This window comes from Ensifer sp. PDNC004 (assembly GCF_016919405.1).
In the GTDB taxonomy this organism is placed as follows: Bacteria; Pseudomonadota; Alphaproteobacteria; order Rhizobiales; family Rhizobiaceae; genus Ensifer.
In genome coordinates this window covers 114,511-171,549 of record NZ_CP070353.1, presented here as the reverse complement: position 1 = coordinate 171,549, position 57,039 = coordinate 114,511, and the positions used below count along the sequence as shown (strand labels likewise).

The window sequence follows — 57,039 nt, the reverse complement described above, 5'->3', positions numbered from 1 at the left end:
CAACGACCAGCATCGAACACCAGGTATTCAAGCACGCATCGGTCTGGCTCGTAGGAGCCCCATTGCGCCATCGTCAGCCTGCTATCAAGCCCGAACCCAAGCGTCATCAGAAGGTTGTCGTCACCGCCCCGAGGGAAATCAAAGACCTCCCCGGTTCAGTTGCTCGAGACGACGACGAAAGTGCACTGCGCACCGCAACCGACTTGATTCACCCGGTACTCGCCGGCAAAGTTCACGCCTTCCAGCATTTCCTTGGCGATCGTCGTTCGAAAGAGGCGGAAATCCTTGTCACGGCCGTTGAAGTCCGGGAGTTTTACTTTGCCCTTGTAGACCTTGGCGGCAGGATAGCTGTTCGCCGAAAGGTCTGGCAGATTTTCACCATAAACGGGAGCAACGGCGGCCGGCACCAGCACAAGCAGCGCCAGACCGACACCGCACCATTTTCCGAAAGCTTTTGCGACTGTCACCTGCGCCCCACTGTCAGCACTCGCCGACACCACTGGCACAACCAAGTGGTAAAGACGCGGTTTCACCATAAAGAGAAATCGCCAGTTGGCCTGTAAGCCGGGTTCTGTATGGCCCCGCCACCCGAAGGCAACGGAACGTGGCAGCCATTCATCTGGGACTACGTTTGCACGCAGCCTCTTGCAACCCACCCGGATGACTGGCCCGGAAACAGGCTGGGCGCTTGAGCGTCCGCGTCATCCCTATTCGGTCTTGCTCCCGGTGGGGTTTGCCGTGCCGTCCATGTCGCCATGTCCGCGGTGGGCTCTTACCCCACCCTTTCACCCTTACTCCGCAAGCGGAGCGGTTTGCTTTCTGTGGCACTTTCCCTGAGGTCGCCCTCGCCGGACGTTATCCGGCACCGTACTTCCGTGGAGCCCGGACTTTCCTCCCCCCGCGGCCTTTCGGCACTTGCGGAGAGCGGCTGCCCGGCCAACTGGCAGGCGCTCCTTAACGCAAGCCCCCGCCCGGCGCCAGAAAAAACGGCAGGGTTTCGAAAGCCACCAACAGGCAGATCGGCTGGAGCCTGGCGGATGCCGCCTTCGCCTAACGGAAGGCCACCGCGAAATCGGCGCCGTATTCGGGCTCGTCGATCCGCCCGTTCTGTACGAGGACGGCGCCGAGCCTGCCGATTTCATCGGAGCTTTTTGCCGCCTGGCCATTGCCACCGGTGACGACAGCGATACGGTCGCTCTCGGCAAAACCGATATAGGGCAGTCCATGCCGGGTGAACGAGGTGACGCAGGGCGAAAAATGGGTGGAGGCCGGCTTGAAAGCGGGCATCACCTCGGCCAGCAACCGACGCAGATGCTCGGCCGCGGCGGCACCGCCCGGCCCGCGGAACCAGTGCCGTATCGCCGGCTCATCATCAAGCGTTCTATCGCTCGGATCGCCGCCGATCTTGATGTAGGTCTTGCCGTCGGCATAGCCAACCGGCGGCAGCAGGTAGTAGCTCTTCTCCTGCTCGGGCGCCGCACCGATCAGCGAAGGCATGCCCTCGAAGTCAGGCAGCTCGCTCGCCGCCACCTCGGCGAACAGCACCGTGCGGGCCTTGACCGTCAGGTCGATCGGCCGCGGCAGCAGCGTGTTTGAAAGCGAGAAGCCACCGGCCGCGACGATGACCCGCGGCGCCGTTAATCGATCGCCCTTGAGCGTGGTAACGATCACCCGGCCGGCGGTTTCGGCGATGGAGCGAACCTCGTCGCGCACGATCCGCGCGCCGGCCTTCTCCGCACAGATGACCTGCGCCGCAACGAGTGCGCGCGGATTGACGTAGCCGGCGCCAAGGCGCTCGTAAACGCCGGCCGCTCCCTCTGGAAAACGGAACCAGGGAAAACGCTGCAACAGCGTCTCGCGGTCGTAGAGCGGAGCCTCGACGCCGAGCGCATCCCGTGCTCTCTCCACCTGCTCGATATAGTCGTAGCTCGATCCCGGCGCCGGCCCGGCCATCAGGCAGCCGACCTCATGATAGAACCGGATACCGCTTTCGCGCTCGATCTCGTCGTAGCGCTCGATCGAGCGCCGGGCAAGGCGCGCCCAGACGGGATCGTCGTCGATGGTGCGGGTGATGCGGGCATTGTCGTAATGGCTGGAAAAGACGCCGGAATGGCTAGCCCAGTCGCTCGGTTCGTCCGGGCCGACGAGCGCAACGTTCGCCCCCGACAGCGCCAGGTGCCGGGCCGCGGCCGCGCCCATCATGCCCTTGCCGACGACAATGAAATCAAAGCTTTCCGACATGCCCATCCCCGCTCCGCTGACACGGGAAGGAGGTAGCATATCGGCGCCGACAGGGCACCACCACTCAAGGATTTAATTGGTGCGCCGGAACGCGAGACCTGTCCGGCTGGAGCATCCGCCAGGGCCGCGTGGCCGGCGGATGATGCTCTCTCGTCGCGCGGGCAAATGCGGCACCCACGCTTGTCTGTCAGTCGACCGCAGCGCCCGCCCTCAAGTGGAACCACCGAGGCGAAAAGATGCTCTGGTCTGAGAACGCCTATGCGTTCTTTGTGCGTCCAATGAAACGCACGGCGTTCTAGTCGATGATGTCCTGGACCTTGCCGCAATAGCGCTTGGAAACCGGGTTCATGCGCTTGGCGCCATGACCGGCATTGTACTTCAGGATCGTGCCACAGGTGGTGCCGCCCGACAGCTCGTGCGCCATGGCGAGATACTTCATGCCGAACTTGATGTTGGTTTCCGGATCGTAGAGCCCCTTGGAGGAACCGGAATAGCCCATCATGCGCGCCGTGGCGGGTTTGATCTGCATCAGGCCGATTTCGCCGGCGCTGCCGCGTGCCTTGGGATTGAAATTGCTTTCGACCTTGACGACCGCATGCGCCAGATCGACGGGTACGCCGTACTGCTTCGCATAGCTCTTGATGAGGGCTGAATACTGAACGTTCTTGGGAAGGTCCGGTTTCGGGAAGCCTGTGGTCCGGGTGACGGACGGGATGGAAGAGGTCTTGATGGTCTTGTCGACATTCCCCGCATACGACGTACCCATCCCGGCGAAGGACATGCCAATGCATGCCGCCACCGCAGCAACAGACGATATTCTCATGTAGTTTGAATTCTCCGGTCTGGGGATTCGACCGAAGCGCACCCCGCTTCGAGCCTCACGTCCCGATCGTTTCATTCACAGGAAGTGAGCGTCGCGCCCTGAAGCTCCTGCAGTTTCAATGAGCGGGAAATGAACGGTGCATCATGGTAAACATGTGGCAAAGCTAAAAAAACATGCCACGAACATCCGCAAAACTGGCTTCAGAGCGAAAAATTCTTCCGCGTCAGGCGATGAATTGCGGCAGCCCGGAAAGCAGGCGATGAAGCGTATCGAGGGTTGAGATGTCGGCGATGCCGTCCACCCTCTGTTGCCGGAAATGCCTTTGGAACGCGGCGACGGCACCCTCGGTTTTTTCGCAGAAATCGCCAGTCACTTCAATGCCGTAGCCATAGAGCGACAGCATCGACTGGATGGCCTCGACCGGCTGGCCGCGGTCGCCGCGCTGAAAGAAGCGCCCGCCGCCGATCGGCGCAGGCTCAACCCAGTGCCCGACCCCTTCGCGATGAAGGACGTGCCAGGGAAATTTTTCTCCCGGATCGACCTTGCGAATGGGGGCGATATCGCTGTGCGCCAGCACCCTTTCCGGGGCGATCGACCACCGCTGGCCACAGTCCCGACACAATTTGACGACCGCTTCGATCTGTTTTTCCGGGAAATCCGGCAGTCCGCCGGGGTGGCCGGGATTGGCGATCTCGATGCCGATCGAAGAGGAATTGATGTCGGTTTCGCCCTTCCAGTAGCTCTTGCCCGCGTGCCAGGCACGCAGCGTCTCAGGCACGAGCTGATCGACCCGCCCGTCCTCATGAACGAAATAGTGGCTGGAAACCTGGCTTTCTTCGCGACACAGCCATTCGAGCGCCGAAGCGCCCGTCGCCATGCCGGTGTAGTGCAGCACGATCATATCCGGTGCCCGCTTGTCAGCGCGCTCGCCGAAATTCGGCGACGGCATGAAGCGAGCCCCCGGATAGTCGCAGTATTTAGACGTCATGCAGCTCGGCGTTCTTTCTCGATCGCCTCATAGGCGGCATTGAGGGCCGCCATGCGATCATTGGCGATCGCGTGGAATTCTTGCGGTACGCCGCGCGCAACCAGCATGTCCGGGTGGTTCTCGGAAACCAGCACACGGTAGCGCTTGCGGATGTCGGCGAAATCATCCTTACGCGAAACGCCGAGCACCTGATAGGGGTCGCGACCGTCGCCGTGCACGTGACGGGCCATGATGCGACCGAAATGCGCCTCGTCCATGCCGAAGATCTCGCCGACCCGCAACAAAAACGCCAATTCGCGCTCGTGAACCGCACCGTCGGACTTGGCGATGTGGAAAAGGCCATCGACGATATCTTCGAGGATCGGGCAGTTTTCTTCGCAGGACGAACACAGCGACGCCATCTTCTCGGCATAGGCCTCGTAGCCGGCGACGTCCTGGCGCGCCAGGTTATAGAGACGCGCGACGTTCTGCGCCTGGTCGGGCGGGAACTGGAAGATGTCGCGGAAGGCGGCGACCTCGGCTTCGCTGACGATGCCGTCGGCCTTGGCCATCTTGGCCGAAAGCGCGATCATCGCGACGGAGAAGGCGACCTTGCGCCGTGTCTCCGGATCGCCCTCAAACAGGGTACGCACGGCCTCGACCACACCGGCAAGCGCATTGCCGGTGGCGGTAACGATCTTGAGGAGGCTGTCCCAGAATGACATGCGAGAATCCCTGTCTCTCCAGCGTATAGCATGGACTTGTGTGGTGGCAAATTGCAAGCGGTGGGATGGTCCAAACCACGAGGATGACGAATTTGTGATGGCACCTCACTATTGTCAATCCATCGATTGGAACTTGCGACAGCTGGTAGACGGAAAGCTGTTCCCTTGGGAACACCCTAGCGATCCGAAGCGGCAAATTTATGCCGCAAAACGCGCCGAATGCAGCTCCTGCGAAGACCGCGCCTTCTGATCGCCGGTCGGCGCCTGCGACAATCGGCGCGGCACCGGGCCTGCCCTTCGTCTCCGAAGGCAGACGGCGACCGTTCCCTCCCCGCCTCGACACAACATCCACAGGGCCGTCATTTAAATTCCATCCGATTTGCGCTATGGAGGCCGCACCCATCGCATGCCAAAGTCCCGAGGAGGAAACATGGCCAAGAAAAAAGTCGCAATGCTGACGGCCGGCGGGCTCGCACCCTGTCTGTCATCGGCCGTTGGAGGACTGATCGAGCGCTATACGGACGTAGCGCCCGAATACGAACTGGTCGCCTATCGCTCGGGCTACCAGGGCGTGCTCCTTGGTGACCAGATCGAAATCACCCGCGACATGCGCGAGAAGGCTCATATTCTGCACCGCCATGGCGGCTCGCCGATCGGCAATAGCCGCGTCAAGCTCACCAACGCCGCCGACTGTGTCAAGCGCGGCCTGGTCAAGGAAGGCGAAAACCCGCTGCGTGTCGCAGCCGAACGCCTTGCCAAGGACGGTATCTCGATCCTGCACACCATTGGCGGCGACGACACCAACACGACCGCTGCCGACCTTGCCGCCTATCTCGGCGCCAACGGCTACGACCTGACCGTGGTCGGCCTGCCGAAGACCGTCGACAACGACGTCGTTCCGATCCGCCAGACGCTCGGCGCCTGGACGGCTGCCGAATACGGCGCCCGCTTTTTCGACAATGTCAGCAACGAACAGAGCGCCGCCCCGCGCACGCTCGTCGTCCATGAAGTCATGGGCCGCCACTGCGGCTGGCTGACGGCGGCCACCGCCCGCTCCTACATCCAGATGACCGACGACAAGGAATTCGTCGACGGTTTCATGATGAACCGGCAGATGAAGAACATCGACGGCCTTTACCTGCCGGAGATGAAGTTCGACCTGCAGGCCGAAGCGGACCGCCTGCGCCAGGTCATGGACAGCTCGGGCTTCGTCACGCTGTTCGTCAGTGAAGGCGCCTGCCTCGACGCCATCGTCGCTGAACGGGAAGCCGCCGGCGAGACCGTCAAGCGCGACGCCTTCGGCCACGTGAAGATCGACACCATCAATGTCGGCAACTGGTTCTCCAAGCAGTTCGCGGCCCTTCTCGGCGCCGAGCGCTCCATGGTGCAGAAGTCCGGCTACTACGCCCGCTCGGCTCCGGCCAACGGCGACGACCTGCGCCTGATCCAGAGCATGGTCGATCTCGCCGTCGAAAGCGCGCTCAACAAGGTCTCGGGCGTCACCGGTCACGACGAGGACCAGGGTGGCAAGCTGCGCACCATCGAGTTCCCGCGCATCAAGGGCGGCAAGCAGTTCGACACCTCGACCAAGTGGTTCGGAGAGGTGATGGACGTCATCGGCCAGAAGTGGAAAGCCCAGAAGCACTGATCAGGCCCGTTTTGCGGGCTACGTGTGCGACCCGTAAGATGTGCATGACCGACGATTGACGGCTCCGCGTTTCCGTGGCTGGCTCGGCAAATTGATTGCCGAGACGCCCTCAAACGCGGAGCCTTTTTCATGTCGTTCGAACACTGGTTTGCCTTTGCCGCGGCCTCGGCCGTGCTGCTCGCCATCCCCGGCCCCACCATTCTCCTCGTCATTTCCTATGCGCTCGGCCATGGCCGCAGAACCGCGGGCGCAACGGTCGCCGGCGTGGCGCTCGGCGATTTCACCGCCATGACCGCCTCCATGCTCGGCCTCGGCGCCCTGCTTGCCACCTCCGCCGCCATCTTCACCCTGTTGAAATGGGTGGGTGCTGCCTATCTCATCTGGCTCGGCATGAAGCTCTGGCGCGCGCCGGTGGCCGCCGGCGGCGACGCCGACCTCGAAACCACGTCGACGGAACGCCCGCTGCGCATCTTCTTTCATACCTATGCAGTGACCGCACTGAACCCGAAGAGCATCGTCTTCTTCGTCGCCTTCCTGCCGCAGTTCCTCGATCTCAGCCAGCCGCTCTTTACCCAGATGGCGATTTTCGAGCTGACGTTCCTGACGCTCGCGATCCTCAACGCCAGCCTCTATGCAGCCCTTGCGACCGCCGCCCGCAGCACGATTTCCAAGCCGAATGTGCGCCGGATCGTCAACCGCGCCGGCGGCTCCATGCTGATCGGCGCCGGGCTTTTGACGGCCACGATGAAGCGGGCCACGGCCTGAAATTCGCCCCCACGCTTGCCGCCGCCAGCCTCATAGGTTAATGGAGATTCACGCTTGGCGGCTGGCAACCGCTGATTTGCAGGGGCTACGGGGCCCAGAAGCACGAAAGTGACAGAATGGCGAATTACCGTATTTCCCTTTCCAAACAGACGTTTGGCATGGCAGCTTTGTTGTCGGCGACCATCGTCTCGGGATGCTCAACGGTAGAGCACACGTCGCTGGCAGACCTCACGGCCGTGCAGACGGTCACGCCCCTCGCCAAGCCCGGCACCGAAATGACGGCCTATGCGCTGCCGACGCCCGACGGCGTCGCCACCGCAACGAGCGCGGCCCTCACGGCGCAGACGGCAGGCCAGACCGCTGGCGTCGCCGCCACCTACCCGGTCGCGACCGATCTGGCACAGGGCGCCGGAGCTGCCCCCGCACTGGTCGCGGTTCCCGCGGCCAAGCCGGGCGACACCATGGCGCTTGCCATGGTTGCGCCGACGGCCCAGAACGGTGCCAGCGCGGCGATTGCAGCCGCTGAAGCCCCCTCGCCCGCCGACGCAACGCAGGTTGCATCCGCCGCCCTTTCGCCGGCGGCAACCAAGACCACGCGCGTCCAGGACCTGCCGGTCTCGACGCTCGCAGTTGCGGCCGCAATGGAATCGGACTTCGACACCGGCGAACCGGTCGGCCTCGAAACGCTGGTCGCCAACCGCATGATCGTTCCGACCGAGCGCCCGAAGACCGGTGTGATCGGCTCGACGGTGGCCGCAGTCGCCAACGTCATTCCCGATTCGATGAAGTTCACCAAGACGCCGACGAGCTCGCGTCCCGAACTCGACAAGATGATCAAATACTATGCCGATCTCAACGGCATTCCGGTGGAACTGGTGCACCGCGTCGTCAAGCGCGAGAGCAACTACAATCCGCGCGCCTACAGCAAGGGCAATTACGGCCTTATGCAGATCCGCTACAACACCGCCAAGGGCCTCGGCTATGACGGTCCGGCCGAAGGTCTGTTCGACGCCGAAACCAACCTCAAATACGCGACCAAGTATCTGCACGGCGCCTGGATGGTGGCCGACAACCAGCACGACGGCGCAGTCAAGCTCTATGCCAGCGGCTATTACTACCACGCCAAGCGCAAGGGTCTGCTCGAAGAGCTCGGCATGAAGTAAGCCGGCCATCCGGCTTGCCCGAAGCGAAGCTGCTTCTCGACGGTTCAGGAATTCCCTTACGAGGCGCTCAATCGAGCGCCTCAATTATTTTGGCGTTCAGCTTCTGCACGTCGTAGCCAAGGCGTGAGGGCGTAAGGCCCAGCCGCACGACCGCCAGCTTCAGCGAAGGCACAAGCATGATCGCCTGGCCGTCATGGCCGAGCATCCAGAAGGCGTCCGCCGGGAAACTGCCCGTTCCTGCCCGCGCGCCGTTTTCCTCGAGCCAAACCTGACCCTGGCCGTATTTCCCGCCCGATGCCTTGGTCGACGTGCGCATGAAGGCGACATAGTCCTTCGGCAGCATCGCCCTCCCCTTCCAGACGCCGTCCTGCAGCAGGAACTGCGCAAACCGCGCCCAGTCCTGCGTCGTCGCATACATATAGGAGGAACCGACGAAGGTTCCGGCCTCGTCCGTCTCCAGAACGGCGCTCGTCATGCCGAGCGGCGCAAACAGAGCGTCATAGGGAAAGGCAAGCGCTGCCGCCGGGTCGTCGAAGGTCCGCATCCAGATCCGCGACAGCAGCGTGCTGGTGCCGCTCGAATAGCTGAAGTTCGCGCCGGGCTTTGCACCCAGCGTCCTCGTGGCGGCAAAACCCGCCATGTCCTTTTCCAGGTAGAGCATCCGCGTCACGTCGGTGACGGCGCCATAATTCTCGTTGAAGGCAAGCCCGCTCTGCATCCCCATAAGGTCCGCAAGCGTGATGGCCGACCGCTCGTCCCCGGCCCATTCCGGCAGCAGGTTTCGTTGCGACGCGTCCATGCGCCCGTCAGTGATCCGAAGGCCAATCAGCGCGGCCGTCACCGACTTGGTCATCGACCAGCCGAGCAGCGGCGTCGAACGGTCGAAACCCTGACCATAGGTTTCCGCCACCAGCTGCCCGTCGCGGATCACGGCGATCGCCCGCATGCCGGGCCCGGCGAGATCGGCGTCCTCGATGAGCTTCTGCAAGGCCGGCTCGATCGCGGCTCCCTCGCCTTCGGGCCAGGCCGCACTCGGCACCGGCGCTGCCGCGGCGGTTTTCGTTTCGATCGGTGCCAGAGCCGCAGCATTGCCGTCGGGCAGGCTGGCGCAGCCGGCACCCGGACGGTAGGCCGCATAACCGGGTGCGGCAAAACCGAGGATGCGCGCCGTCACCAGTTGCTTCTCTTTGTCGACGCCGACGCGCACGAGCTTGAGCAAGGGATGGCCGGGGGCCTGCACGTCGTCGGCGAGCACCGCCTGGGCGTCGCGCCCGGCGATGAAGACGTTGGAGCACACGATTTTCGCGGCATAGCCGTCACCGACCTTCAGCAGTTCCGGCGGCGCCAGCGCAAGCCAGCCGAACAGGCCGACGACGATCAGCGCCAGCGCGGCTCCCGAAATCTTCAACAAACGTCTCATGCGATCCTCCGGCCTGATGCGCAAAGAGAACCAGCATTTTGCCGCAAGGGAAAGCCCCGGCCGGCTCAACTTTTCATATTGGAAAGACGTTCAGGCGGTCGAAAAAAGTGCAGCGCTTTTCTGCCCGTGACGTGGTCTCGCTTAAGCCCGGGCCGAGCGGCGCGACTCTTCCGCCTCGCCGTCGCCGACGAGCACCGAGACGTCGGCCAAGACCGGCGAAACCCAAGGACCGCGGATCTCGGCAGCGCCGCAGGCCCGCGCGCAATCCGCCTCGCTCTCCTTCTCGACACCGCTGACGGCGATCGAAAGCCGCAGCACCTGTCCTGTTTTGATCAGGCAGGCGAGCAAGGGCACGCTGCGCTCGCTGCCATGTGCGGCACGAACGGCGGCGAGATCGACGGTCACCTGATCGGGCTGGACGTCGGAGATCTGGTTCAGAGGCAGCGACGAGGCGGAGCCGCCGCCGAGCGCGACGCGAACGCCGAGCGCGCGCAGCCCCCGCAAGTTGTCTGTGACGATGACAAGATCGTCGGTCGAGACGCCCTCGGCGACCTCGATCGTCAACCGTTCCGGCGAAAGGCCGGCCTCCGAAAGGCACCGCTCCACCTGCGTGACGAAATCGCGGTCGCGCAGTTGCGAGACGAAGGGTGCGATCGTCAGCCCCTTGGGGACGTTCCAGCCGGCCGCCTGCCTGCAGGCGGACTGAAGCGCCCAGGCGCCGAGCGCCAGCGTAATCGCGCTCTGCTCCGGCGGCTCGAATGTTCCCGCACCGATGACGCCGAGATGCGGATGCCGCCAACGCAGCAGCGCCTGGAAGCCGCGGATGGAGCCGCTTTCGATGCCGAGGATCGGCAGGAACGCGAGAAAGAACTCGTCCGCCTCGAAACCGCGTGTAAGATCGCGCTCGGCTTCCGCCCGCTGCCGCACGGCATGGCTCAGGGTTTCCGAGTGGAAGGCATGGCTGTTGCCGCTGATCGCCTTGGCCTCGTAGAGTGCCAGGTCCGCCCTTTTCAACACGTCGGATGTCGACTTGTCCAACCGCTCGATGAAGGCGATGCCGATGCTGCAGCCGGACGCGATGCGCGTCTCCCCGAGATCGAACGGCGCTTCGAACAGCTTCTCGACCCGCGTCGCGAGCATTTCGGCATCGGCTTGAGACGGCGCGCGCGCGGCCGCAAGCACGAACTCGTCGCCGCCCAGCCGGTAGATCGTCGCCTCGCCGGCAAAGGCACGCCTGAGACGGGCGCCGAACAGCGCCAGCAACCGATCGCCGGCGTCATGGCCCAGCGTGTCGTTGATCACCTTGAATCGGTCGAGATCGAGAAGAAGCAAGGCGTTGCGCGCAAACGCCGTACCTTCTGCACAAAGTGCCTGGCTGATGTCGGCTTCGAGGGCCGCGCGGTTTGCAAGTCCCGTCAGCCTGTCGCGATGGACTTCGTTGCGCAGGCGGCGCTCGGCGCGCCGCGCGGCACGCAACTCGAGTTCGAGCCGGCGCGAATAGCGCCAGCGATAGAAGGAGCCGCCGAGGATGAAAGGCATCGCGCCGGCTGCCAGCACGGCGGGAACGTCCCAGTGCGGCGCCATCTCGCCGGGAAGAGCGGTTCCACCGGCAAGCCACGCCGCAGAAACCAGAGCCCCCAATGCCGCGCCGGCAGCCGCAAATCGCTGCTCGGGCTTCGGCAGAAACGTACTTAACATCATGTCGACGCCCCCCGTATGTGAGGCGGTGCTAGCACGTCAGGGTTTAATGAATTCTTATGGGTGAAAAATTGTATATTTGGGCTCCGGAGGCCGGCCCGACCCTTGTGGGAAAGCCCGTCATCAAAGTGTAGCCGAGTCACTTTAGAAGCGCCTAAGTTTCAACTGGATGACCGGCAGAGATGAATGAACTCGCTCCCGACGTAGGCTTTGGCAGAAAAAATCCAAAGCTGAAAAACGCCCTGCTCCAGCACAAGACCTTCTCCCTCGCAGGCCTCTCGGAACGCCTCTTCGGCCTGCTTTTTTCGGGCCTCGTCTATCCGCAGATCTGGGAGGATCCGATCGTCGACATGGAGGCGATGCAGCTGACCCCGGAAAGCCGGATCGTCACCATCGGCTCCGGCGGCTGCAACATGCTGACCTACCTGTCGGCCGGCCCGCGTAGAATAGACGTCGTCGACCTCAACCCGCACCACATCGCGCTCAACCGCCTGAAGCTCGCGGCTTTCCGCCATCTGCCGAACCACAAGGACGTCACCCGCTTCCTGGCGACGCAAGGCACAGCCACCAACGTTCAGGCCTTCGACCTTTTCCTCGCGCCGAAACTCGATACGGCCACGCGCAGCTACTGGAACGGCCGCGACATGACCGGCCGCCGGCGCATCGGCGTCTTCGGGCGCAACATCTACCGCACCGGCCTGCTCGGCCGCTTCATTGCAGCCAGCCACCTGCTTGCCCGCCTGCACGGGGTCAACCCGGAAGACTTCGTCCAGGCGCGGTCCATGCGCGAGCAACGACAGTTCTTCGACGAGCGCCTGGCGCCGCTGTTCGATCGTCCCGTCATCCGCTGGATCACCGGGCGCAAGAGCTCGCTGTTCGGCCTCGGCATCCCGCCGCAGCAGTTCGACGAGCTCGCAAGCCTCAGTGCCGAGAAGTCGCTCGCCGCCGTACTGCGCCATCGCCTGGAAAAGCTCACCTGTCACTTCCCGCTGCGCGAAAACTACTTCGCCTGGCAGGCCTTCGGCCGCCGCTACCCGCTGTCGCATGAAGGCGACCTGCCGCCCTATCTTGATGCCAGCGCCTATGAGGCGATCCGCAACAATGCCGAGCGCGTCGAGGTGCATCACGCAAGCTTCACCGAGCTTCTCGCCGGCAAATCCGCCGGCTCGGTCGACCGCTATATCCTGCTCGACGCGCAGGACTGGATGACCGACCAGCAGCTGAACGACCTCTGGACCGAGATCACCCGCACGGCGGATGAAGGTGCCGTCGTGATCTTCCGCACGGCGGCGGAAGACAGCATCCTGCCCGGCCGTGTCTCCCCGGCCCTGCTCGACCAGTGGCACTACGACGCCGAAACCGCACTGCGGCTCGGCGCCGATGACCGCTCCGCCATCTATGGCGGCTTCCACATCTACCGCAAGAAGGGCTGAAACGTGCAACAGGCCGGGATCTCCCACGCGCGGCGCATGGACCACATGTACCGCTATCAGCGGCACTTTTACGATCTGACGCGGAAGTACTACCTCTTCGGCCGCGACACGCTCATCCGCGACATGAACCCGGCCTCCGGTGCCTCGGTGCTTGAGGTCGGTTGCGGCACCGGCCGCAATCTGGCGCTGATCGGCCGCTGTTTCCCTTCGGCCCGCCTGTTCGGGCTCGACATCTCCCAGGAAATGCTGACCTCGGCCGATGCGAAGCTCAACCGCGGCGGCAGCGGGCGCGCCACGCTCCACGTCGCCGACGCGACGGACTTCGACCCGGCGATCTTCGGCGAAAAGGGTTTCGACCACATCGTCATCTCCTATTCGCTGTCGATGATCCCCGACTGGCAGAAGGCGATCGATGCGGCGATCGCAGCGCTGAACCCGGGCGGCTCGCTGCACATCGCAGATTTCGGCCAGCAGGAACGCCTGCCAACGAGCTTCCGCCGGGCGCTGCACGGCTGGCTGAACCGCTTCCACGTGACGCCGCGCGAGCGGCTGTTCGACGTGTTGCGCGAGAAAGCCCGGCAAAATGGCGCTGATCTCGAGCGCCGCGCGATCGGTCGCGGCTATGCCTGGCTCGCCGTTTACCATCGCCCTTTCGTGGCGATCGCCGCCTGAGGCGGCAGGCGGTTACACCAACGTTTTCCACCCCGGCTGGGATAGCCATTCCAGCAAGCGCCGAAACCGCCTGGTTTTCGGCGCTTTTTAGCTCTTCGACCGTCCGCAATTCCCGCTTGAGCTAACTCAATTTTTACGATGATATGGTGAAAATGAGGTTCACGCCTCACTGGGGAAATCACCGACAGGGAAGCCATCGTGTGAGGCAGGATCATCGATCGTCTCTAGACAGGAAAATCATGCGCCGGCTTCTCCTGGCTCTGCTGCCTCTTGCCACCCTTCTTTCGGGCTGCTCGTCGACCGACTATGACCTGATGCAGACGGCTTCGATCCCGCCGCGCTTCCAGGACACCGACCCGCAGAACTTCGGCACGCGCACGCCACAGCACCACAACATCCACGGCATCGACGTCTCGAAATGGAATGGCGATATCGACTGGATGAAGGTGAAGAACTCCGGCGTCTCCTTCGCCTTCATCAAGGCGACCGAGGGCAAGGACCGGGTCGATACGCGCTTTGCCGAATACTGGCAGAAGGCGCGCGCCGCCGGCATCCCCTACGCGCCCTATCACTTCTATTACTTCTGCTCGACCGCCGACGACCAGGCCGACTGGTTCATCGCCAATGTGCCGAAGAGCGCGGTCTATCTGCCGCCGGTTCTCGACGTCGAGTGGAACGGCGAATCGAAGACCTGCCGCCATCGCCCGACACCGGACGAAGTGCGCGTCGAGATGAAGCGCTTCATGGACCGGCTCGAGGCCCATTATGGCAAGCGCCCGATCATCTACACCTCTGTCGACTTCCACCGCGACAATCTCGTCGACCAGTTCAAGGAACATCACTTTTGGGTGCGCTCGGTCGCCAAGCATCCGGGTGAGGTCTATGTCGAGCGCCGCTGGGCGTTCTGGCAATATACCAGCACGGGGGTCATCCCCGGCATCGACGGCGCCACCGATATCAATGTCTTCGCCGGCTCGGCGAAAAACTGGAAGAACTGGGTCGCCGCGGTCTCGCAGCTGAAGCAGAACTGACATTCCTGCCGATAGGTGCGGCAGGAAAACCCATTTTCTTCTTTCGGTCATAATGCTCTGAAAGAGCAACGACAGATTTCGTAGCGATTTGATTGCCCGTGGTGGCGCGAGGCGCCCCACGGCAAAGAAAGGAATTTCATGATGACCCGCACAGCCCGGCGCGCGCTCGCCTCCGTCGCTCTTCTGGCGCTGACCGCGTCGGCCGCTGCCGCCCAGACCGCAGCCTCGACAGGCACGAAGGCAGCAACCCCGGCCGTTGCCTGCGGTGGCGATCTCGCAGCCTTCCTTCAGGGCGTGAAGGCCGAAGCGATCGCCAAGGGCGTTCCGGCCGATGTCGCCGACCGGGCGCTCGCCGGTGCCGCCATCAATGAAAAGGTCCTCAGCCGCGACCGCACGCAGGGCGTCTTCAAGCAGACCTTTACCGAATTCTCCAAGCGCACGGTCAGCAAGTCCCGCCTCGATATCGGCCAGCAGAAGATGAAGGAATATGCCGACGTCTTTGCCCGCGCCGAGAAGGAATTCGGCGTGCCGGCCCCCGTCATCACCGCCTTCTGGGCCATGGAGACCGACTTCGGCGCCGTTCAGGGCGACTTCAACACCCGCGATGCGCTGGTAACGCTGTCGCATGATTGCCGCCGCCCGGAAATGTTCCGCCCGCAGCTGATCGCGGCGATCGAGATGGTGCAGCATGGCGACCTCGACCCGGCAACGACGACCGGCGCCTGGGCCGGCGAAATCGGCCAGGTGCAGATGCTGCCGGAAGACATCATCGCCTATGGCGTCGACGGCGATGGCGACGGCCACGTCAACCTGAAGAAGAGCTCGCCCGACGCGATCCTGACCGCCGCCAAGTTCATCCAGAGCCTCGGCTACAAGGCTGGCCAGCCGGTAATCCAGGAAGTCAGCGTTCCCGAAGAGCTCCCCTGGGAAAAGACCGGCCTGCAGCCGGGCATGAAGGCCAGCGACTGGTTCGCGCTCGGCGTCAAGCCGCGCAACGGCGACACCGCCTTCGGCAATCTCGAGGCATCGCTGGTGCTGCCGCAGGGCCGCAAGGGCGTGGCCTTCCTCACCTACCCCAACTTCAACGTCTATCTCGAATGGAACCAGTCGTTCATCTACACGACGTCGGCTGCCTATTTCGCGACCCGTCTCGGCGGCGCGCCGACCTATGAAGGCGGCAACCCGGAGCCGGGCCTCGACGACACCGGTATGAAGGCGCTGCAGACCAAGCTGCAGACGCTCGGCCACGACGTCGGCAAGATCGACGGCATCCTCGGCTCCGGCACCCGCGCGGCACTCCAGAAGGAGCAACTCCGCCTCGGCCGTCCGGCCGACGGCTGGGCGACGCTCGAACTCCTGAACGCGCTCTAAGCCCGAACCGCCGTTCAAAAATCATGGCCCCGGAGATCGGATCGATCTTCGGGGTTTTTTCATTCTGCGGCGACCGACCGGATCCCGATCGATGAGAGCTTGCCGGCCGGCCCCGATCACGTCCCTTCACGATCGCCGCAAGAACCGGGTGGTTCCGCCGGACGTGCCGGGCTATGTATCATGTGTCGGAGCACAACCGATCCGGGAGCGGTACCCAGGCGCTTGCGCCACGGCGTCCACCCGGCGGTGGAAGACTGACGGCCAGCACACAATCAGCACGGATAGGCATCACCATGAATGCGCGAACCACCGTCGATGGCAATCAGATGAGCGCCGGGACCTGGGCTCTGCTTGCCCTGCTCGGCCTGATCTGGGGCGGATCGTTCTTCTTCGCCCGCGTTGCTGTCGCGCATGTGCCGCCCTTCACGCTGGTGTTCCTGCGCTTGGGCCTGGCAGCCCTGGCGCTGCATATCTATATCCACGGCCGCTTCGGCATGTACGAGGCGCTTGCCGGCCGCTGGCGCGAATTCGCGCTGATGGGGCTGATCAACAACGCCATTCCACACGCCTTCATCTTCCTTGGACAAACCCACATCGGCGCCGGACTGGCGGCGATCCTCAACGCCACGACCCCGGTCTGGACGGTGATCATCGCCAACATGGCGACCGAGGACGAGAAGCTGAGTTCCGCCAAGATCGCCGGCTGTCTGCTCGGGCTCACCGGCACCGTCGTCCTGATCGGGCCGAGCGCCGTTGCCGGTCTCTTCGGCACCACAAGCAGCGTGCCGCTCTGGGCGCTGCTGCTGCCGGTGCTTGCCGCCATCAGCTATGGTTTCGCGGCGACCTACGGCAAACGCTTCCGCGATCTCGCCCCTCCCGTGACGGCCGCCGGCCAGTTGACCGCCTCGACGCTGATCGCGCTGCCCGTGGCTGCCTTTACCGACACGCCCTGGCTCTTGCCGATGCCGCCCGTCGAGGTGATCCTGTCGATCCTCGGACTGGCGCTGGTCTCGACAGCCTATGCCTACATCCTCTATTTCCGCATCATGCGTGCGGCCGGCGCCACCAATGCCTCGCTGGTCACGCTGCTGGTGCCGCCAAGCGCAATCCTGCTCGGCTACCTCTTTCTCGGCGAGACGCTGCAGGCGGCCGATTTTGCCGGCATGGTGCTGATCGCCCTTGGCCTCGCCGTGCTCGACGGTCGGATCCTGCGGTTCAGGCGGGTCGCCTGACATTCTGTCCCCCGGCGTTGCAGGAAAGCCCACACGCCTGAAGTGCTTCGCACCGCGTGAAAAGGACGAGGTTTGCGGGGAATCGACAGCCGATTTTCGTCCCGCTCCGAGCCACTCACGCACGGTTACAAACGTTTATATTAACCTTGCCGAAGCGATTGTGAAAAAAATGTGGCGGCCAGGAAACTTAAATGAAATCAGAACTATAGACCTGTGAATAAGGCGGCGCCGGCTCACGCATTTCGCACTGCAGCACAAGTTTCCCTTTAACGTGTCGTGATTTCGCCCTATGTTTTAACGCGTTAACGCAGGGAGGGTCTTCCATGGGCCTTACACATTCGCTGAATGTCCTCATGATCAGTGCAGCGTTCGTATTCGTGGCCACGATGCTCTTCATCTAAGGAGCGGCCGCTGAGAGTCCAAACCGAATAGGGACTTAAATTTCCGGGAAACCATTTTGCAGCACCAAGCCAGTTAGACCGCCAGAGAGCTTAAGGTCTAGACGCTGCGACAAACGAGAAAGCGCCTGAAGATCGATCTTCGGGCGCTTTCCTTTTGGTGGATGCGGTAGCGAGCGGCGCGTTGCTGCGACCCGCAGCCGATCAAGCCTCAACGGGCATGGACCCATATAAAGCGCCACGGCGATCGTCGAGGCCTGCCAGAACGCGAGGGCGTTTCGCAGCCATGCGCAAGTTCAAGACAGCGGAGCGGCCCTCGCCCGTCGCAAAAGTGCGGGCGACAGTCAGGCGGCCGCGCCGGCCGCCACCATCAGCGGTGCATCGATCGCGCCCGCCGCTTCCACGCCGACCCGTTCGAAACCGACGAGATCCAGCACGGCTGTCACCAGCGGCGTGCGATTCATCGTATAGATATGGAAGTCGCGTACACCACGCCGGGCGAGATCGACGATCTGCTCGGCGGCAATGTGCGTCGCCTCCTTGAAGCGCTCGACCGGCTGGTCCTCGAGATGCGCGAGCCGCGTAACGATCGCCTCCGGCACGGTGGCGCCACAGAGGCCGGCAAACTTCTGCACCTGCGCCAGATTGTTGATCGGCAGGATGCCCGGAACGATCGGGATGTTGACGCCGGCGCGCCGCACCCTTTCGAGATAGCGCTCGAAATCGTTGTTGTCGAAGAAGAACTGGGTCAGCGCCCGGGTTGCGCCCGCGTCGACCTTGCGCTTCAGCATGTCGATGTCAGCGGCCACGTCAGGGCTCTCCGGGTGCTTCTCCGGATAGGAGGAGACGGAAATCTCGATGTCGTCGCCACGCGCACGGATCGCCCGCACGAGGTCGGTGCTGCTGGCGTAACCCTCGGGATGCGGCTGGTAGGTGCTGCCGATGCCACCCTGCGGATCGCCACGCAGCGCCACGAAGTGGCGGACGCCGAAGCTGAGATACTCGTCGATGACCGCATCGACTTCCGCCTTCGGCGCGCCGACGCAGGTCAGGTGCGCGGCGGTATTGGCAAAGCCGCTCTCCGCGATCAGCCGCCGGACCGTCGTCAGCGAACGCGCCTTGGTCGAGCCGCCGGCGCCGTAGGTGACGGTGATGAAGGCCGGGCCGAAGACCGAAAGGTCGTCTGCCGTCTGGAAGAGCTGCGCTTCCATTTCGTCGGTCTTGGGCGGGAAATATTCGAAGGAGAGCCGGAGATTGCCGCGTTCGGCCGGGTAAAGCGTCTGTGCCGTCATATTCATACTCCCCCCGCCTGGACACGCGGCCGCGGCGTTTCATTCTCGTTCACGGCCCGCCGATCACGCGCGAGCCAGATCGTCACCGTCAGTTTTCCATCATTCGCCCCCTCAGGCGAAAGATCCGTGGTCTTTTCGAGCACAAGGCCAGCCTTCGCCAGCCAATCGGCCATCGCCTGGTGCGAGAAGCCGAGGCGCGCATGGGCGTGCTCGTCGCGCAGATGCTCAAGCCCATGCGGCGCGAAGTCGATGATGACCAGCCGTCCGCCCGGCATCAGCATGCGCGCGGCTTCCGCGATCGCCGCTTCCGGCTCCTCGAGGAAATGCAGCACCTGGTGAATGGTGACGAGGTCGAAGGTCTGGCCATCGAGCGGCAGGTTGAAGATGTCGCCATGGCGGATCGACGCCTTGGTGATGCCGGCACGGTCGAGATTGGAGCGCGCCACCGCCAGCATGTCGCGGCTGGCGTCGACGCCGATGCCGCGGCGATAGAGGCCCTCGAAGAGCTGCAGGATGCGACCCGTGCCGGTGCCGAGATCGAGCAGGCTTTCGACCGGCTCGTCGCCGACCATCTCGCGCAGCTTCGCCTCGACGTCGCGCTCGCTGACATGCAGGCGGCGAAGCTCGTCCCAACCGGCGGCGTTTCGGCTGAAATAGGCCTGCGCCTTTTCCGACCGCGCCTTCTTCAAGGTGGTGAGCCGGGCCGCGTCACGCGCAAGCACCGCGTCGTCGGCCGAAGCGGAAGCCAGCATCGCCCGCACGAGCCCGACCCGGGCACCGTCCTGACGGAGGCGGAAATAGGCCCAGGCGCCCTCCTGGTAGCGGTCGATCAGCTCGACCTCCGCCAAGAGCTTCAGATGCCTGGAAATGCGTGGCTGCGATTGACCGAGAATTTCGGTAAGATCGGTGACGGTCAGATCGCCGGCGGCGAGAAGCGCGACGAGACGCATGCGGGTCGGCTCGCCCGCCGCCTTCAGCACGTCCACCAACGCATCCAGACCCAGTTCTCTCTGCAGAGCCATAGCGATCCCCATCAACACATAAAGATATGTTTATGTGATTTGCGGTGGTGACGCAAGCGGATTTGCGCGGAGAGACCAAACAATGGCGCCGGCGGAATAGAAGCTTGTGCATGGACGCCATGCGCCACAAGCGATGCTTCAGGCGGCACGTCAGGAGGCCTGCAGGGGCCGTCTCAACAGGCCTGCTTCACCATCCGAAGAAGGGCAACGCCACTCACTCGAGACAGACTTGACACCCTTCCCGGTAGCGAGCCCCGCTATCCGGGCCTCGGCCTGCCCCAGACACGCCGCGCCCTGTTTGGTTACCCGCCTCGCCGCAGCGGCACAAAAACCCGCAAACGCCCTGCTCGCGTCCGGCATCGGGACGGCAACTGCCGAGCGGTTCGCCACGCCTCCGGAGCGTCCTGCAAGTGCGGCTGAGGCGCGGCCACGGCGACAAACGAACCCCGTACGCAAACAGCCCTTGGCCGGATTTAGCGATCGGTGGCAAAGGAAAACGGGCGAAGCCTGCGCCTCGCCCGTTCCTTGAACCATTCGTGCGGCGCCCGCTTTAACGGACGCCGCATACTCCCGCGCCGCAACGTGGCGGCGCCGATTGCGAGTTAGCGCGTCAGGCGCTTGTAGGTAACGCGCTTCGGGTTGACCGAATCCGGGCCGAGGCGGCGGATCTTGTCCTTCTCGTAGTCTTCGAAGTTGCCTTCGAACCACTCGACCTGGCTGTCGCCTTCAAAGGCGAGGATGTGCGTTGCCAGGCGGTCGAGGAACATGCGGTCGTGGCTGATGATAACGGCGCAACCGGCGAAGTTTTCGAGCGCGATTTCGAGCGCTGCCAGCGTCTCGGTGTCGAGGTCGTTGGTCGGTTCGTCGAGCAGCAACACGTTGCCGCCGTTCTTTAGCATCTTGGCGAGGTGAACGCGGTTGCGCTGACCGCCAGAGAGGTTGCCGACCTTCTGCTGCTGGTCGCCGCCCTTGAAGTTGAAGGTCGAGCAATAGGCGCGCGAGTTCATCTCGTGCTTGCCGAGCTTGATGACTTCAGCACCGCCGGAGATTTCTTCCCAGACGGTCTTGTTGCCGTCGAGCGCGTCGCGGCTCTGGTCGACATAGCCGAGGTGCACGGTATCACCGATGCGGATCGAGCCGCTGTCGGGCTGTTCCTGGCCGGTGATCATGCGGAAGAGCGTCGTCTTACCGGCGCCGTTCGGGCCGATGATGCCGACGATGCCGCCCGGCGGCAGCTTCAGCGACAGGCCGTCGATCAGCAGGCGATCGCCATACCCCTTGGTGACGCCTTCCATCTCGATGACCACCTGGCCGAGACGTTCGCCGACCGGGATGATGATCTGCGCGTCGCCGGGACGCTGGTTTTCCGCCGCGTTGACCAGTTCGTCATAGGAGCGGATACGCGCCTTGGACTTGGCCTGACGAGCCTTGGGGCTGGATGCGATCCATTCCTGTTCGCGAGCGATCGCCTTCTGGCGGGACGCCTCTTCGCGACCTTCCTGCTGCATGCGCTTGGCCTTCGCAACCAGGTAGGCCGAGTAGTTGCCCTCGTAGGGGATGCTGCGGCCGCGGTCGAGTTCGAGGATCCAGCCGGTGACGTTGTCGAGGAAGTAACGGTCGTGGGTGATCATCAGCACGGCGCCCGGATACTCGCGCAGGTGCTTTTCGAGCCAGGCGATCGTCTCGGCGTCGAGGTGGTTGGTCGGTTCGTCGAGGAGCAGCAGGTCCGGCTGCGAGAGCAAGAGCTTGCAGAGCGCAACGCGGCGCTTTTCACCGCCCGACAGGTTGGTGACTTCCGCGTCGCCCGGCGGGCAGCGCAGCGCTTCCATGGCCATTTCGACCTGACTTTCCAGATCCCAGAGGTTCTGGCTGTCGATGATATCCTGGAGCTTGGCGCCCTCTTCCGCCGTCTCGTCGGAATAGTTCATCATCAGTTCGTTGTAGCGGTCGACGATCGCCTTCTTCTTGGCAACGCCTTCCATGGCGTTTTCAAGCACCGTCTTCGTCGGATCGAGCTGCGGCTCCTGCGGCAGATAGCCGACGGTCGCACCCTCGGCCACCCAGGCTTCGCCGGTGAACTCCTTGTCGAGGCCGGCCATGATGCGTAGAACCGTCGACTTACCGGCGCCGTTCGGGCCGAGAATACCGATCTTGGCGTCCGGGTAGAACGACAGATGAACGTTCTCGAGAACCTTCTTCGCGCCGTAGGACTTATTAAGCCCGGCCATATGATAGATGAACTGACGTGCCATGAGGGAATGCTCCGCAGGGATAAGGAAATTTGCCCGCTATGTAGGCGAATTAGTGGAAGGGGGCAATGATCAAAGGCATCCGCCCCCGCCTATCCCAAAACGAGCATCCCAATCGGCACGCCCGGCATGCCGCACCGGGAGGCGCCACAAGCCGGCTCCGTGAAGGCCGCACCTTAAGCGCTGACATGCCCAACCGGGCAAAACGCCCTACCCGCGACCGGCGGCATCGGCGATACCCTTGGCGCACTTGAACTCGGTCGCGCCCGCCGCCTGGATCAGCGGCCCGAGGGTCGCCGCCTTCATGACGTCACCGGTGAGCCCGATCGTCAGCCCGGTGATGATGCTGCGGCCCTGAACCGTCTGGCAGCGCATGCGCACCCGGTCGCCGGCGCCAGCGCCAAAGCTCTGGTCGAAGGCCTGCTTGATCGTCGCCTCATCGAGTTCCGCGCCGACACGCTGGCGGAAAAGTGCCCCGACCGCCGAGCGGTTGAGCTCTTCCAGCATGCGCAGTTGCACCGAGAAATAGTCGTCGACCGAGCCGCTCTGGCAGGTACCGCTTCGCAGCCACTGGTGCCGGTCGAGACCGGACTGCACGCCCGGCATGGCGATCAGCAGCCGCGCCGCCGTGTCGTCGGCCATGGCAAGCTTCGGCAACTCCAGCCAACTGCCCTTGCGGTCGGTCGCCCGCACCTCGGCCGCGACCCCGCAATAGCTCTTGCGCAGCGGCCACAGGCCGTGCAGCGAGAGGTTGGTGGCATCGAAGCGTTCCGCCGTCTGGCTCTCGCATTCCTTGCGCTGCGGCCGTGTCTCGCAGAAACCGGGCTGCCAGCTGACCGCCAATACATATTGGGTTCGGCTCGCAGTCCCTTCGGCAGCCCCTTGGTCCGCGCGTTCCTCACCGGCAGCAAAGGCGGCGGGCGCAAGCAACAGCACCAACGCGGCCACGACGCCCGCCACAGAACCCGACATCGCTTTAAAGAAACTCATCATGGCATCCTCCCGAGAAAACAAAACAGGAACGAATATCGCTCAAAACGGGAAAATTGCAACTCCTAATGCGCTTGCCGTCAAATCGCTTGTGACCTCATGCGCAACGATCAACAAGCGGCGATTGCCTTTGCCGTGCAAATCGATTTGAAATCGCTGAGGTCTGTCGATTGTTTCCGGGAGTAGAGATGTTCGGGCAGGTGAAGACACATCAAAGCCCGACCGGTGCCAGCTTGAGCTGGCGCCACGTGCCGGCAACAGCCGATGCCCGCGGCATTCTTCTCTTGAGCCATGGCCTAAGTGAACATTCCGGTCGTTATGCCCGCTTTGCCGAAGCAATGGCAGCACACGGCTTCCACGTCTATGCCCACGACCATCGCGGCCATGGCGCGACGCGCGCGCCCGACGCGCCGCTCGGCATGTTCTCCAACCGCGACGGCCTCGACAAGGTGTTTGCCGATATCCGTGCCATTCGCGCGATCGCGACCGCCGCCCATCCGGGTCTGCCGGTCATCCTCTTTGGCCATTCCATGGGCGGGCTGATTGCGCTCAACGCCGCCGAGACCGATCCCGGCCTCTATGATGCGCTCGCCGTCTGGAACTCCAACTTCCGCCCGGGCCTTGCCGGCCGCGGCGGGCAGGCGATCCTGAAGGTCGAAAAGGCGCTCAAGGGATCTGACGTGCCGAGCCCGCTCCTGACCAAGCTCACCTTCGGCATGTGGGGCGGCGCGATCAAGGATCGCAAGACCGATCTCGACTGGCTGTCGCGCGACGATGCCGAGGTCGCGAAATATGCCGCCGACCCGCTCTGTGGCTCCGATGCCACCGTCTCGCTCTGGCTCGACCTGTTCCGGCTGTCCTTCGATGGCCCCCGGCCCGAGCGGCTGGCGCGGCTGAAGAAAGACCTGCCCATCCATCTCGTTGGCGGCAGCGCCGATCCGTCGACCGAGATGGGCAACGCCATCCGCTGGCTCGGCACGAAGATGAAGGCGGCGGGCCTCAGAGACGTTACCGTCACCGTCTATGACGGCATGCGCCACGAAACGCTGAACGAAATCGGCCGGGAACAGGCGACGGCAGACTTTGCCGCCTGGTGCTTGCGCGCCGTCGCAGGGCGGCGCTGACCGGAATTATCATGGCCGACATGTCGCTTCCCAGGATCGCCGCCGACCACAACCGCATCTCCTTCGGGCTGACGCTGATGGTGATCTCGGTGTTGCTGTCGCCGCTGATCGACATCTTCGCCAAGCTTGCGATCGCCACCGTCCCGTCAGCCGAAATCACCGCCGTGCGCTTTCTGCTGCAGGTCGTCTTCATCCTGCCGATCGTGCTTGTCCGTGGCAGCCTGTTCGATCTCACCTGGAAGAAGACCGGCCTGCACGCGTTGCGCGGCGGGCTCCTGGTCGTGACCATGCTCTCCTTCATCACCACGTTGAAGGTCATGGAGGTCGCCGATGCGATCGCGATCTTCTTCGTCGAGCCGATCATCCTGACGATCCTCGGCAGCATATTCCTGAGGGAGACCATCGGCTGGCGGCGCTACACCGCCTGCGGCGTCGGCTTCTTCGGCGCGCTGCTCGTCATCCAGCCGAGCATGCAGGAAGTCGGCTGGATTGCCCTACTGCCTGTCGTTGCCGCCTTCGGCCTTGCCGTGTTCCTGCTCGTTACCCGCATGGTGGCGCAGAACGAGGACCCCTGGTCGATGCAGTTTCACGCCGGCGTCTGGGGCGCGCTCTTCTGTCTCGTGCTGCTCTATTTCGGCGAAGGCACCGGCTCCGGCATTTTCGATCCGGTCTGGCCGGAAGGTTACACTTGGTATTACCTGCTCGGCGTCGGCGTCACCGCCACCATATCAGGCGTGCTCGGCGTCTATGCCTATCGCGCTGCGCCTGCCTCGGTGCTGGCGCCGCTGCAATATCTCGAAATCGTCTCTGCCACGATCTTCGGCTGGCTCGTCTTCGGCGACCTGCCCGACGCGCTGAAGTGGCTCGGCATTGCCATCATCATCGGCTCCGGCCTCTACATCATCTGGCGCGAGCGCCGCGTGCACAAGGACACGAGCGTCGCTCCGGTGTCGCCAGCCATCTGACAACACAGCCATCTGAAAACAAAAGCCAATCTGAAAACAAAAGAAAGACCATCGGGAGGAATATCATGAAAACTGGAGGTCAGCTCATCGTCGACGCGCTCGTCGCCAACGGGGTGAAGCGCATCGCCTGCGTGCCGGGGGAAAGCTATCTCGCCGTGCTCGACGCGCTCTACGACACCGACATCGACGTGCTCGTCTGCCGCCAGGAAGGCGGGGCCGCGATGATGGCCGACGCCTGGGGGCGGCTGACCGGCGAGCCCGGCATCTGCATGGTGACCCGTGGCCCCGGCGCGACCAACGCATCGGCCGGCCTCCATGTCGCCAAGCAGGATTCGATCCCGATGATCCTCTTCATCGGCCAGGTGCAGAGCGAGGCGCGCGAGCGCGAGGCCTTCCAGGAAATCGAATACCGCCGCGCCTTTACCGAGGTCGCCAAATGGGTGGGCGAGATCGACGATCCCGCCCGCATTCCGGAATTCGTCACCCGCGCCTTCGCGGTCGCCACGTCAGGCCGCCCCGGCCCTGTCGTGCTGACGCTGCCGGAGGACATGCTGACGCGCAGCGCAGAGGCGCCTGCCGCCAAGCCTTACCAGCCGGTCGAGGGTCATCCGGGCCCGGCGCAGGTCAACCGGCTCGGCGAAATGCTGAGCGCGGCCAAGCGGCCGATCGCCATTCTCGGCGGCACCCGCTGGACGGCAGCAAGCGTCGCCGAATTCCAGCGCTTCGCCGAGCGCTGGAAGCTGCCGGTCGGCTGCTCCTTCCGCCGCCAGATGCTGTTTGATCACCTGCACCCGAACTATGCCGGCGACGTCGGCATCGGCATCAACCCGGCACTGGCAAAGGAGGTCAAGGAAGCGGATCTCATCCTGCTTGTCGGCGGCCGTTTCTCGGAAATGCCGTCCTCCGGCTACACGCTGATGGACAGCCCCTACCCGCGCCAGACGTTGGTGCATGTGCATCCCGACAGTTCCGAACTCGGCCGCGTCTACCGGCCGGAACTGGCGATCGCCGCCAGCCCGCGCGACTTCGTCGCCGCGCTTGAAGGCCTTGCACCGCCAAGCGAACCGACCTGGTCGGAGCGCACCGAGATCATGCACGCCGCCTATCTCAAGTGGTCGACCCCGCCGGAAACCGGCCCGGGCGCAGTAAAGATGGGCCCGATCATGAACTGGATCGAGGCGAATGTGCCTGAGGATACGATCTTCACCAACGGTGCCGGCAACTACGCCACCTGGGTGCACCGTTTCCACCGCTTCCGTCGTTATGCCACGCAGGCGGCCCCCGCCTCCGGCTCGATGGGTTACGGCCTGCCGGCGGCGGTCGCCGCCAAGCAGCTGCATCCGGATCGTGAAGTCATCTGCTTTGCCGGCGATGGCTGCTTCCTGATGCACGGGCAGGAATTCGCGACCGCCGTGCGCTACCGCCTGCCGATCATCACCGTTGTCGTCAACAACGGCATCTACGGCACGATCCGCATGCACCAGGAGCGTGATTATCCCGGCCGCGTCAGCGCCACCGACCTCACCAACCCGGACTTTGCAGCCCTTGCCCGTGCCTATGGCGGCCATGGCGAGACGGTCGAGAAGACGGAAGAGTTCGCCGACGCGTTCCTGAGGGCGCGCGCCAGCGGCAAGCCGGCGATCATCGAGATCAAGCTCGATCCCGAAGCGATCACCCCGACGCGCACGCTGACGGATATCCGCAACGGCTGAGCGGAAAGCTGCTCTTATGAAATGGTCGATCACGGCGCAGACGCGCCGCTGCTGGATTCCCGTACTCGTCACAGGAATCCAGCAGCGCCACGTCTGCCGCGCTGGAAAAGCCTACATCCTATCCCACCAAAGGCTGAGAACCGTACTTCCGCCTACTCCAGCCACTCGGTCGAAAACGCACCGGCCTCGTGCAGGTCGGTCGTCTCCAGCCGTCCCGGACCGAGGTTCTCGAACTTATGCGGCACATTGGCCGGCGCCACGACGATCTGGCCCGCCTCGGCGTCGATGGTCCGGTCGCCCACGGTGAAGCGGGCGCGGCCGACGCGCACGATGAAGGTTTCGGGATAGGGATGGCGGTGCAGCTTCGGCCCGTAGCCGATCTCATCCGTTGAAACGAAGATCACCGAGAGGCCGGCGCCATAGGCGCCGCTTTCGCCCTTCCAGGCGTAGGGCTCGCTTGCCCATTGCGCGCGCGAAATGATATGCGCTTCGGCCATGCCGATCCTCCACTGTCAGATGGAACGATGTGGCCGAGCGCGAGAGTTTAGATTTTGCGTGGCTCAGCCGCGGATATGCTGGGTCTGCTGGTAGACGGCAGTCGAGCGCGCACCCGAACGGCAATAGCCGAGCATCGGCCGCTGGAACTCGTCGAGCGCGTCGACCATGCTCTTCACGGCATCGGCGGTCACGCCCATCGGACCGACCGGAATGTGCTTGGTTTCGATGCCCAGTTCTTCGGCGCGCGCGGCAATGGAATCAAAAGTCGGCTGGTCCGGCGCCTCGAAGTCCGGGCGGTGGCAGACGATGGACTTGAAGCCGAGCGCCTTGACCTGGTCGAGATCCTCGACCGTGATCTGGCCGGTGACCGAGTATTCGTCGTTGATCTGGCGGATGTCCATGGTCGTCTTCCCTAAGGCAATTTTCTCGGCCTCTGATGTAGGCGCAGCCTCCGCTCCCGTCAATCAAAAGCCGCAGCGTCGCGATAGACGATCAGACAACCGAGAAGGCGACGGCATAGCTCCGCGCCTCCCCCGGCGAAAGCGGAACCAACTCGCCGGCCGCAGCCAGTTCCGGCCGCTTGGCGATCCGGTGCGACACCGGTTCGATGCTGATCACATCCGCCGCGCCGCGCTGGCAGCGCCACATCTGCAGGAAGGGCAAAGTATCGGCCCGGAACCGCACGTTCAGGCTTCGCCCGGCGAGACCGTCAAGGCCTGCAAGCGTGACCTCCGACCAGCCATCCGAACCGATGGCCGCCGGCAGGCAGAAATGCGCGCTCTCGCCCGTGCCGAAGCGCCAGGCGCTCTTACCGTCCGCGAGCGACGCGCTGACGAGACGGGTCTCGTCCCCGAGCAGCCGGCCGCCGATGTTGAGGTGGTACATCATCATTGGCGGAAAGGCGGTGACGCCGGAATTGACGACGCGATCCTCGAGCACCACTTCGTGCCGCGCGGCATCGATCCGCCAGCGCCGCTCGACGCGAGCCTGCCCGCCACCCGCAAGCGCCACATCGATCGTCGCCGTACACTCGGCCCCGTCGCCCGCCATCTCCGTATGGCTGACCGCGGTCCCGGCCAGTGAGCCGTGCAGCGGATAGCGCGCGCCCTCCGCACCGCCTTCGATCGCCTCGGGATGGCGGATATGGTCCGGCCCGCAGGTAAAGAGAAAGCCGGCGAGCGCCCGGTCGATCCTCGGGTCGCCATCGGACGGGATCGCAGCGCCCGGCGACAGGTCGACGCCGTCGACGACGAAGGCGGCGATGTCGAGCGCCGAAAGCCGGTCGAACAGCACATGAATTTCCTGGGGCTCCTGAGGTTCTCTCAGCGTTTTCAGCATGTCCTCTTCCTCAAATCGGCCGCAGAATCACTGCAATCACAAAGAGATGATAGCTGAGGAGAGGTGTAATTCACCGGTTGAAGCCCGGCATTGCACCGCCTAGATAGAATTTAACCGCTCGTTCATGATGAATTCATTTTTTTCACATTAACGTCGAAATCGAAATGTACCGCGCCACACTCACTACAATGAAAACAGGTTCTCTCGTGACGTCAGCGACCCGCACAGGCCTCTCGCTCCTCGCCGCAGTCGGCTTTCTTGCCGTGGATCTGACGGCCGCCTTCGCACAGGACTATCGCGGCTACAATCGCTATGGCGAAGACGTCATGCTGGTCACGCCCGATGGCGAAATCCTCGACTATGTGCCCCGCTCCGACGAAGTGCAGACGATGCGCGACAGCCGCGGCCGCACGCTTCTGATCGACAACTGGGGCAATGTGGTCGCAACCGTGGTGCCCAACAATCGTGGACGTCAACGCGACTACGGCGGCAACCGCCAGGGCGACTATGGCGGCTACCGCCGTCAGGGTGACGTGGATATCTATTCCAACCGGCGCTACCGGGAAACCGAGCGCGGCTACGGGTACTCCGAACCCGGCGAGGTCACCACCGGCTCGATTCCGGATTACCGCGACGTGGTGCCGCCGTCGACCGACGGCAACGACTTGCCAAACAGCCTGCCGGGCCTGATCGACGGTACACAGGAAGCATCGATCGATCCAAACGACAGCAGACCGGCGGGTCCGTCGATGCCACCGGCGATCTCGGTCAAGTCGAAGTCGCGCGCCGAAATCACCGCGCTGCAGGTCTTCCTCGACCGCGAAGGTTTCTCGCCCGGCGTGATCGACGGCAAGATGGGCTCGAACGTCACCAAGGCGATCGAGGCCTGGCAGCAATCAACGGGCGAAACGCTCGATCCCAACAATACCGACGACATTCTCGAGCGGCTGCGCATGAACGGCGGCATGCCGATCACCAGCTACACGATCACGGCTGCCGATGCCGCGGGCCCCTATGTCGCGTCGATCCCCGAGGATTACGCGCACAAGGCGCAGCTTCCGCACATGTCCTTCACCTCGACGACGGAAATGCTCGGCGAGAAGTTCCACATGGACGAGGCCTATCTGCGCGAGCTGAACCCGGGCGTCGATTTCACCATTCCGGGCACGATCATCAAGGTGATCAACCCCGGCGCCAACAAGACCGGCAAGGTCGCCCGCATCCTCGCCGACAAGGCGCGCAAGCAGGTGCTTGCCTATGACGACGCCGGCAAGCTGATTGCTGCCTATCCGGCAACGATCGGCTCGTCCGACACGCCGTCTCCGTCAGGCACGGTCAATGTCGAGCGCATCGCGCTCAATCCGGGTTACACCTACAATCCGAAGATCAACTTCAAGCAGGGCAACAACGACAAGGTCCTGACCCTGCAGCCCGGCCCGAACGGCCCTGTCGGCACGGTCTGGATCGCGCTTTCGAAGCCCACCTACGGCATTCACGGCACGCCGGAACCATCGAAGATCGGCAAGACCCAGAGCCATGGCTGCGTGCGCCTGACCAACTGGGACGCGACGGAACTTGCCAAGATGGTGAGCACCGGCGTCACGGTCGAGTTCGTCGACTGACGAACCGGCCGCCGCCCTCAGGCGGAGCGTTGTTTTTTTGGCATTTTTTGCACGTTTCCCCCAATTGGGTGAGTGACTTCGCGTCTGCAGCATAGATGATGGGGTTGCCTGGTTGACCATCCACGACAAGGCACTCTTGTTAAATGTCTTTGTGCCGACCCGTCGGCTAAATCGTTTCAGACCTATCCATTTACGAAGACCGCAGCTGCCGACGACCCAGCTGCGGTTCTTTTTCAAGCGCCGGCTGCAACACCCCGCTCCCGCCCTCCCCGTCCATCATGACTTCATGAAACATTGTCATGAGAATTTTTCCGGCAATCGGCTATCACCGGATATCTCTATGACAATGGCCGACCTGCGGCCGCACTTGAAGGATGGCCTGAATGGCGACGGAGCGCACCCTGCCCAACCTCTGGCATGCGACGGCACCGGCCGCCCCTGAGACCAGGCCTCTCGGCCAGGACCTGACGACCGATGTGGCGATCATCGGCGGCGGCTTTACCGGCCTTTCCGCAGCACTGCACCTGGCCGAAAAAGGCGTGAAGGCAACGGTCATCGAAGCCAAGATGATCGGCTTCGGCGGCTCCGGCCGCAATGTCGGCCTCGTCAATGCCGGCATGTGGGTGAAGCCAGACGACCTGATCTCGACGCTCGGCCCCGAGGCCGGCAACCGGCTGCTGAGCGAGCTCGGCGACGGGCCCTCCATGGTCTATGCGCTCGTCGAAAAACACGGGATCGTCTGCGAAGCGGTGCGCAACGGCACGCTGCACATGGCCGTCGGCAGCGAAGGCATCACCGAGATCAAGGACCGTGAAGCACAGTGGCAGAAGCGCGGCGCCCCGGTCGAGGCGCTCTCGGCCGAGCGCGCGCACGCGCTCACCGGTGCTGAAGGCTTTTCCGGCGCCCTGCTCGACCGCCGCGCCGGCACCATCCAGCCGCTCGCCTATGCCCGCGGGCTTGCCCGTGCGGCGCTTGCCGCCGGCGCCGAGATCTACACCGACACGCCATTGACGGGTGCCGAGCGCCAGGGCGACAGCTGGGTGCTGAAGGCCGGCAACAATGTCGTGCGCGCCAAGCAGGTGATCCTCGCCACCAATGCCTATGGCGGCCTCTTCGCCGAAAGCCCCTGGCAGGCGCACACGCAGGAACTGACGATCCTGCCCTATTTCCAGTTCGCCACCAATCCGCTGCCGGACGCCATCGCCAAGCGCATCCTGCCCGAACGTCAGGGCACCTGGGACACCGGCCTTGTCATGACCTCCTTCCGCATGGACCAGCAGAACCGGCTGATTTTCGGCTCGATCGGCCGGCTCGACGCGATGGCCGAAGGTACGCATCGCGCCTTTGCCGCCCGCTCCGTGCGCAAGCTCTTCCCGTTCCTTGGCGAGTTCCGCTTCGAGTACTGGTGGGACGGCCGCATCGGCATGACCACCAACAACCTGCCGGCCATGCACACGCTCGCCGAGAACGTCGTCTCCGTCAGCGGCTACAACGGCCGCGGCATTGCACCGGGCACCGTCTTCGGTCGCGCCCTTGCCAGCCACGTCACCGGCGAAACCTCGGCGATCCCGCTCGCCGAAACGCCCGTGACCCCGGACACCTGGCGCGGCGTGAAGTCCGCCTTCTACCACGCAGGCGCCCAGGCCAAGCACTTCATCGACCGGCGGTTTTAAGGCGAGGCACGGAACAGACCGTTCCGGCCCGTACTGACGCGTCTTGAATATTGAAACCCTGAGGTGTAGCGTCCGTCGCGGGTGCCCATCCGAACCTGCTGCCGGGTTGAAGGGACGCGGAACTTTTGTCGACGACCATGTTCATCAACGTCGAAGCGTAATCGGCAGACTTCGACCACGAACATCGGATCGTCTCATGCTGAACCCGCAGCTCAGGTTCTCGCCGTCCAACGTCGCCGCCCTGAAGAAGTCCCTTCGGGACCGTTACCCTCAGATCCGGTCATCGCACCTGGATGAGGCAATCGCCGCTTCGTTCGGCTTCAAATCCTACGCGGCATTACGCCCGGCACTGCTCCAGGTCGGAAACCACGCCCGGCTGATCGTCATTAGCGATCATATGCTGCTTCTGCTTCGGCTGGAGGAACTGAGATATCAGGATATCGAGGCGGAAACGCTGCGCCGCCACATGTGGGACATCAAGTTCCCCGATCGCTGGTACGATCAGCACCTTGAAAAGGCCGTGACGAAGCGCAGGCTGCCGACAGCGGCCAATTCGCGGTAGCGCAGCCAGCGACCGCTGGTGGCGCACGCACGGCAGTGCACTTCGAGATCGAAGCGCAAAAACCGCTTGCGATTTGAGATCAGTCAGCTTAGCCTCAACGTATCGCACATCGCAAGCAGACCCGTTAGAACGCGCCATTCAAGACAAGGAACTGGCCATGGCTAAGCTCGTGTTCGGAATGAACCAGTCGCTGGACGGCTACGTCGACCACATGGAGTTTGCGCCAAGCCTCACACTCTTCCGCCACTTCATCAAGGAGGCCGAACAGCAGACGGGCAGCCTGTACGGACGGCGTATCTACGAGATCATGCGCTACTGGGACGACGAACATCCCGAGTGGGATGCCGACAGACAGGCTTTCGCAGCCGCGTGGCGAAAGCAGCCGAAGTGGGTCGCCTCGCGCTCCTCGCCATCCGTCGGCCCCAATGCCCGGCTCATCGACGGTGACCTTGGCGACGCAGTGCGCAAGCTGAAGGCCGAACACGACGGCGAGATCGAAGTGGCGGGCCCGGTCCTGGCGCACAGCCTCACCGAACTTGGCTTGATCGACGAGTACCGGATCTACCTGCACCCGGTCGTGCTCGGTCACGGCAACCCCTATTTCGCCGGCCCGCGCCCGCGGCTGCGCCTGATCTCTCATGACCGGATTGGCGAGGATGTGGTGAGGCTGACCTACGTGCCCGCATAGCCTGGCGACAGCCGCGAAAGACACTGCCGGAGCACCAGATGATCGCCCTCGGTCCAGACGGACATCGGCGCAAGAACAGCACGGTCGTGCAACACAAGCTCATCTGGAGGCAGCAGCCAGCGGACCAATGAAAGCAATTGCAGCGCGCCCATGCTTGCGATAAGCGCGTGGCGTACGCTCGTGCCGACAGCAGGTGCCGCAATCATAATCCGTCCCGCAGTCCCCGACGATCGAAGCGCCATCTGGGACATAATTCGTCCGACGATCCGCGCGGGCGAGACCTATACGCTGGACCGCGACCTGAGCGAAAGCGATGCGCTGGCTTACTGGATGGCTTCGGATCGAGAAACGTTCGTCGCGGAAGAAGATGGCCTGATTTTAGGCACCTACTATATCCGGGCGAACCGGACGGGCGACGGACAGCATGTCTGCAACTGCGGCTACATGACAGACGCAAAGGCAAGTGGCCGAGGCGTGGCCCGCCGGATGCATGAGCACTCTCTCGCCCACGCTCGCGCAAGAGGTTTCCGGGCCATGCAGTTCAACTTCGTCGTCAGCAGCAACGAACGCGCCGTGCGGCTGTGGCAGTCGCTCGGATTTGATATCGTCGGCCGGGTTCCGGAGGCATTCCTTCACCCTTCGCTCGGCTACGTCGACGCCTTCGTGATGTTTCGCAAGCTTTAGGCAGGAACTCGCGGTCAATCCGCAAGGCTTGCGCGGCGCTCCGTCCGTCCTAAAGCTGGTCTCTTCGGCAAAACCGCCAACTCAACGAACCAAAACGCCTCGGCTCATCCCTGACCCGAGGCGTTGTTTTTCAAGCGGACGGCGCGATTACGCCGCTGCGCGATAACCCGAAGCGGCGCTGACCTGCACCTGGCCGGACGTGCGGAAGGCGCGCAGGCGGGTGGCGATGTGTTCGGCTTCGCCCGTCAGCGCCTGGCTGGCGGCATTGGCCTGTTCGACCATCGCGGCATTCTGCTGGGTGATCTGGTCCATCTGGGTGATGGCGGTGTTGACCTCCTGCAGGCCGGTTGCCTGTTCGGCGGTGCTGGCCCGGATAGCGCCGAAGACGGAGCTGACTTCGACGACCTGGGCAACGATCTGCTGCAGCGACTGGGCCACCTGGTTGACGGAGTTTACGCCGTCGTCCACCTGGCCGCGCGACTTGGCGATCAGCCCCTGGATGTCCTTGGCGGCATCGGCGCAGCGTTGCGCCAGTGCCCGGACTTCCGAAGCGACGACGGCAAACCCCCTGCCCGCCTCGCCGGCACGTGCGGCCTCGATGCCGGCATTGAGCGCCAGAAGGTTGGTCTGGAAGGCGATCTCGTCGATGACATCGACGATCCGGGCGATGCTGGCAGACGATGCCTGGATCTCCTGCATCACCTCGATCGCGTGGCTGACGATCTCGCCGCTCTGTTCGGCATTGGCGCGTGCCGCAATCACGGTCGAATTCGCCTGGTTGGCGCCTTCGGCCGTCTGCTTGACCGTGCGCGTCACCTGCTCGACGGCCGCGGCCGTCTCTTCGAGGTTGGCGGCCTGGCGCTCGGTGCGCTTGGCGAGATCGTCGGCAGCCGCCGCGATCTCCTTGGCGCTGGTGTGGATCTGGATGGCACCGGCCCCGATGCCGCCGATCGCGCGCGCAAGCTCGCCGATCGCATGGTTGAAGTTTTCGCCAAGTTCCTGATAGGCAACCGGCAGGTCCTCGCCGATGCGCGCCGTCAGGTCGCCATCGGCGATCTTCTTCAGCGCCGCGCCGAAGGTCTTGCTGATCAGCGCGCGTTCGGCGGCCAGCACTTCTTCCTGCACCGCGCGCTGCTTGGTGACGTCGGAGGCGTCCATGTAGACCGAGATCGACAGGTCCATGTCGAGGAAGACGCCCTTGATCAGGCTCGACAGCATCGCGCCCATGTCCTCGGCCGAGGTCCCCTTACGCGAGAACAGGCCGGCCTTCGGCCAATGCGCCTTGACGATTTCGGTGATCAGATGCTCGGCGACCAGCGCATAGCCGCCGATGTACCAGCGCGGCTCGAGCCCGATGCGGGCGTGCACCAGGCCGATGGTGCGAACCTTGGCGCTGTAGTCTTCGTTGAAATTGGCATCGACTATGTTGGCCCAGTGGCCGACCTGCGCGCCCTTGGCGCGGTCGATATGAGCGTCGGAGGAGAAGAAGCGCTTGGTCTCGGGCGTCGTCTTGACCTTGACGTAGAACTTGTCGAGCGCGGGCTTCAGTTCCTTTTCCAGGATCGGCTTCAGCGCCTTCAGGCTCGTCTTGGCGGCGTCATCAAGCGCCATGAAATTCAGACGACCGGCAACGTCTTGCGTGCCGGCAGCGGCGTGTTCCGTTTTCATGCGCGAACTTCCCTGCATGCTCATTTCTGGATCATGGAGACAGGACCAAGGGCGCTGAAGCGTCTGAGATCATGGCCGCAATCATGGCGGCTGGTTACCCCGTAGCGGCGATCGCAGGGGCAAGCTGTATCCTGTGCCACTGATAGAAGCGCAGGGTAAAGGAAGCCTTACGCGAAACAGCTATTTCGCGAGGCCTGAAATACAACTCAACCGGAACTGACGAATATCAATTCCGGTTGATACGCAATAAACGGTGGAACGCCAGGGGATCAGGCGGCGTTGCGCGAAGCCCAGGACGGCATGCGCGCAGCCCAGGAGCGGCGCGTCTTGACCGGCATCAGCGCCTGCACTTCCTTGGCAAGGGCTGCGGCGTTTTCGCGCGCCTTGTCGAGATTGCTGACGCGGTTCGGATCCATGGTCTGCAGCGTACCGCCACAGTCGAAAATCTCGCGATAGGCGACGCGCTCGACGATCGGCGTGTCGAGCACCGAGACGCCGCGCTCGGAAAGCATCGCCTTGATCGTCTGCAGCGCGCGCGTGGTGACCAGCGAATTGACGCGGGTGAGCACGACCGAATGGTTGATCCTGAGGCCCGAACGGTCCTGGATCTGGCGGATCAGCTCAAGGATCTGCGCCGCACCCTTGGCGTCCATGGCACAGCCCTGCACCGGGATCAGCACCTGGTCGGAGATGGCAAGCGCAAGCGCGACGATCTGGTCCTTGGCGCCCGCGAGATCGATGACGATGTAATCCGCCTCGTCCTTCGCCTCGCGGATATGACATTCGAGCGAGCCGGGCGTGATGTGCGAAATGACGGTGAGATTCGCGATATGGCCGGAAGCCTCCGACCAGCTGGTGATCCAGCGCTGCGGATCCGCATCGAGGACGACCACCCGGTGCCCCTGCCGCGCCAGTTCCGTCGACAGGATCAGCGCCGCGGTCGTCTTGCCCGCGCCACCCTTTGCATTGGCGAAAGTGATGACCGCCATGATATTCCCCATTCTCTGCATGTTTCGCGCGAACCACGGAGCGCAGGGCTGGTGGTTCGCTTCTTAACGAAACCTTACAGAAGATGGTTAACGAAACGGTAACGCCGGCACGTCAAACCTGACAGTCGGGCCGTTCGAGCCCTGCCCGCAGGAGCGAAATTCAACGGCCTCGCGCAGGAGCGGTCGAGGTGATTACGTCGGGTTGCAAGATGCCTTTTGCAGAGAAAGGTTGTATGAAAACGCGGCGCGGTCCTTGTGGCCGCCCGTCCATTCATCTGCGTGCGGAAGGGGCTATGTCTTTGAATATCAGGCAACGTATGCGACAGGTTCTCGAAGCTGAGGCTTCGGCAATCCTTGCGGTCGCGATCGATGAGCATTTCGAAGCGGCTGCCCGCGTCATCCTGGAATGCCAGGGAAAAGTGCTGACGACCGGGATCGGCAAAGCCGGCCACATCGCCAACAAGTTCGCCGCAACCCTGTGTTCGACTGGCACGCCGGCCGTCTACCTGCATCCCGCGGAAGCGGCACATGGCGACCTTGGCGTGGTCGGCAAGAACGACGTGATGATCGCGTTTTCCACCAGCGGCAAGTCCCGCGAAGTGCTGGAGATCATCGAGCTTTCGAGCCACCTCCGGGTCACGAAGCATATCGGCGTAACCTCGCACCCGGATTCCCTTCTGCGGGAGAGCTGCGACATCATCCTCAATATGGGAGACGTCGAAGAGGCGGGATGCCCGATCGGGATGACGCCGACCTCCAGCATCGCGGTCATGCTGGCGGTGAGCGACGCCATCGCGATGGCTGTCATGGAAGCCAGGGGCTTTACCCGCAGCGAGTACGGCGCGCGCCATCATGGCGGCTACCTGGGGCGGTTGGCCCGCCTCGACAACGTATGACGGGCGAAGCCGAGGGGATGCAAAACCGGCGAGAGCGGTGTCAGGCCCGCGCGGGAACCGGCTCCGCCGTCCTGCCGGCGCGATAGCACATCGACGAGAACGGCCCGTGCCGTACTTCCTCGCCTGCCGGGCTGAGCAGCATCAGCACGTCATTGGCAAACGCCTGGGCGTTGGCCTGCGCCTTGGCAAGATTGCTGACCTTCGCGGGATCGAGCGAGGAGAGCGTGTCGCCCTGTTCGAACAGTTCGCGGAAGGCGGTGCGCTCGACGAGCGGGGTATCGACGAGCCGGATACGGTTCTCCGAAAGCAGCAGCTTGACCCGGCGCATCGCCCGCGTCGTGACGATCGGGTTGACGCGGGTCAGGAACACGGCATGGTTGATGTTGGCGCGCGCGTTGTTCTCGATGTAGCGGATCAGGTCCAGCACCTGGATGGCGCCGCGCGCATCCATGACGCAACCCTGTACCGGGATCAGTGTCAGGTCTGAAAGGCCGATCGCCAGCGCCACCAGCACGTCGGCCGCCCCGGAGAGATCGATGATCACGTGCTCAACCTGGCCGCGCAACCGCCGGAGATGATCGCTGAGCGTCGTGGTCGCGACTCCGGAGAGAACGAAGAGATTGCCATCGTTGCAGCCGTGGCGGAACCAGTCGGTCATGCAGGCGAGTGGATCGCAATCAAGAACCGCAACGCGATCGCCACGCCGGGCCAATTCGCAGGCAAGCAGCAAGGCTGCCGTTGTCTTGCCGGCTCCCCCCTTCGCATTCGCGAGGGAAACAATCGCCATCGGTCGACCCTAACTCAACGCAGGCCCGGATTTTCTCGGGGCCAATACATACGCACACCCTAATACAAGCGTTCCAGACCGCGGTCAACAAAGCGTAAAGAAACCGCTCCACGAGCCCGAAACGTGACAGTTAGATGACGATTAGGTGACAGATCGCCCGCAATGGCAAGTGGTATTTTGGGTTAACTAAACCGGGCGGCCGACGCCTTTGCCAGGCGGCAAAGGCGTCGGAAATCGTTCAGATGCACTCGCGGAAGAGCTTCTTCGCCGCGTCGAGCGTGAGCTCCACCGGGTTGCCGCCAGCCGTCGGGTCGACGATGGCCATTTCCGACATCTCGTCGATCCGGTCGGTGCCGACGCCGAGGGCTGAGAGCTTGTCCGGAACGCCGAGTTCCTCGCGCAGCTTCAGCACGTAATCGTAGAAGCCGTCGAAGCCACCGGAAATGCCGAGATAGGCGGCAGCGCGCACTATTCTGTCCTCGATCGCCGGGCGGTTGAAGCGCAGCACCGGCGGCATCACGACCGCATTCGTCATGCCGTGGTGGGTGTTGTAGATCGCTCCAACAGGATGCGACAGCGAATGAATGGCGCCGAGCCCCTTCTGGAACGCGACGGCCCCCATGGCGGCAGCACTCATCATGTTGGCGCGGGCCTCGATATCGCTGCCGTCCTTGTAGGCGCGGGGCAGGTATTCCTTGACGAGCCGCATGCCTTCAAGCGCGATACCGGCCGACATCGGGTGGTAGAAGGGCGAGGAATAGGCTTCCAGGCAATGGGCAAAGGCATCCATGCCGGTACCGGCGGTGATCACCTTGGGCATGCCGACCGTCAATTCCGGGTCGCAGATCGTCACTGCCGGCAGGAACTTCGGATGGAAGATCACCTTTTTCACATGGCTTGCCGAATTGGTGATGACGCTGGCGCGGCCGACTTCAGAGCCGGTGCCGGCGGTGGTGGGCACTGCAATGATTGGTGCAATGCCTTCGACGCTCGCACGTGTCCACCAGTCGCCGATGTCCTCGAAGTCCCAGACCGGGCGGCTCTGCCCGGCCATGAAGGCCACGCACTTGCCGAGATCGAGGCCCGAGCCGCCGCCGAAGGCGACGACGCCGTCATGGCCACCGTCCTTGAAGGCCTTCACGCCGGCTGCAAGGTTGACGTCATTCGGGTTCGGGTCGACATCCGCAAAGATCGCCCGGCCGAGACCGGCAGCATCAAGGATATCGAGTGCGTTCTGCGTGATCGCCATCGGCGCGAGGCCCCGGTCGGTGATCAGCAGTGGCTTCTTCATGCCCACCGCCTTGCAATGGTCGGCAAGCTCCTTGATCCGGCCGGCGCCGAACTTGATGGACGTCGGATAGCTCCAGTTGGCGGTGATGGTCATGCGGTGACTTTCTTCAGATGGTAGGATTTCGGACGGGTGAGGTTCTGGAAGCCGATGACCGACAGCGAACCGCCGCGGCCGGTTTCCTTAACGCCGGTCCAGCAAAGCGCCGGGTCGAGATAGTCGGCACGGTTCATGAACACGGTGCCGGTCTCGATGTCGGCGCCGATGCGCGCGGCGCGCTCGGCATCCTTGGTCCAGAGCGATGCGGTGAGGCCGTACTGGCTGTCGTTCATCAGTTCGATCGCCTGGCTGTCGCTTTTTACCTTCATGATGCCGACCGCCGGACCAAAGGTCTCTTCGCGCATGAAGGCCATGGAGTGGTCGACATTGACGAGGACCTGCGGCGCGAGATAGGCGCCGCCGTCATCCTGCGGGAAGAGTTTTGGGTCGATCAGCGCCTTGGCACCCTTGGCAACCGCATCGGCGATCTGCTCGCGCACAGTCGCGGCAAAGCGCTTGTTGGCCATCGGGCCGAGCGTCGTTTCCGGGTCGAGCGGGTTGCCGAGCTTGTAATTGGAAACCCAGGCGACCGACTTCTCGACGAAGGCGTCATAAAGCGATTCATGCACATAGATGCGCTCGATGCCGCAGCAGCACTGGCCGGAATTGTAGGTGGCGCCGTCCATCAGCGTGTCGACGGCCGCGTCGAGATCCGCATCTTCCATGACGTAGCCCGGATCCTTGCCGCCGAGCTCGAGGCCAAGCCCGGTAAACGTACCGGCGGCCGCGCGCTCGATCGAGCGGCCGCCTTCGACCGAACCGGTGAAGTTGACGAAGTCGAAGCTCTTGGCCGCGATCAGCGCCGCGGTCGTTTCATGGTCGAGGAAGATGTTCTGGAAGACGTCGGCGGGAACGCCGGCCTCGACGAAGGCGCGCACCATGCGCTCGCCGACGAGGATCGTCTGGCTCGCGTGCTTGATGATGACCGTGTTGCCGGCCATCAGCGCCGGAGCAACCGTGTTGATCGCAGTCATATAGGGGTAGTTCCAGGGCGCCACGACGAAGACGACGCCATGCGGCTCGCGGGCGATGCGGCGCTCGAAGCGGTCGCTCTCTTCGATCACCAAAGGCTTCAGCGCATCGGCTGCGATCGTCGCGACATAGTTCGAGCGCTCGTTGAAGCCCTTGAACTCGCCGCCATAGCGCACCGGCCGGCCCATCTGCCAGGCAAGCTCCGGCACCACCTCGTCGACCATCTCGTTGAGGCGGGCGACACCGGCCAGCACCAGATTGACGCGCTCGTCGAGCGGACGGCGCCCCCAGGCCTTCTGCGCCTGGCGGGCGCGGGAGACCACCTGCTTTGCCATCTCCAGCGGCATCGCGGGGCGTTCTGCGTAGACCTCGCCATTAACAGGCGAAATGCACTTGATCATGCTCATGATCGTCTTCCTGCTTTCATTGCGAATGATGTGATGGCCGCTCCGGTCAGGAACGGCCATCCTTGTGAGTGATTGTGTCGCGGGTCAGGCCCGTTCGAAACCGCGCGCGACCTCCCAGTCGGTGACGCGGCGGTCGTATTCTTCCTGCTCCCAGCGCCCCGCCCGCGCATAGTGCTCGATGACCTCGTCGCCAAAGGCGGCGCGCAGCATCTTCGATTCCGTCAGGGCCGCCGTCGCGTCGCGAAGCGTGCGCGGGATCTCGCGCACATCCTTGCCGCCATAGGCATCGCCGACGAAGGGCGCTTCCAATTCCATCTTGTTCTCGATACCGGAAATGCCCGCCGCGATCAAAGCGGCAAAGGCGAGATAGGGATTAAGATCGGAGCCGCCGACGCGGCATTCGATGCGGATCGCCTTGGTGTCCTCGCCGCACAGGCGATAGCCGGCCGTGCGGTTGTCCTTGCTCCAGACCGCCTTGGTCGGCGCAAACGTGCCGGCCATGAAGCGCTTGTAGGAGTTGATGTAAGGAGCGAGGAAGTAAGTGATCTCGCTCGCATGGGTGAGAAGGCCTGCCACATAGTGGCGCATCATTTCCGACATGCCGTATTTGCCGCTCTCGTCGTAGAACTTCGACGACTTGCCGTCGGCACTCCAGAGCGACTGGTGAATATGCGAGGAGGAACCGGCAGCCTGATAGTTCCACTTGGCAAGGAAGGTGATTGCCTTGCCGCGCGACCAGGCGATTTCCTTGCAGCCGTTCTTGATGATCGCATGCCGGTCGGCCATCGTCAGCGCGTCGGCATAACGCACGTTGATTTCTTCCTGGCCGGCCGATGCTTCACCCTTGGAGTTCTCGACCGGGATATCGGCTCCCTGCAGACCGTTGCGGATTGCCCGCATCACATCCTCTTCCTTGGTGGTCTGGAAGATGTGGTAGTCCTCGTTGTAGCCGCTGACGAGCTGCAGGTCGCGATAGCCGGACTGGCGGGCATCGTCATAGGACTGGTCGAACAGGAAGAATTCGAGCTCGCTTGCCATATAGGCCTTGAGGCCCATCTTCTCGAGCCGCGCCACCTGCTTCTTCAGGATCGCGCGCGGCGAATGCGGCACTTCCTCATGGGTGTGATGGTCGAGCATGTCGCAGAGCACCAGCGCCGTGCCTTCGAGCCAGGGGATGCGGCGAAGCGTCGAAAGGTCCGGCTTCATCGTATAGTCGCCGTAGCCCTTTTCCCAGCTTGTTGCCTTGTAGCCGGGAACGGTCTCCATCTCCATATCGGTCGCAAGCAGGTAGTTGCAGCTATGCGTTTCCTTCCAGGCGCCATCGACGAAGAACTGCGCATGGAAGCGCTTGCCCATCAGCCGGCCCTGCATGTCGACCTGGCAGCCGAGCACCGTATCGATGCGGCCGGCGGCGACGTCTTCCTTCAACTCGTCAAACGTATAGCTCATCAACTTCCATCCCATGTTCTGTCACGCGGCCGTTCCCTTGATGACGATATTTTTGGGCCGCGTGAACGTGATCCGTTCAACCAACCGGAAAGGTTCCGGCAAAAGAAAAGGCGGAAGTCGCGGTCGCGCTCCCGCCTTGTTGTTGTCGCTTAGACCTGGCCGACAGCCTTTTCTGCAGCGGCGATCTCGGCTTGGCGGCGTGCCACTTCGTCACCGATCGGCGGGCCGCGGAAGCGGCGGCTTTCGAAGCCGAACCAGACAGCGCCGGTCAGGACCAGGAAGCCCACGGTGATGTAGAGCGCCCAGTCGTTCGGCGGCTGAACGCCGAGGATGAAGATCAGCACCATGGCGATGATCGACAGGACGGCGAAGAGCTTGAACATGCTTTCGCCGAGGTTCCACGGGCCCATCTTGTCCCACTTCGAGGTTCCCCAGGCGAAGAGGCCGAGCGTGATCGGGATCGCGAAGGAGAAGAACAGGAAGATGACGGTGCACGAGACGACGATCGTGTAGACCGGGGTTTCGCCGATCGAGACGAGCGAGGAGCCCCAGACGAAGAGGACTGCGAGGATCGAACCGACCCAGATCGCCGCGACCGGCGTGCGGTAAGTCGGGCTCACCTTGGCGAGCGCCTTGGAGGCCGGCAGGCCGCCGTCACGCGAAAACGCAAAGATCATGCGCGACACCGAGGTCACCGTTGCCAGGCCGCACAGCCACTGGCTGACGAGGATAGCGAGGTAGAGGATGTCCTTGATAACAGGGTGGACCTGCGCTTCCATCGCCCAGAAGAACACGTTCCAGCCCTGCTTGGCGGCGTCGTCCATGTTCGGGATCATGAGTACGAAAGAGCACAGCATGATGTAGCCGAACAGCGCCGACCAGAGCACCGACGAGACCATGCCGCGCGGCACCGAATGGGCCGCCTTGACGGTTTCTTCCGAAGTATGCGCCGAGGCGTCGTAGCCGGTGATCGTGTAGATCGGCAAAAGCAGGCCGAGCAGGAACACCCAGGTACCCGAGGTTTCCGGCCAGACATTGCCGCCCGCTTCACCGGAATAGTTGGAGAAGGTGAAGAGACGGGCGACATCGTAGCTGTCGGCCGCGGCCAGGCAGACGACTGCAAGCAGGATCGCGGTTGCAAAGATCAGGTAGCCCGAGAAGTCCGTGAGCTTGGCGGTCAGCCCGATGCCCATGTGGTTCACCAGTGCCTGCCCGCCGGTGATGATGGCGAGGAAGACAATGCGGGTCAGCGTCGTGTCGGCGAGGCCGAAGTAAGGCGTGCCGAAGGAACCCATGAAGAAGTAGTAGGTGCCGACATTGATGGCGCCGAGAACGGTGACGAGGCCGAGCAGGTTGAACCATGCGGTCAGCCAGCCGGTGAAGCGGTTGCCGAGGATCGAGCCCCAGTGATAGAGGCCGCCAGCCGTCGGATAGGCCGAGCTGATCTGTGCCATGGCAACGGCAAAGACGAAGGAAATGAAGCAGCCGAGCGGCCAGCCGATGCCGATCGCCGCGCCCCCCGCGCCTGCGGTCGCCTGGGCGAGCGAGTTGATGCCGCCCGAAAGAATGCAGATGATCGAGAACGACACCGCGAAGTTCGAGAACTGGCTCATGCGCCGCTCGAGCTCCTGGGCATAGCCCATCGAGTGCAGGACACTCATGTCCTGCTTTTTGTCTGAATCGCTGTAGTCCGACATTTTTCTTCCCCTGATTTCTTCAGACCACACCGCCCCATTGCGGCAGGGTCCCATCAACCACCTGCCCCGGCCAGCCGGAACAGGACCGCGGCAACGCCGCTCCCCAGGGTCTTTTATTGTGCCGAAAGTGCCGCCGTGCCCTTGCGCAGCAGCCCTTCCAGGTAATCGGCCATGACCCTTTGGCCGATGTCATTGCGAATAAGATCGTTGCGGATCTCGATCATCACATTCGGCAATCCGTTGTGGACGCCGTATTCGATCAGGCTATGGGTAACGCCGTCGGCCGGGCCATAGGGCTCGTTGCGACGGATATCGTAGGCGACCTGCCCTTTCGTGGCGGTCGCAAGCATGTGGTCAGCGAGCCGGCTATCGGCATCGTGCAACACGCCCACTTCGACGGCGCGCGGCTTGCCGAAATAAACGGGCGTAAAACTGTGCATGGTCACGAGAACAGGCGGGCGTCCCGCGGCCTTGCGATCGGACACGAACCGCGCGACCGCATCGTGGAACGGCCGATAGATCTCGTCGACCCGCGCCTGGCGTTCGTCGGCCGACATCGTCCGGTTTCCCGGGATCTCGTAGACCTCGCTGACGGCAGGCATCGCCGCATCTGCTTCCGGCGGGCGGTTGCAGTCATAGGCAAGGCGGGAGAAGCGTTGATAGATCAAGGACCCGTCGAGCTTTGCCGCAAGCAGCTTGGCGACCGCAAGCGCGCCGGGGTCCCAGGCGATATGGCTTTCGAGCGCCTGCTCGCTGAGGCCGAGCGTGCCCAGCCGCTCGGGAACCAGGCGCGAGGCATGCTCGCAAACGAGCACGATATCGCCCTTGCCTCCGGCGTTTTCGATCGCAACCGGATCGCCATCTGCTTCGGTCAAAAGTCGCGTCAACACCGGCATCCCCTCTTGCCCCGTTAGACGTTCGTTAATGAAAAGAATTCTTCAGAGGATGACGCATGTCAATCAAAATCTGAAACGATCTCTTCAAAATTGCGATTGACTCCAATTGTGACAGCGATGTTTAATCTGTCACAAACCGGCTTAAGATCGGTTCAGGGGAGACAATTTGAGCAGCAAGGCGACGTCCACCACCGTGTCGGATGTGATCAACGCCCACTTCACCGTGCTGACCCGCGCGGAGAAGCAATTGGCGGAGACGCTTCTCGACAATTATCCCGTTTCGGGACTCGGTTCGATCACCACGGTTGCCGAGAACGCCGGCGTTTCGACACCGACGGTCGCCCGCATGGTGCAGAAGCTCGGCTTCCGCGGTTTCCCGGATTTCCAGGCGCGGCTGCATCAGGAACTGGAAGCGACGATTTCCAATCCGATCGCCAAGCACGACCGCTGGGCCGCCAATGCGCCCGGCACCCACACGCTCAACCGCTTTGCCGACGCGATCACCAGCAATCTGCGCGAGACGCTGACCCAGATCGAGCCGCAAGAATTCGACGCGGCAGCAGCCCTCATCGCCGACCGCAAGCGCAGCATCTACCTGCTTGGCGGCCGCATCACCCGCTCGCTCGCCGACTATCTCTTCACCCACCTTCAGGTCATCCGCCCGGGTGTCATCGAGATCGCCTCCAATGCCAGCGCCTGGCCGCACTACGTGCTCGACATGCGCCAGGGCGACGTGCTGATTCTCTTCGACATTCGCCGCTACGAGCAGGAAATGGTGACGCTCGCCAAATCCGCCCGCGAGCGCGGCGTCGAAATCATCCTTTTTACCGATCGCTGGAGTTCGCCGGTCGCCAAGTCCGCCTCCAGGGTGTTCCGCTCGCAGATCGAGGTGCCGTCCGCCTGGGACAGCTCCGTCGTCATCCTGTTCCTGATCGAGGCTTTGATCGAGGCCGTACAGAGTTCAAACTGGGACGAGACCCGGGATCGGATGAAAACGCTCGAGGGACTGTTCGATTCCACCCGCATCTTTCGCAAACCGGTCTAGGAGAATTCGCCGACACGTTCACAGGATTTCATGCAGTTATGCGACAGTGGCCCGCCGAAGCCAAAAAAGAAATGTTCTTACAACGACATACGCGGCGCGAACGGATAAACCCCTGTCACATTACTTTCATCGCATCTCTTTAACAGCTTCGCCGAAATCGACTGAAACCCCACGAATTTGACTAAACCCATAAGGAGAACTCCAGTGATTTCAAAAACCCAACGCCTGCTTTCGCTCTCCACCGCCATTTTCCTGGCAACGACCGCAATCGCCGCTGCCGAGCCGAGCGCCGAGCTCATCGAAGCCGCCAAGAAGGAAGGCATGCTGACGACGATCGCCCTGCCCCACGACTGGTGCGGCTACGGCGACGTCATCGCCTCCTTCAAGGCCAAGTATCCGGAAATCCAGGTCAACGAACTGAACCCGGACGCTGGCTCGGCCGACGAAGTCGAAGCCGTCAAGGCCAACAAGGACAACAAGGGCCCGCAGGCTCCTGACGTTGTCGACGTCGGTCTCGCCTTCGGTCCGCAGATGAAGGCCGAAGGCCTGCTGCAGCCCTACAAGGTCTCCACCTGGGACGAGATCCCGGATAGCGTCAAGGACGCCGAAGGTTACTGGTACGGCGACTATTACGGCGTCATGTCCTTCCTCGTGAACAAGGACCTCGTCCAGAACGCACCGAAGGACTGGACCGATCTGCTGAAGCCGGAATATGCCGGTCAGGTTGCTCTTGCCGGTGACCCGCGCGCCTCGAACCAGGCGATCCTCGGCGTTCTCGCCGCTGGCCTCGCCAAGGGTGCAAAGTCCGGCAAGGAAGCCGGTGAAGCCGGTCTCGGCTACTTCGCCGAACTCAACAAGAACGGCAACTTCGTTCCTGTTATCGGCAAGTCCGGCACGCTCGCCCAGGGCTCGACCCCGATCGTCGTCGCCTGGGACTACAACGCTCTCGGCTGGGCAAAGACGCTCAACGGCAACCCGCCGACCGAAGTCGTCGTTCCGGCCAGCGGCGTTCTCGCCGGCGTCTACGTTCAGGGCATCTCGGCCTACGCGCCGCATCCGAACGCTGCCAAGCTGTGGATGGAGCACCTCTATTCCGACGAAGGTCAGCTCGGCTGGCTCAAGGGCTTCTGCCACCCGACCCGCTTCAACGCCATGGTCAAGGCCGGCAAGGTTCCGCAGGAACTGATCGACGCCCTGCCGCCGGCAGCGGCTTACGAAAAGGCCTACTTCCCGACGCTCGAAGAAGTCGACGCCAACAAGGCTGCCGTCACCGGTGGCTGGGATGCCGTCGTCGGCGCGAACGTCCAGTAAGCCTTTCCACAGACATGTCGCCCCGGCCGGTTTTCCGGCCGGGGCGCATAGGTTATTCGTAAGAAATTCAAGTCTTTGGAGCGAGATCCGGAATCTGCGTGCGGCTTCCGTCATCATCCCGCTTCTCGCTTGCAACAATCGATAACGCCCGCGTCGATAACGCGGCTTCAGGGGCGCGAACGGAATGTCATCTGCTAAACCCGACGCCAGCCCGCCGGCGCGTCGCCTACCGCTTCACTGGCTGGGCATCCTGCCCTTTGCCGCCTTCGTGACGCTGTTCCTGCTTCTGCCAACGATGAAGATCGTGGTCGGCGCGTTTCAGACGCCCGATGGCGGCTTCACGCTCGACAACATTCGCGGCCTGTTCACGCCGTCGATCCTCGGCGCCTACTGGATCTCCATCAAGATCAGCATCGCCTCCGCCCTTCTCGGCTGCCTGATCGGCTTTGCCATGGCGTCAGCCATCGTCTTCGGCGGCTTGCCGAAGGGGATCCGCGGACCGCTTTTGACCTTTTCCGGCGTCGCCTCCAATTTCGCCGGCGTGCCGCTCGCCTTCGCCTTTCTCGCGACGCTCGGCCCGGTCGGCATCGTCACCGTCTTCCTGCGGTCCAACTTCGGTCTCGACCTCAGGATGCTTGGCTTCAACCTGCTCTCCTTCTGGGGGCTGACGGTCACCTATCTCTTCTTCCAGATCCCGCTGATGATCCTGATCATCACGCCGGCGCTCGACGGCCTGAAGCGCGAATGGCGCGAGGCCGCAGAAATCCTCGGCGCAACCGGCCTGCAATATTGGCGCATGGTCGCCTTCCCGATCTTGTTGCCGTCGCTGCTCGGCACGCTGGCGCTGCTGTTTGCCAATGCCTTCGGCGCCGTTGCGACCGCGATCGCGCTCACCGGCTCGTCGCTGTCGATCGTGCCGATCCTGCTCTTTGCTCAGATCCGCGGCGACGTGCTCGGCAATCCGCATCTCGGCTACGCGCTCGCCTTCGGCATGATCGTCGTCACCGGTATCGCCAACGCGATCTATATCTGGCTGCGCAGCCGCAGCGAAAGGTGGCTGAAATGAAGAAGATCTGGGCCTGGGGAGCCCTCGTTTTCGGCCTCCTCTATTTCATCTTGCCGCTCATCGGCATGACCAACTTCTCGCTCAAGATGCGTCGCGGCGAGTATTCCTTCGACGCCTACGCCAAGGTCTTCGCCGATCCGCGTTTCCAGGAGACCTTCACCTATTCGGTGATGCAGGCGCTGTTCACCATCCTCTTCGGCGTGCTGCTCGTCGTGCCGACGGCCTATTGGGTGCGGCTGAAGCTGCCGCGGCTGCGTCCCATCATCGAGTTCATCACGCTTTTGCCGCTGGTCATCCCGGCGATCGTCATCGTCTTCGGCTACATCCGGCTCTACAACACCTCGAGCTGGCTGCCGCTGACGGGCTCGCTCACCGGCACCAACATCCTCCTGATGTTCGGCTATGCGACGCTTGCGCTGCCCTACATGTACCGCGCGGTGGATACGGGTCTTCGCACCATCGATGTCGCCACCTTGACCGAGGCGGCACAGAGCCTTGGCGCCGGCTGGACGACGATCCTTGCCAAGATCATTCTGCCGAACGTGCTCGTCGCCGTGCTCTCGGGCGCCTTCCTGACCTTTGCCATCGTCATCGGGGAGTTCACCATGGCGGCCCTGCTCAACCGCCCGGCTTTCGGCCCCTACATGCAGCTCTTGGGCGCCAACCGCGCCTATGAACCGGCCGCACTCGCCGTCATTGCATTCGGCATCACCTGGGGCTGCCTCGGCCTCATCCAGCTCGTCTCGCGCTTTCAAAAAAGCGCGCCTCCTAAGGCCTGAGGACCGCACCCATGAGTTTCCTGTCACTCACCAGCATCAAGAAGTCCTTCGGCCCGGTTCACGTCGTGCACGATTTCAACATGGACATCGAAAAGGGCGAGTTCGTCTCGTTCCTCGGGCCATCGGGCTGCGGCAAGACCACGGTCCTGCGCATGATCGCCGGCTTCGAAAGCCCGACCAGCGGCAAGATCGTCATCAACGGCCGCGACCAGAACTCGCTGAAGCCCAACCAGCGCAACATCGGCATGGTGTTCCAGGCCTATGCGCTGTTTCCCAACATGAACGTGCATGACAACGTCGCCTTCGGCCTCAAGGTCGCAGGTACAGACAAGTCGGAGATCGACGCGAGGGTGAAGCAGATGCTCGGGCTGATCAAGCTCGAGCACCTGGCGGACCGCTTCCCCTACCAGCTCTCCGGCGGCCAGCAGCAGCGCGTTGCGCTTGCCCGCGCGATTGCGGTCAAGCCGCAGGTGCTGCTGCTCGACGAGCCGCTGTCGGCGCTCGACGCCAAGATCCGCGTGTCGCTGCGCGAGGAAATCCGGCAGATCCAGCAGCAGCTCGGCATCACCACCGTCTTCGTCACCCACGACCAGGAAGAGGCGCTGTCGATCTCCGATCGCATCGTGGTCATGAATGCCGGCCGTGCCGACCAGATCGGCACCCCCTTCGAGATCTACAACACGCCGGCGACCCGCTTCGTCGCGTCCTTCGTCGGCACGCTCAGCATCATCGAGGGCAAGGTGGCGGACCCGGCCGCGGGCTCGGTCACCATTGGCAACCAGCAGGTGGCGCTGAAGGACCCGATCGCCGGCATGAAGGGCGGCGACAGCATTTCGCTGGCGCTGCGTCCCGAAGCAGGCTCGATCGCCGAAGGTGCCAAGGGTGACACGTCGCTTGCCGGCGAGGTCGTCTCGACGAGCTTCCTCGGCTCGGTCATCCGCACGCGCCTTCGCGTCGGCGGCGACGTCATCTCCTTCGACATGTTCAACAATCCGGGTGTTGCCCCGCCGGTTTCCGGCGACAACGTCACGCTGCGCTTTGCCGCCAAGGATCTCTTGGTCATCCGCGAGTAAGCGGATTGAAAGCCATCGGAACGATTTCTTCCGATGGCTCCAAACACTGGAAAAATCTGTCGTGATTTCCGGCATTTTCGTCGCACCGTGCGTTTGACCGCGCGCGGTCGCGCTATATAGTCGCGTTGTTCTCAGGGCGGGGTGAAATTCCCCACCGGCGGTAGCGGTCGCAAGGCCGAAGCCCGCGAGCGCCTCAGGGTTTCACCCTGGGGGTCAGCAGATCCGGTCAGATTCCGGAGCCGACGGTCACAGTCCGGATGGAAGAGAGCAAGCAGCAACGTGGGTTCCCGCGAAGGGGCCTCGCGCGCATGCATGTTCGCCCGACGGGATCATTGGAAACGCCAAACCCTGAAAGGCTTGAGACCATGACCATACTTTCCCACCCCACAGCCAAGATCGCGATCGTTCGTGCCCGCTGGCATGCCGATATCGTCGACCGCTGCGTCGATGCCTTTGTCGCGCAATGGACGAAGCTCGGCGGCTCGGCAGCCGACGTCGAGATCTTCGACGTGCCGGGCGCACTCGAAATTCCGCTGCATGCACAGACGCTCGCCAAAACCGGCCGCTATGCCGCGATCCTCGGCACCGCCTTCGTCGTCGACGGCGGCATCTACCGCCACGATTTCGTGGCCGGCACCGTGCTCGACGGCATGATGCGCGTGCAGCTCGACACCAACGTGCCGGTGCTTTCGGCCGTGCTGACGCCTCATAATTTCCAGGAAAGCGAACCGTTGATCGCCTTCTTCCGCGAGCACTTCGTGACCAAGGGCACGGAGGCGGCCAACGCCTGCGCCCAGATCCTCGACGCCCGCGCCAAGCTGGCGCTGGTCAACGCCTGATCAACGGTTGCCGGCACCTTCTCCCCGCTCGCGGGGAGAAGGACAGCTTTAGGAACCGCCGCCTAGCCGCCCGGTGCCATCAAGCACGGCGTACCAGAAGCTCCGAGTTCATGAGGGTTCTCGTCCCCTCTCCTCGCCTGCGGGGAGAGGTTAGTCCTCGGGTTAAAGCCGGGGAGAGGGGCGTATCGCCCCAGCAACCGTACCTGAATCAACCTCTGAAGCCCCTGAATCACATCGCCAGCAACAGCAAATAACCCGCTGTTTCGACTCGCAAAATCAATGCACCGCATCACTCTTGTGCAGGCTGCGCTCCAGAGCCGCCATGCGATGTCGATGCCCCGCCACCTCGTAGCCGACGATGGTGACGACCGGTGCCAGCATCAGGATGATCAGGCACTTGGCCATATCGAGCCCGGCGATCGCCGCGACCACGGACGCTGCCAGCACCAGCGCGGTGCCCGCGAGCAGCCAGAGGTGCAGGCGGTCCACCTGCTGCATGAGATAGGCGTACATCGCGTAGAGCAGCCCGATGTAGCACGCGACGGGCACCGCCACCGTCAGCACCGTTGCGACTGAACCGATATGCGCCTTGTGCTCGATGTAATAGGCCGCCACATGCAGGCCTGCGCCGGTGGCGACGATCGAGGCGAAGATCGGCATGTGGCCGTAGCCCCAGACGAAGGCCCGCTTGAGACGGTAGTGGTGCAGGATCTCCGCACTCGGCAGCAGGAAATAGATCCACCACATGCCGAAAGTGAGCCCAGTGCCGGCGAGGCAGACGAGCGCGACATCGAGGTCCCAGCCCTGCCCCTCGACCACGGCCGAGATCGAGGCGACCGTGCCGACGACCCCCTCCCCAAGCGCGATGATGGCAAGAAGCCCGTAGCGCTCGGCGATGTGGTGCGCATGCCAGGGCGTACCGCCGTCACGCGTTTCGGCGAAATAGGGGCCGAGCATTTCGATCGCCGTGAGCCCGACGACCATGGCGAAGGTCACCAGCAGCGAGAAGTCGACGAAGATCAGCACGATCCAGCCGATCTGGGCGACGCTGATCGCCTTCACATAGGTGAGGCAGGCATTGCGCCGTGCCGGGTCCTGGCGGCTCGCGCGCAGCCACTGGAAGAGCATCGCCACCCGCATGACGACATAGCCGAGCACCATGATGCCATTGTCGAGATGCGCGCCCTTGTCGATCGACTCGAACATCGGCGGCAGGCCGATCGCAAGGATCAGCACGCCGACCATCTGCACCATGGTAACGGCGCGGAAAATCCAGTCGTCCGTGTCATAGGCGGAGGCGAACCAGCTGAAATTGATCCAGGCCCAGCAGATCGAGAAGGTCGCGAGTGCAAAACCGAAGAGGCCGGCAAAGATGTGCCCCTCGGCGAGGAAATGGGCAAGCTGCGAAGCAGCCAGGCTGAAGGCAATGACGAAGGTCAGGTCGAACAGCAGCTCGAGCGTCGTCGCGGTCCGGTGATGTTCATGCGTGTCGCGGCCGCTCATGCGCGCCACGTGGTGGTGCGCGCTTTGATGCGGCTCGGTCGAGGTGGTTTCACTCATGCGGCAGCGCCTCTCATTTGACGATCCGCAAGAATATTCAAATATTTACAGAAGCCTCGTCAAGACGAAGCACAAGACCGGACATGAAAACGCCCGGCATCGCTGCCGGGCGTGTCGTCACGATGCCTGAGGGAGGATCAACGGCATCGCGAGATAGGTTAGGCCTTGAACCGGGAACCGGATGCAGACGGCAAGCCGCCCGCCCTTTTCCTCAACCGGCTCGCGCCGCATCCAGGCGGTTGATCGCCTCGACATTGCCGGCCGAAGAGCCGTTCGGGTCGAACTCGGAGGCGAGCCAGGTGTCGACGATCGACTTTGCCAGTTCCGGTCCGATGACGCGGGCGCCCATTGTGATGATCTGGGCGTTGTTCGACTTCGCCGCCCGCTCGGCCGAATAGGTATCGTGCGTCAACGCCGCGCGGATGCCCGGCACCTTGTTGGCGGAGATGCACACGCCGATGCCGGTGCCGCAGAATAGGATGCCGCGGTCATGCTTGCCCTCGACAACCTGCTGCGCCAGGTTCTGCGCGAGATCCGCATAGAAGCCGGACCGGCTGAGGTCGACGACTTCCACGTCGCTGCGGCCGCTCAGATGGGCGGCGATGACATCCAGCAGGGGCTTGCCGGCGCTGTCGGCTCCAATTGCAATCTTCATGATTGTTCCTTTCGTTCTTCTTGAGCTGCAACGGCCGGAGGCTCAGATCGCCTTGGCGACGCGCTGCAGAATGTCGAGATAGCCACTCACGTCCCAGGCGGAGCGGCCGATGAAGAGCCCGTCGATATGCGCCTGGGTGATCATTTCTTCGCAATTGCCGGGATTGACGCTGCCGCCGTAGAGCACCGGCACGCGCCTGCCGAGTGTCGCTTCCGCCACCTCGGCGATGCGCTTGTGGCGCTCGTCGGCATAGTCAGCTGTCGCCGGGATACCGTTGACGCCGATCGCCCAGACCGGCTCATAGGCAAGCAGGATCGTGGCGGACTTCGCCTCGCCTTCGAGAAGCTCAAGCGCGCCTTCGACCTGGCGCTTCAGCACTTGGTCCGCCTCGCCCGCTTCGCGCTCGGACAGCGTCTCGCCGATGCAGATCAGCGGCACCAGGCCATGGCGCACGGCGGCTGCCGTCTTCAGGCCGACGGTGCCGTCGGTCTCGCCGAAATGTTCGCGGCGCTCGCTGTGGCCGAGCTCGACCACGTCGAGGTTGCAGTCTTTCAGCATCAGCGGCGACACCTCGCCGGTCCAGGCGCCGGCATCGTCCCAATGCATGTTCTGCGCACCAACCTTGACGCTGGTGCCGGAAAGCCGCGCCTTGACCTCGCGCACCGCCGTGAACGGCGGAATGACGAAACGCTGGATGCGCTCGTCACGCGATGCGTCGGCCGCAGCAAGACCCTCGGCAAAGACCATCGCCTCGGCGAGCGTCTTGTTCATCTTCCAGCTGGTTCCGACCCAGAGGCCCGACTTCTTCATGCTTTCTCCTTGGAATTGTCGACCCTGACCAGCCGGATGCCCGCCTCTTCGAGTGGTGCTGCATGTTCGGCCGAAACTTCGGCACCGGTCAGCACCGCGTCGAAGGCATTAAGCCCGGTCAGGAAATGGAGCGCCGAGCGCCCGAATTTGTCGTGGTCCACCAGCAGGTATTTGCGCTTGGCCGCCTTCACCATCAGGCGCTTGGCCTGCACCACCTCCTGGTCCTGGTGGAAGGCCGTCGTGCCCTCGATCGCCGAACTTGAAAGAAAGGCGATGTCGACGCGCAACGACCGCAACGCCTCGTCGGTGACGATGCCGAAGAAGCCGTTGAACTTCTTGCTGTACTGGCCGCCGAGCGCGATCACATTGATGCCGGGGGCGCCCGAGAGGCTGGTGATGACGCCGAGATTGTTGGTGATGACCGTCAGCGGCCGGATGTCGCGGATGCACTCGGCGATCGCGCCGGTCGTCGAGCTGTCGTCGATCAGGATGCTCTGCCCCGGTTCGATCAGGCTCGCCGCATGTTCGGCGATGCGCCGCTTCTCCGAAATCGCGATCTTCTCGCGGTAGCGGAAATCGCTTTCGAATTGCGGGCTCGACTGGATCGAGGCGCCGCCATGCACCTTGCGCAGGAGGCCCGCCTGTTCGAGGTCGTCGAGGTCGCGATGCACCGTCATCTTGCTGACGCCAAAGCGTAAGGACAGGTCCTCGACGGACGCCGTTCCAGCCTCCATCAGCACATCCATGATCGCCTGTCGCCTGTCTTCCGGCTTCATCGTCTCGGTCCCGATTACGCGCAGCCTTGGCCACGCTCACCGTGAGAAGATAACACCTATTTGTGATATTTCAATTTATCGAACGTGATTTTGTGATCTTTCAGTGTGATTTTTTGTGCGATTGAATCCCGTGTCGATATGGGGCTCCCAGAATTCGACCGACTCCCGGATCATCTCGACGACGTTGTGATCCGTCGGCTCGCGCTCACGGAAGGAAAGCTCCAGGCAGATCTCGTTGTCGGTGCCGCCACCGGCCTTGACCGCGCCGATCAGCTTCTCCGGCGTGATCCGGCCGTCGCGGTTATAGGCGGCGGTGAACGGCCAATGGCCGCCCTTGTTCATCGACGACTGCTTGATGTGGATGATCGGCGAACGCTCCGGGAAGGCACCGGCCCAGGCATAGGGATCGATGTCGTCGGGGTTATCGGAGGTGACGTCGCCATGGTCGATATCGACCATCATCTTCATCGGGATCGGCAGTTGCGCTTCTGCGAGCCGCCGATCGAGCGTCCGGCATTCCGCGATCGTGTGGCCGAACTCGCGGCCGACCGACATCGGCTCCCAGAACACATAGGAAAGCCCCGCCGCGCGACCGTGCTCGGCAACCTCCCGCCAGCAGTCGATGGCGATCCGCATCATCTCCTCGCGCCGCGCGGGATCGTCATAATCCTTGAGCGTGAAGATCGCGAACTGCGTGCCCATGCCGGAGGCGCCGAGTTCGGCGGAGATATCGGCAAAGGTCTTGAACCAGTCGACATAGTAGCGCCTGACATCCGGGTCCGGATGGCCGAAATGGTTGAGGCGGCCATAGGGGCCGGTCATACCCGAGGTGATCTTCACGCCGGTGCGGTCGATTGCCCGACGAAACTGCCTGAGGGTCTTGGCGATCGTTGCCGCCGGCCAGCCCGGGTTGACGAATTCGTGGGTGAGCTGCACGTAGCCGATGCGAATCTTCTCGGCGATCGTGTCGATGAGGTCGTCAGGCTCGGCGAAGCGGTTGACCAGCGGATTGGTGTTGAGCGACAGCGTGAAGGCCACGATCGGCTCCCCCTACCAGATGAATTTCGGAAGAATGAAATCGGGGCTGGCGCCATGCTCGGCAAAGAGTTTGCGACGCTCCTCGCCGGAGGCGTTCTCAAGGATCCCGGTCGTCACCAGCACCGAGTGAAGCCCTGCATTCGCAGCACCGGCAATGTCGTGCTCGATGCTGTCGCCGATCGCGCAGACCCGGGTCAGCTCGGGCTGCCCGAGAAATTCGAGCGCTGACGCATAGATGTCGGCAAAGGGCTTGCCTATCCAGCGGACGGTGCCTCCAAGTTCGTCGTAAAGCTCGGCGATGCGGCCAGCGCCGAAGGCGGTCCCTTCCTTCGTCAACATCACCTTGTCGGGATTGGTACAGAGACATGGAACGCCGCGCGCTGCCGCAGGCGCAAGCAACGCTTCATAGTGCGAAAGTGGGTAGACGTCGCCCTCGCTCGCGGCGAGCAGCACGAAATCGGCATCGGCACCGCTCTTCGTGCGTTCGAGGTCTAGCCCGGCAATCGGCGACTGGTCGTCGTCGCGGCTGACCAGCAGGCACTTGCGCGTACCGCTGCTCGCGCCCTCGCCCTCCCGCTTGAGGATCTGCCAGGCGACCTCGCCCGAGGTCAAAAACCAGTCCCAGCTTCCCGAGACGAAACCGAGATCGGCAAGGCGGCGATCGTTTTCCGCCGAGCGCTTGCCGGAATTGGAGAGAATGATGATGCGCTTTCCCGCATCCTTCAGCTGAACCAGTGTTTCGGCCGCGCCCGGATAGGGCCCGCGACCATCGCGCAGCACGCCGAACTGATCGATCAGGAAGGCGTCGTAGCGATCGGCAATCTCGCCAAGTCCCTCGATCGCAGTCGCTTGGGCAAACGTCACAGCACACCAGCCTTTCTCGCGCCGGCCAGCGCCAGCCGCGCCGTGCCGGCGGCCGCCTCCTCGGAAGAC

52 protein-coding genes, 1 other RNA gene and 1 riboswitch (1 of these 54 only partly in view) are annotated in these 57,039 nt (G+C 63.2%); of the genes, 23 read left to right on the top strand and 30 right to left on the bottom strand.

From position 1 onward, the window contains the following. Nucleotides 1-155: 155 nt before the first annotated feature. The 6 genes from JVX98_RS08705 to JVX98_RS08680 all read right to left on the bottom strand — a co-directional run bounded on the left by JVX98_RS08705 (nucleotide 156) and on the right by JVX98_RS08680 (nucleotide 4,756). Nucleotides 156-536, bottom strand: a complete 381-nt coding sequence (locus JVX98_RS08705) for a hypothetical protein (RefSeq protein ID WP_205238331.1) — start codon at nucleotides 534-536, stop codon at nucleotides 156-158. 8 nt (nucleotides 537-544) lie between these two features. Further along, nucleotides 545-944: RNase P RNA component class A (gene rnpB, locus JVX98_RS08700), an RNA gene on the bottom strand. Nucleotides 945-1,050: 106 nt separating this feature from the next. Next, nucleotides 1,051-2,241, bottom strand: a complete 1,191-nt coding sequence (locus JVX98_RS08695; RefSeq protein WP_205238330.1) for an FAD-binding oxidoreductase — start codon at nucleotides 2,239-2,241, stop codon at nucleotides 1,051-1,053. A 295-nt stretch (nucleotides 2,242-2,536) separates the two neighbouring features. Further along, entirely contained in the window at nucleotides 2,537-3,064 is a 528-nt protein-coding gene (locus JVX98_RS08690) for a lytic transglycosylase domain-containing protein (RefSeq protein ID WP_205238329.1), read from the bottom strand. Nucleotides 3,065-3,287: 223 nt separating this feature from the next. Continuing rightward, entirely contained in the window at nucleotides 3,288-4,052 is a 765-nt protein-coding gene (locus JVX98_RS08685; RefSeq protein ID WP_205238328.1) for an N-acetylmuramoyl-L-alanine amidase, read from the bottom strand. Then, nucleotides 4,049-4,756 carry a DnaJ family molecular chaperone gene (locus JVX98_RS08680; RefSeq protein ID WP_043615866.1) on the bottom strand — a complete coding sequence of 236 codons (708 nt, stop codon included), beginning with the start codon at nucleotides 4,754-4,756 and terminating at the stop codon, nucleotides 4,049-4,051. Before JVX98_RS08680 ends, JVX98_RS08685 begins: the two co-directional genes overlap by 4 nt. 430 nt (nucleotides 4,757-5,186) lie before the next feature. Between JVX98_RS08680 and JVX98_RS08675 the strand changes: the two genes are divergently transcribed. From JVX98_RS08675 to JVX98_RS08665, 3 genes are all read left to right on the top strand, one after another. Next, entirely contained in the window at nucleotides 5,187-6,404 is a 1,218-nt protein-coding gene (locus JVX98_RS08675; protein ID WP_192446753.1) for a pyrophosphate--fructose-6-phosphate 1-phosphotransferase, read from the top strand. 129 nt (nucleotides 6,405-6,533) lie between these two features. Then, a complete protein-coding gene (locus JVX98_RS08670; RefSeq protein WP_192446754.1) occupies nucleotides 6,534-7,169 on the top strand; it encodes a LysE family translocator in 636 nt (211 codons plus the stop codon). A 116-nt stretch (nucleotides 7,170-7,285) separates the two neighbouring features. Further along, nucleotides 7,286-8,332, top strand: a complete 1,047-nt coding sequence (locus JVX98_RS08665) for a lytic transglycosylase domain-containing protein (RefSeq protein ID WP_205238327.1) — start codon at nucleotides 7,286-7,288, stop codon at nucleotides 8,330-8,332. 67 nt (nucleotides 8,333-8,399) lie between these two features. Here the strand turns inward: JVX98_RS08665 and JVX98_RS08660 are convergent, their stop codons facing one another. Then, nucleotides 8,400-9,752, bottom strand: coding sequence for a serine hydrolase (locus JVX98_RS08660; protein WP_205238326.1), 1,353 nt, complete (start codon nucleotides 9,750-9,752; stop codon nucleotides 8,400-8,402). Between the two features lie 141 nt (nucleotides 9,753-9,893). Continuing rightward, complete coding sequence (locus JVX98_RS08655) at nucleotides 9,894-11,453, bottom strand: bifunctional diguanylate cyclase/phosphodiesterase (RefSeq protein ID WP_205238325.1); 1,560 nt, start codon at nucleotides 11,451-11,453, stop codon at nucleotides 9,894-9,896. 179 nt (nucleotides 11,454-11,632) lie between these two features. Between JVX98_RS08655 and JVX98_RS08650 the strand changes: the two genes are divergently transcribed. From JVX98_RS08650 to JVX98_RS08630, 5 genes are all read left to right on the top strand, one after another. After that, the gene (locus tag JVX98_RS08650) at nucleotides 11,633-12,883 is read left to right on the top strand and encodes a DUF3419 family protein (protein ID WP_205238324.1); all 1,251 of its coding nucleotides are present in this window, start codon (nucleotides 11,633-11,635) and stop codon (nucleotides 12,881-12,883) included. Between the two features lie 36 nt (nucleotides 12,884-12,919). Continuing rightward, complete coding sequence (locus JVX98_RS08645; protein ID WP_205239410.1) at nucleotides 12,920-13,555, top strand: class I SAM-dependent methyltransferase; 636 nt, start codon at nucleotides 12,920-12,922, stop codon at nucleotides 13,553-13,555. Nucleotides 13,556-13,794: 239 nt separating this feature from the next. Then, nucleotides 13,795-14,586 (top strand): GH25 family lysozyme, encoded by a 792-nt coding sequence (locus JVX98_RS08640; protein WP_205238323.1) that lies wholly within the window; start codon nucleotides 13,795-13,797, stop codon nucleotides 14,584-14,586. A gap of 141 nt (nucleotides 14,587-14,727) precedes the next feature. Continuing rightward, complete coding sequence (locus JVX98_RS08635; RefSeq protein ID WP_205238322.1) at nucleotides 14,728-15,957, top strand: lytic murein transglycosylase; 1,230 nt, start codon at nucleotides 14,728-14,730, stop codon at nucleotides 15,955-15,957. 293 nt (nucleotides 15,958-16,250) lie between these two features. Beyond that, nucleotides 16,251-17,189: a DMT family transporter gene (locus JVX98_RS08630; protein ID WP_205238321.1), complete on the top strand. Its 939-nt coding sequence runs from the start codon at nucleotides 16,251-16,253 to the stop codon at nucleotides 17,187-17,189. A gap of 742 nt (nucleotides 17,190-17,931) precedes the next feature. Here the strand turns inward: JVX98_RS08630 and metF are convergent. From metF to JVX98_RS08610, 4 genes are all read right to left on the bottom strand, one after another. Next, complete coding sequence (metF, locus tag JVX98_RS08625) at nucleotides 17,932-18,879, bottom strand: methylenetetrahydrofolate reductase [NAD(P)H] (RefSeq protein WP_192446760.1); 948 nt, start codon at nucleotides 18,877-18,879, stop codon at nucleotides 17,932-17,934. Between the two features lie 2 nt (nucleotides 18,880-18,881). After that, complete coding sequence (locus tag JVX98_RS08620) at nucleotides 18,882-19,901, bottom strand: metalloregulator ArsR/SmtB family transcription factor (protein ID WP_043615837.1); 1,020 nt, start codon at nucleotides 19,899-19,901, stop codon at nucleotides 18,882-18,884. A 602-nt stretch (nucleotides 19,902-20,503) separates the two neighbouring features. Continuing rightward, nucleotides 20,504-22,153, bottom strand: coding sequence for an energy-dependent translational throttle protein EttA (ettA, locus tag JVX98_RS08615; protein WP_034792366.1), 1,650 nt, complete (start codon nucleotides 22,151-22,153; stop codon nucleotides 20,504-20,506). 207 nt (nucleotides 22,154-22,360) lie between these two features. Continuing rightward, on the bottom strand, nucleotides 22,361-23,140 hold the full coding sequence (locus JVX98_RS08610; protein WP_246764980.1) for a ribonuclease T2: 780 nt from the start codon (nucleotides 23,138-23,140) through the stop codon (nucleotides 22,361-22,363). Between the two features lie 188 nt (nucleotides 23,141-23,328). On the opposite strand from JVX98_RS08610, the gene JVX98_RS08605 reads away from it, so the two are divergent. The 3 genes from JVX98_RS08605 to JVX98_RS08595 all read left to right on the top strand — a co-directional run bounded on the left by JVX98_RS08605 (nucleotide 23,329) and on the right by JVX98_RS08595 (nucleotide 26,941). Beyond that, nucleotides 23,329-24,264 (top strand): alpha/beta fold hydrolase, encoded by a 936-nt coding sequence (locus tag JVX98_RS08605; RefSeq protein WP_205238320.1) that lies wholly within the window; start codon nucleotides 23,329-23,331, stop codon nucleotides 24,262-24,264. 20 nt (nucleotides 24,265-24,284) lie between these two features. After that, complete coding sequence (locus tag JVX98_RS08600; protein WP_371826556.1) at nucleotides 24,285-25,229, top strand: DMT family transporter; 945 nt, start codon at nucleotides 24,285-24,287, stop codon at nucleotides 25,227-25,229. A gap of 65 nt (nucleotides 25,230-25,294) precedes the next feature. Then, on the top strand, nucleotides 25,295-26,941 hold the full coding sequence (locus JVX98_RS08595; RefSeq protein ID WP_192446763.1) for a thiamine pyrophosphate-binding protein: 1,647 nt from the start codon (nucleotides 25,295-25,297) through the stop codon (nucleotides 26,939-26,941). 152 nt (nucleotides 26,942-27,093) lie between these two features. Here JVX98_RS08595 and JVX98_RS08590 read toward each other — a convergent pair whose 3' ends face one another. From JVX98_RS08590 to JVX98_RS08580, 3 genes are all read right to left on the bottom strand, one after another. Continuing rightward, entirely contained in the window at nucleotides 27,094-27,438 is a 345-nt protein-coding gene (locus JVX98_RS08590) for a cupin domain-containing protein (RefSeq protein WP_205238318.1), read from the bottom strand. A gap of 63 nt (nucleotides 27,439-27,501) precedes the next feature. Continuing rightward, nucleotides 27,502-27,840 (bottom strand): TIGR01244 family sulfur transferase, encoded by a 339-nt coding sequence (locus JVX98_RS08585; RefSeq protein ID WP_043615821.1) that lies wholly within the window; start codon nucleotides 27,838-27,840, stop codon nucleotides 27,502-27,504. A gap of 91 nt (nucleotides 27,841-27,931) precedes the next feature. Further along, nucleotides 27,932-28,777 (bottom strand): DUF4432 family protein, encoded by an 846-nt coding sequence (locus JVX98_RS08580; RefSeq protein WP_205238317.1) that lies wholly within the window; start codon nucleotides 28,775-28,777, stop codon nucleotides 27,932-27,934. 164 nt (nucleotides 28,778-28,941) lie between these two features. Here JVX98_RS08580 and JVX98_RS08575 point away from each other — a divergent pair, with 164 nt between their 5' ends. From JVX98_RS08575 to JVX98_RS08555, 5 genes are all read left to right on the top strand, one after another. Continuing rightward, complete coding sequence (locus tag JVX98_RS08575; RefSeq protein WP_205238316.1) at nucleotides 28,942-30,399, top strand: L,D-transpeptidase; 1,458 nt, start codon at nucleotides 28,942-28,944, stop codon at nucleotides 30,397-30,399. A 383-nt stretch (nucleotides 30,400-30,782) separates the two neighbouring features. After that, nucleotides 30,783-32,072, top strand: coding sequence for an FAD-binding oxidoreductase (locus JVX98_RS08570; RefSeq protein WP_205238315.1), 1,290 nt, complete (start codon nucleotides 30,783-30,785; stop codon nucleotides 32,070-32,072). Nucleotides 32,073-32,268: 196 nt separating this feature from the next. Further along, complete coding sequence (locus JVX98_RS08565) at nucleotides 32,269-32,634, top strand: hypothetical protein (RefSeq protein ID WP_205238314.1); 366 nt, start codon at nucleotides 32,269-32,271, stop codon at nucleotides 32,632-32,634. A 157-nt stretch (nucleotides 32,635-32,791) separates the two neighbouring features. Continuing rightward, nucleotides 32,792-33,322 (top strand): dihydrofolate reductase family protein, encoded by a 531-nt coding sequence (locus JVX98_RS08560; RefSeq protein WP_192446770.1) that lies wholly within the window; start codon nucleotides 32,792-32,794, stop codon nucleotides 33,320-33,322. Between the two features lie 201 nt (nucleotides 33,323-33,523). Further along, a complete protein-coding gene (locus tag JVX98_RS08555; protein WP_205239408.1) occupies nucleotides 33,524-34,006 on the top strand; it encodes a GNAT family N-acetyltransferase in 483 nt (160 codons plus the stop codon). 147 nt (nucleotides 34,007-34,153) lie between these two features. Here the strand turns inward: JVX98_RS08555 and JVX98_RS08550 are convergent, their stop codons facing one another. Together JVX98_RS08550 and JVX98_RS08545 are read right to left on the bottom strand one after the other, a co-directional pair. Next, nucleotides 34,154-35,674, bottom strand: coding sequence for a globin-coupled sensor protein (locus JVX98_RS08550; protein ID WP_192446771.1), 1,521 nt, complete (start codon nucleotides 35,672-35,674; stop codon nucleotides 34,154-34,156). Between the two features lie 269 nt (nucleotides 35,675-35,943). After that, a complete protein-coding gene (locus JVX98_RS08545; RefSeq protein ID WP_205238313.1) occupies nucleotides 35,944-36,663 on the bottom strand; it encodes a ParA family protein in 720 nt (239 codons plus the stop codon). A gap of 293 nt (nucleotides 36,664-36,956) precedes the next feature. On the opposite strand from JVX98_RS08545, the gene JVX98_RS08540 reads away from it, so the two are divergent. Then, nucleotides 36,957-37,559, top strand: a complete 603-nt coding sequence (locus tag JVX98_RS08540) for an SIS domain-containing protein (protein ID WP_246764979.1) — start codon at nucleotides 36,957-36,959, stop codon at nucleotides 37,557-37,559. 40 nt (nucleotides 37,560-37,599) lie between these two features. Here the strand turns inward: JVX98_RS08540 and JVX98_RS08535 are convergent, their stop codons facing one another. From JVX98_RS08535 to JVX98_RS08510, 6 genes are all read right to left on the bottom strand, one after another. Then, the gene (locus JVX98_RS08535) at nucleotides 37,600-38,346 is read right to left on the bottom strand and encodes a ParA family protein (protein ID WP_205238312.1); all 747 of its coding nucleotides are present in this window, start codon (nucleotides 38,344-38,346) and stop codon (nucleotides 37,600-37,602) included. Nucleotides 38,347-38,584: 238 nt separating this feature from the next. Continuing rightward, a complete protein-coding gene (locus JVX98_RS08530; protein WP_192446775.1) occupies nucleotides 38,585-39,730 on the bottom strand; it encodes an iron-containing alcohol dehydrogenase in 1,146 nt (381 codons plus the stop codon). Then, entirely contained in the window at nucleotides 39,727-41,112 is a 1,386-nt protein-coding gene (locus JVX98_RS08525; protein ID WP_205238311.1) for an aldehyde dehydrogenase family protein, read from the bottom strand. Before JVX98_RS08525 ends, JVX98_RS08530 begins: the two co-directional genes overlap by 4 nt. 84 nt (nucleotides 41,113-41,196) lie before the next feature. Further along, a complete protein-coding gene (locus JVX98_RS08520) occupies nucleotides 41,197-42,561 on the bottom strand; it encodes a glutamine synthetase family protein (protein ID WP_205238310.1) in 1,365 nt (454 codons plus the stop codon). A gap of 149 nt (nucleotides 42,562-42,710) precedes the next feature. Further along, nucleotides 42,711-44,258 (bottom strand): amino acid permease, encoded by a 1,548-nt coding sequence (locus tag JVX98_RS08515; protein ID WP_205238309.1) that lies wholly within the window; start codon nucleotides 44,256-44,258, stop codon nucleotides 42,711-42,713. Nucleotides 44,259-44,371: 113 nt separating this feature from the next. Then, a complete protein-coding gene (locus tag JVX98_RS08510) occupies nucleotides 44,372-45,145 on the bottom strand; it encodes an N-formylglutamate amidohydrolase (protein ID WP_192446779.1) in 774 nt (257 codons plus the stop codon). Nucleotides 45,146-45,320: 175 nt separating this feature from the next. Here JVX98_RS08510 and JVX98_RS08505 point away from each other — a divergent pair, with 175 nt between their 5' ends. The 6 genes from JVX98_RS08505 to JVX98_RS08480 all read left to right on the top strand — a co-directional run bounded on the left by JVX98_RS08505 (nucleotide 45,321) and on the right by JVX98_RS08480 (nucleotide 51,267). Continuing rightward, complete coding sequence (locus tag JVX98_RS08505) at nucleotides 45,321-46,199, top strand: MurR/RpiR family transcriptional regulator (protein WP_043615788.1); 879 nt, start codon at nucleotides 45,321-45,323, stop codon at nucleotides 46,197-46,199. Between the two features lie 204 nt (nucleotides 46,200-46,403). Then, a complete protein-coding gene (locus JVX98_RS08500; RefSeq protein ID WP_192446780.1) occupies nucleotides 46,404-47,510 on the top strand; it encodes an ABC transporter substrate-binding protein in 1,107 nt (368 codons plus the stop codon). Nucleotides 47,511-47,694: 184 nt separating this feature from the next. Continuing rightward, nucleotides 47,695-48,576 carry an ABC transporter permease subunit gene (locus JVX98_RS08495; protein ID WP_192446781.1) on the top strand — a complete coding sequence of 294 codons (882 nt, stop codon included), beginning with the start codon at nucleotides 47,695-47,697 and terminating at the stop codon, nucleotides 48,574-48,576. Beyond that, on the top strand, nucleotides 48,573-49,355 hold the full coding sequence (locus JVX98_RS08490; RefSeq protein WP_205238308.1) for an iron ABC transporter permease: 783 nt from the start codon (nucleotides 48,573-48,575) through the stop codon (nucleotides 49,353-49,355). The genes JVX98_RS08495 and JVX98_RS08490 overlap by 4 nt, the downstream gene beginning before the upstream one ends. An 11-nt stretch (nucleotides 49,356-49,366) precedes the next feature. Beyond that, on the top strand, nucleotides 49,367-50,428 hold the full coding sequence (locus JVX98_RS08485; protein WP_205238307.1) for an ABC transporter ATP-binding protein: 1,062 nt from the start codon (nucleotides 49,367-49,369) through the stop codon (nucleotides 50,426-50,428). Nucleotides 50,429-50,551: 123 nt separating this feature from the next. Further along, a riboswitch (FMN riboswitch) is annotated at nucleotides 50,552-50,701 on the top strand. 92 nt (nucleotides 50,702-50,793) lie between these two features. Further along, entirely contained in the window at nucleotides 50,794-51,267 is a 474-nt protein-coding gene (locus tag JVX98_RS08480; RefSeq protein WP_205238306.1) for a 6,7-dimethyl-8-ribityllumazine synthase, read from the top strand. Between the two features lie 276 nt (nucleotides 51,268-51,543). Here JVX98_RS08480 and JVX98_RS08475 read toward each other — a convergent pair whose 3' ends face one another. The 7 genes from JVX98_RS08475 to JVX98_RS08445 all read right to left on the bottom strand — a co-directional run. Next, nucleotides 51,544-52,827, bottom strand: coding sequence for a low temperature requirement protein A (locus JVX98_RS08475; protein WP_205238305.1), 1,284 nt, complete (start codon nucleotides 52,825-52,827; stop codon nucleotides 51,544-51,546). 211 nt (nucleotides 52,828-53,038) lie between these two features. Next, nucleotides 53,039-53,482 (bottom strand): RpiB/LacA/LacB family sugar-phosphate isomerase, encoded by a 444-nt coding sequence (locus JVX98_RS08470; RefSeq protein ID WP_205238304.1) that lies wholly within the window; start codon nucleotides 53,480-53,482, stop codon nucleotides 53,039-53,041. 42 nt (nucleotides 53,483-53,524) lie between these two features. Then, on the bottom strand, nucleotides 53,525-54,292 hold the full coding sequence (locus JVX98_RS08465; protein ID WP_205238303.1) for a triose-phosphate isomerase: 768 nt from the start codon (nucleotides 54,290-54,292) through the stop codon (nucleotides 53,525-53,527). Then, on the bottom strand, nucleotides 54,289-55,068 hold the full coding sequence (locus tag JVX98_RS08460; protein WP_205238302.1) for a DeoR/GlpR family DNA-binding transcription regulator: 780 nt from the start codon (nucleotides 55,066-55,068) through the stop codon (nucleotides 54,289-54,291). Before JVX98_RS08460 ends, JVX98_RS08465 begins: the two co-directional genes overlap by 4 nt. A 75-nt stretch (nucleotides 55,069-55,143) precedes the next feature. Continuing rightward, nucleotides 55,144-56,106: a sugar phosphate isomerase/epimerase gene (locus JVX98_RS08455; RefSeq protein WP_205238301.1), complete on the bottom strand. Its 963-nt coding sequence runs from the start codon at nucleotides 56,104-56,106 to the stop codon at nucleotides 55,144-55,146. A 12-nt stretch (nucleotides 56,107-56,118) separates the two neighbouring features. After that, a complete protein-coding gene (locus JVX98_RS08450) occupies nucleotides 56,119-56,970 on the bottom strand; it encodes a TIGR01459 family HAD-type hydrolase (protein WP_246764978.1) in 852 nt (283 codons plus the stop codon). Beyond that, nucleotides 56,967-57,039: the end of an FGGY-family carbohydrate kinase gene (locus tag JVX98_RS08445; protein ID WP_205238300.1), read on the bottom strand. 1,214 nt of this gene lie beyond the right edge of the window; 73 of the gene's 1,287 nt are visible here — the last part of the coding sequence; its start codon lies beyond the right edge, outside the window; the stop codon is at nucleotides 56,967-56,969. Before JVX98_RS08445 ends, JVX98_RS08450 begins: the two co-directional genes overlap by 4 nt.

Coding starts and splice junctions, on each gene's coding strand:
- JVX98_RS08705 (WP_205238331.1), bottom strand. CDS start 536: ATGGTGAAACCGCGTCTTTACCACTTGGTTGTGCCAGTGGTGTCGGCG.
- JVX98_RS08695 (WP_205238330.1), bottom strand. CDS start 2,241: ATGTCGGAAAGCTTTGATTTCATTGTCGTCGGCAAGGGCATGATGGGC.
- JVX98_RS08690 (WP_205238329.1), bottom strand. CDS start 3,064: ATGAGAATATCGTCTGTTGCTGCGGTGGCGGCATGCATTGGCATGTCC.
- JVX98_RS08685 (WP_205238328.1), bottom strand. CDS start 4,052: ATGACGTCTAAATACTGCGACTATCCGGGGGCTCGCTTCATGCCGTCG.
- JVX98_RS08680 (WP_043615866.1), bottom strand. CDS start 4,756: ATGTCATTCTGGGACAGCCTCCTCAAGATCGTTACCGCCACCGGCAAT.
- JVX98_RS08675 (WP_192446753.1), top strand. CDS start 5,187: ATGGCCAAGAAAAAAGTCGCAATGCTGACGGCCGGCGGGCTCGCACCC.
- JVX98_RS08670 (WP_192446754.1), top strand. CDS start 6,534: ATGTCGTTCGAACACTGGTTTGCCTTTGCCGCGGCCTCGGCCGTGCTG.
- JVX98_RS08665 (WP_205238327.1), top strand. CDS start 7,286: ATGGCGAATTACCGTATTTCCCTTTCCAAACAGACGTTTGGCATGGCA.
- JVX98_RS08660 (WP_205238326.1), bottom strand. CDS start 9,752: ATGAGACGTTTGTTGAAGATTTCGGGAGCCGCGCTGGCGCTGATCGTC.
- JVX98_RS08655 (WP_205238325.1), bottom strand. CDS start 11,453: ATGATGTTAAGTACGTTTCTGCCGAAGCCCGAGCAGCGATTTGCGGCT.
- JVX98_RS08650 (WP_205238324.1), top strand. CDS start 11,633: ATGAATGAACTCGCTCCCGACGTAGGCTTTGGCAGAAAAAATCCAAAG.
- JVX98_RS08645 (WP_205239410.1), top strand. CDS start 12,920: ATGGACCACATGTACCGCTATCAGCGGCACTTTTACGATCTGACGCGG.
- JVX98_RS08640 (WP_205238323.1), top strand. CDS start 13,795: ATGCGCCGGCTTCTCCTGGCTCTGCTGCCTCTTGCCACCCTTCTTTCG.
- JVX98_RS08635 (WP_205238322.1), top strand. CDS start 14,728: ATGACCCGCACAGCCCGGCGCGCGCTCGCCTCCGTCGCTCTTCTGGCG.
- JVX98_RS08630 (WP_205238321.1), top strand. CDS start 16,251: ATGAATGCGCGAACCACCGTCGATGGCAATCAGATGAGCGCCGGGACC.
- metF (WP_192446760.1), bottom strand. CDS start 18,879: ATGACGGCACAGACGCTTTACCCGGCCGAACGCGGCAATCTCCGGCTC.
- JVX98_RS08620 (WP_043615837.1), bottom strand. CDS start 19,901: ATGGCTCTGCAGAGAGAACTGGGTCTGGATGCGTTGGTGGACGTGCTG.
- ettA (WP_034792366.1), bottom strand. CDS start 22,153: ATGGCACGTCAGTTCATCTATCATATGGCCGGGCTTAATAAGTCCTAC.
- JVX98_RS08610 (WP_246764980.1), bottom strand. CDS start 23,140: ATGAGTTTCTTTAAAGCGATGTCGGGTTCTGTGGCGGGCGTCGTGGCC.
- JVX98_RS08605 (WP_205238320.1), top strand. CDS start 23,329: ATGTTCGGGCAGGTGAAGACACATCAAAGCCCGACCGGTGCCAGCTTG.
- JVX98_RS08600 (WP_371826556.1), top strand. CDS start 24,285: ATGTCGCTTCCCAGGATCGCCGCCGACCACAACCGCATCTCCTTCGGG.
- JVX98_RS08595 (WP_192446763.1), top strand. CDS start 25,295: ATGAAAACTGGAGGTCAGCTCATCGTCGACGCGCTCGTCGCCAACGGG.
- JVX98_RS08590 (WP_205238318.1), bottom strand. CDS start 27,438: ATGGCCGAAGCGCATATCATTTCGCGCGCGCAATGGGCAAGCGAGCCC.
- JVX98_RS08585 (WP_043615821.1), bottom strand. CDS start 27,840: ATGGACATCCGCCAGATCAACGACGAATACTCGGTCACCGGCCAGATC.
- JVX98_RS08580 (WP_205238317.1), bottom strand. CDS start 28,777: ATGCTGAAAACGCTGAGAGAACCTCAGGAGCCCCAGGAAATTCATGTG.
- JVX98_RS08575 (WP_205238316.1), top strand. CDS start 28,942: ATGTACCGCGCCACACTCACTACAATGAAAACAGGTTCTCTCGTGACG.
- JVX98_RS08570 (WP_205238315.1), top strand. CDS start 30,783: ATGGCGACGGAGCGCACCCTGCCCAACCTCTGGCATGCGACGGCACCG.
- JVX98_RS08565 (WP_205238314.1), top strand. CDS start 32,269: ATGCTGAACCCGCAGCTCAGGTTCTCGCCGTCCAACGTCGCCGCCCTG.
- JVX98_RS08560 (WP_192446770.1), top strand. CDS start 32,792: ATGGCTAAGCTCGTGTTCGGAATGAACCAGTCGCTGGACGGCTACGTC.
- JVX98_RS08550 (WP_192446771.1), bottom strand. CDS start 35,674: ATGAAAACGGAACACGCCGCTGCCGGCACGCAAGACGTTGCCGGTCGT.
- JVX98_RS08545 (WP_205238313.1), bottom strand. CDS start 36,663: ATGGCGGTCATCACTTTCGCCAATGCAAAGGGTGGCGCGGGCAAGACG.
- JVX98_RS08540 (WP_246764979.1), top strand. CDS start 36,957: ATGTCTTTGAATATCAGGCAACGTATGCGACAGGTTCTCGAAGCTGAG.
- JVX98_RS08535 (WP_205238312.1), bottom strand. CDS start 38,346: ATGGCGATTGTTTCCCTCGCGAATGCGAAGGGGGGAGCCGGCAAGACA.
- JVX98_RS08530 (WP_192446775.1), bottom strand. CDS start 39,730: ATGACCATCACCGCCAACTGGAGCTATCCGACGTCCATCAAGTTCGGC.
- JVX98_RS08525 (WP_205238311.1), bottom strand. CDS start 41,112: ATGAGCATGATCAAGTGCATTTCGCCTGTTAATGGCGAGGTCTACGCA.
- JVX98_RS08520 (WP_205238310.1), bottom strand. CDS start 42,561: ATGAGCTATACGTTTGACGAGTTGAAGGAAGACGTCGCCGCCGGCCGC.
- JVX98_RS08515 (WP_205238309.1), bottom strand. CDS start 44,258: ATGTCGGACTACAGCGATTCAGACAAAAAGCAGGACATGAGTGTCCTG.
- JVX98_RS08495 (WP_192446781.1), top strand. CDS start 47,695: ATGTCATCTGCTAAACCCGACGCCAGCCCGCCGGCGCGTCGCCTACCG.
- JVX98_RS08490 (WP_205238308.1), top strand. CDS start 48,573: ATGAAGAAGATCTGGGCCTGGGGAGCCCTCGTTTTCGGCCTCCTCTAT.
- JVX98_RS08485 (WP_205238307.1), top strand. CDS start 49,367: ATGAGTTTCCTGTCACTCACCAGCATCAAGAAGTCCTTCGGCCCGGTT.
- JVX98_RS08480 (WP_205238306.1), top strand. CDS start 50,794: ATGACCATACTTTCCCACCCCACAGCCAAGATCGCGATCGTTCGTGCC.
- JVX98_RS08475 (WP_205238305.1), bottom strand. CDS start 52,827: ATGAGTGAAACCACCTCGACCGAGCCGCATCAAAGCGCGCACCACCAC.
- JVX98_RS08470 (WP_205238304.1), bottom strand. CDS start 53,482: ATGAAGATTGCAATTGGAGCCGACAGCGCCGGCAAGCCCCTGCTGGAT.
- JVX98_RS08465 (WP_205238303.1), bottom strand. CDS start 54,292: ATGAAGAAGTCGGGCCTCTGGGTCGGAACCAGCTGGAAGATGAACAAG.
- JVX98_RS08460 (WP_205238302.1), bottom strand. CDS start 55,068: ATGAAGCCGGAAGACAGGCGACAGGCGATCATGGATGTGCTGATGGAG.